The sequence below is a fragment of the Pseudomyxococcus flavus genome, from assembly GCF_050038885.1.
Classification (GTDB): Bacteria; Myxococcota; Myxococcia; order Myxococcales; family Myxococcaceae; genus Myxococcus; species Myxococcus flavus.
On the sequence record NZ_CP143624.1, the window covers coordinates 5,186,544 to 5,244,214 of the forward strand.

General features: G+C 70.2%; 45 protein-coding genes (2 of these 45 cut by a window edge). 24 read left to right on the top strand and 21 right to left on the bottom strand.

Annotated elements, in window-relative coordinates; all coding sequences use genetic code 11:
* Both VZL07_RS21725 and VZL07_RS21730 read right to left on the bottom strand, forming a co-directional pair.
* Window positions 1–579: the 5' portion of an RNA polymerase sigma factor gene (locus VZL07_RS21725; protein WP_426757346.1), read on the bottom strand. Its footprint begins 57 nt before the window's first position; the window shows 579 of its 636 coding nt (coding positions 1–579); its start codon is at window positions 577–579; its stop codon lies beyond the left edge, outside the window.
* Between the two features lie 135 nt (window positions 580–714).
* A complete protein-coding gene (locus VZL07_RS21730) occupies window positions 715–1,200 on the bottom strand; it encodes a PaaI family thioesterase (protein WP_426749517.1) in 486 nt (161 codons plus the stop codon).
* Window positions 1,201–1,318: 118 nt separating this feature from the next.
* Between VZL07_RS21730 and VZL07_RS21735 the strand changes: the two genes are divergently transcribed.
* Window positions 1,319–3,667 (top strand): ATP-dependent helicase, encoded by a 2,349-nt coding sequence (locus VZL07_RS21735; RefSeq protein ID WP_426749518.1) that lies wholly within the window; start codon window positions 1,319–1,321, stop codon window positions 3,665–3,667.
* 225 nt (window positions 3,668–3,892) lie between these two features.
* Window positions 3,893–4,354, top strand: coding sequence for a hypothetical protein (locus VZL07_RS21740; RefSeq protein ID WP_426749519.1), 462 nt, complete (start codon window positions 3,893–3,895; stop codon window positions 4,352–4,354).
* Window positions 4,355–4,371: 17 nt separating this feature from the next.
* On the opposite strand, the gene VZL07_RS21745 is transcribed toward VZL07_RS21740, so the two are convergent.
* Entirely contained in the window at window positions 4,372–5,433 is a 1,062-nt protein-coding gene (locus VZL07_RS21745; RefSeq protein WP_426749520.1) for a PQQ-binding-like beta-propeller repeat protein, read from the bottom strand.
* Window positions 5,434–5,498: 65 nt separating this feature from the next.
* Here VZL07_RS21745 and add point away from each other — a divergent pair, with 65 nt between their 5' ends.
* The 4 genes from add (at window position 5,499) to VZL07_RS21765 (ending at window position 9,672) form a co-directional block, all read left to right on the top strand.
* Window positions 5,499–6,659 (top strand): adenosine deaminase, encoded by a 1,161-nt coding sequence (add, locus tag VZL07_RS21750; RefSeq protein ID WP_426749521.1) that lies wholly within the window; start codon window positions 5,499–5,501, stop codon window positions 6,657–6,659.
* A 78-nt stretch (window positions 6,660–6,737) separates the two neighbouring features.
* On the top strand, window positions 6,738–7,517 hold the full coding sequence (locus tag VZL07_RS21755; RefSeq protein ID WP_426749522.1) for an SDR family oxidoreductase: 780 nt from the start codon (window positions 6,738–6,740) through the stop codon (window positions 7,515–7,517).
* A gap of 159 nt (window positions 7,518–7,676) precedes the next feature.
* Entirely contained in the window at window positions 7,677–9,101 is a 1,425-nt protein-coding gene (locus VZL07_RS21760) for an RtcB family protein (RefSeq protein WP_426749523.1), read from the top strand.
* A 121-nt stretch (window positions 9,102–9,222) separates the two neighbouring features.
* Entirely contained in the window at window positions 9,223–9,672 is a 450-nt protein-coding gene (locus VZL07_RS21765) for a hypothetical protein (RefSeq protein WP_426749524.1), read from the top strand.
* On the opposite strand, the gene VZL07_RS21770 is transcribed toward VZL07_RS21765, so the two are convergent.
* Together VZL07_RS21770 and glgC are read right to left on the bottom strand one after the other, a co-directional pair.
* Window positions 9,669–10,190 (bottom strand): GNAT family N-acetyltransferase, encoded by a 522-nt coding sequence (locus VZL07_RS21770; protein ID WP_426749525.1) that lies wholly within the window; start codon window positions 10,188–10,190, stop codon window positions 9,669–9,671. The two genes, VZL07_RS21765 and VZL07_RS21770, sit on opposite strands and share 4 nt — an antisense overlap.
* Before the next feature lie 7 nt (window positions 10,191–10,197).
* Window positions 10,198–11,427: a glucose-1-phosphate adenylyltransferase gene (gene glgC, locus VZL07_RS21775; RefSeq protein ID WP_426749526.1), complete on the bottom strand. Its 1,230-nt coding sequence runs from the start codon at window positions 11,425–11,427 to the stop codon at window positions 10,198–10,200.
* A 257-nt stretch (window positions 11,428–11,684) separates the two neighbouring features.
* On the opposite strand from glgC, the gene VZL07_RS21780 reads away from it, so the two are divergent.
* Together VZL07_RS21780 and VZL07_RS21785 are read left to right on the top strand one after the other, a co-directional pair.
* Window positions 11,685–12,566, top strand: a complete 882-nt coding sequence (locus tag VZL07_RS21780; RefSeq protein WP_426749527.1) for a diguanylate cyclase — start codon at window positions 11,685–11,687, stop codon at window positions 12,564–12,566.
* A gap of 3 nt (window positions 12,567–12,569) precedes the next feature.
* Window positions 12,570–12,734 (top strand): hypothetical protein, encoded by a 165-nt coding sequence (locus VZL07_RS21785; protein ID WP_426749528.1) that lies wholly within the window; start codon window positions 12,570–12,572, stop codon window positions 12,732–12,734.
* A 189-nt stretch (window positions 12,735–12,923) separates the two neighbouring features.
* Here VZL07_RS21785 and VZL07_RS21790 read toward each other — a convergent pair whose 3' ends face one another.
* The 5 genes from VZL07_RS21790 to VZL07_RS21810 all read right to left on the bottom strand — a co-directional run bounded on the left by VZL07_RS21790 (window position 12,924) and on the right by VZL07_RS21810 (window position 21,713).
* Window positions 12,924–13,952 carry an NAD-dependent epimerase/dehydratase family protein gene (locus VZL07_RS21790; protein ID WP_426749529.1) on the bottom strand — a complete coding sequence of 343 codons (1,029 nt, stop codon included), beginning with the start codon at window positions 13,950–13,952 and terminating at the stop codon, window positions 12,924–12,926.
* A complete protein-coding gene (locus VZL07_RS21795) occupies window positions 13,949–18,370 on the bottom strand; it encodes an AMP-binding protein (protein ID WP_426749530.1) in 4,422 nt (1,473 codons plus the stop codon). Before VZL07_RS21795 ends, VZL07_RS21790 begins: the two co-directional genes overlap by 4 nt.
* A gap of 8 nt (window positions 18,371–18,378) precedes the next feature.
* Window positions 18,379–19,989 carry a lactate racemase domain-containing protein gene (locus tag VZL07_RS21800; protein ID WP_426749531.1) on the bottom strand — a complete coding sequence of 537 codons (1,611 nt, stop codon included), beginning with the start codon at window positions 19,987–19,989 and terminating at the stop codon, window positions 18,379–18,381.
* 14 nt (window positions 19,990–20,003) lie between these two features.
* On the bottom strand, window positions 20,004–20,669 hold the full coding sequence (locus VZL07_RS21805; RefSeq protein WP_426749532.1) for an HAD family hydrolase: 666 nt from the start codon (window positions 20,667–20,669) through the stop codon (window positions 20,004–20,006).
* Between the two features lie 63 nt (window positions 20,670–20,732).
* Complete coding sequence (locus VZL07_RS21810; protein ID WP_426749533.1) at window positions 20,733–21,713, bottom strand: NAD-dependent epimerase/dehydratase family protein; 981 nt, start codon at window positions 21,711–21,713, stop codon at window positions 20,733–20,735.
* 347 nt (window positions 21,714–22,060) lie between these two features.
* On the opposite strand from VZL07_RS21810, the gene VZL07_RS21815 reads away from it, so the two are divergent.
* The 6 genes from VZL07_RS21815 to hemH all read left to right on the top strand — a co-directional run bounded on the left by VZL07_RS21815 (window position 22,061) and on the right by hemH (window position 30,354).
* Window positions 22,061–22,375 (top strand): SWIB/MDM2 domain-containing protein, encoded by a 315-nt coding sequence (locus tag VZL07_RS21815; protein WP_426749534.1) that lies wholly within the window; start codon window positions 22,061–22,063, stop codon window positions 22,373–22,375.
* A gap of 164 nt (window positions 22,376–22,539) precedes the next feature.
* Window positions 22,540–25,641 carry a malto-oligosyltrehalose synthase gene (gene treY, locus VZL07_RS21820; protein WP_426749535.1) on the top strand — a complete coding sequence of 1,034 codons (3,102 nt, stop codon included), beginning with the start codon at window positions 22,540–22,542 and terminating at the stop codon, window positions 25,639–25,641.
* A complete protein-coding gene (gene glgX, locus VZL07_RS21825; protein WP_426749536.1) occupies window positions 25,638–27,779 on the top strand; it encodes a glycogen debranching protein GlgX in 2,142 nt (713 codons plus the stop codon). Before treY ends, glgX begins: the two co-directional genes overlap by 4 nt.
* A gap of 85 nt (window positions 27,780–27,864) precedes the next feature.
* Entirely contained in the window at window positions 27,865–28,815 is a 951-nt protein-coding gene (locus VZL07_RS21830) for a TerC family protein (RefSeq protein ID WP_426749537.1), read from the top strand.
* 73 nt (window positions 28,816–28,888) lie between these two features.
* Window positions 28,889–29,275: a Co2+/Mg2+ efflux protein ApaG gene (apaG, locus tag VZL07_RS21835; protein WP_426749538.1), complete on the top strand. Its 387-nt coding sequence runs from the start codon at window positions 28,889–28,891 to the stop codon at window positions 29,273–29,275.
* On the top strand, window positions 29,275–30,354 hold the full coding sequence (gene hemH, locus VZL07_RS21840; RefSeq protein ID WP_426749539.1) for a ferrochelatase: 1,080 nt from the start codon (window positions 29,275–29,277) through the stop codon (window positions 30,352–30,354). The genes apaG and hemH overlap by 1 nt, the downstream gene beginning before the upstream one ends.
* On the opposite strand, the gene VZL07_RS21845 is transcribed toward hemH, so the two are convergent.
* Complete coding sequence (locus tag VZL07_RS21845; protein ID WP_426749540.1) at window positions 30,314–31,351, bottom strand: hypothetical protein; 1,038 nt, start codon at window positions 31,349–31,351, stop codon at window positions 30,314–30,316. The genes hemH and VZL07_RS21845 overlap by 41 nt on opposite strands.
* 48 nt (window positions 31,352–31,399) lie before the next feature.
* Window positions 31,400–31,996, bottom strand: coding sequence for a hypothetical protein (locus VZL07_RS21850; RefSeq protein ID WP_426749541.1), 597 nt, complete (start codon window positions 31,994–31,996; stop codon window positions 31,400–31,402).
* Between the two features lie 204 nt (window positions 31,997–32,200).
* On the opposite strand from VZL07_RS21850, the gene VZL07_RS21855 reads away from it, so the two are divergent.
* On the top strand, window positions 32,201–35,746 hold the full coding sequence (locus VZL07_RS21855; protein WP_426749542.1) for a DEAD/DEAH box helicase: 3,546 nt from the start codon (window positions 32,201–32,203) through the stop codon (window positions 35,744–35,746).
* Window positions 35,747–35,774: 28 nt separating this feature from the next.
* On the opposite strand, the gene VZL07_RS21860 is transcribed toward VZL07_RS21855, so the two are convergent.
* From VZL07_RS21860 to VZL07_RS21875, 4 genes are all read right to left on the bottom strand, one after another.
* Window positions 35,775–37,358 carry a patatin-like phospholipase family protein gene (locus VZL07_RS21860; protein WP_426749543.1) on the bottom strand — a complete coding sequence of 528 codons (1,584 nt, stop codon included), beginning with the start codon at window positions 37,356–37,358 and terminating at the stop codon, window positions 35,775–35,777.
* A gap of 337 nt (window positions 37,359–37,695) precedes the next feature.
* On the bottom strand, window positions 37,696–39,165 hold the full coding sequence (locus tag VZL07_RS21865) for a S28 family serine protease (RefSeq protein WP_426749544.1): 1,470 nt from the start codon (window positions 39,163–39,165) through the stop codon (window positions 37,696–37,698).
* Between the two features lie 218 nt (window positions 39,166–39,383).
* Window positions 39,384–41,225, bottom strand: coding sequence for a M4 family metallopeptidase (locus tag VZL07_RS21870; RefSeq protein WP_426749545.1), 1,842 nt, complete (start codon window positions 41,223–41,225; stop codon window positions 39,384–39,386).
* A 408-nt stretch (window positions 41,226–41,633) separates the two neighbouring features.
* Window positions 41,634–42,596 (bottom strand): L-threonylcarbamoyladenylate synthase, encoded by a 963-nt coding sequence (locus VZL07_RS21875; RefSeq protein ID WP_426757347.1) that lies wholly within the window; start codon window positions 42,594–42,596, stop codon window positions 41,634–41,636.
* A gap of 31 nt (window positions 42,597–42,627) precedes the next feature.
* Here VZL07_RS21875 and VZL07_RS21880 point away from each other — a divergent pair, with 31 nt between their 5' ends.
* The 5 genes from VZL07_RS21880 to VZL07_RS21900 all read left to right on the top strand — a co-directional run bounded on the left by VZL07_RS21880 (window position 42,628) and on the right by VZL07_RS21900 (window position 48,741).
* Window positions 42,628–44,049, top strand: a complete 1,422-nt coding sequence (locus VZL07_RS21880; protein WP_426749546.1) for a TIGR01777 family oxidoreductase — start codon at window positions 42,628–42,630, stop codon at window positions 44,047–44,049.
* Window positions 44,050–44,121: 72 nt separating this feature from the next.
* On the top strand, window positions 44,122–45,051 hold the full coding sequence (locus VZL07_RS21885; RefSeq protein ID WP_426749547.1) for an ABC transporter ATP-binding protein: 930 nt from the start codon (window positions 44,122–44,124) through the stop codon (window positions 45,049–45,051).
* Entirely contained in the window at window positions 45,048–45,770 is a 723-nt protein-coding gene (locus tag VZL07_RS21890; protein ID WP_426749548.1) for an ABC transporter permease, read from the top strand. Before VZL07_RS21885 ends, VZL07_RS21890 begins: the two co-directional genes overlap by 4 nt.
* Window positions 45,767–47,635: a Gldg family protein gene (locus VZL07_RS21895; protein WP_426749549.1), complete on the top strand. Its 1,869-nt coding sequence runs from the start codon at window positions 45,767–45,769 to the stop codon at window positions 47,633–47,635. Before VZL07_RS21890 ends, VZL07_RS21895 begins: the two co-directional genes overlap by 4 nt.
* Complete coding sequence (locus VZL07_RS21900) at window positions 47,632–48,741, top strand: hypothetical protein (RefSeq protein WP_426749550.1); 1,110 nt, start codon at window positions 47,632–47,634, stop codon at window positions 48,739–48,741. The genes VZL07_RS21895 and VZL07_RS21900 overlap by 4 nt, the downstream gene beginning before the upstream one ends.
* 24 nt (window positions 48,742–48,765) lie before the next feature.
* Here VZL07_RS21900 and VZL07_RS21905 read toward each other — a convergent pair whose 3' ends face one another.
* The 4 genes from VZL07_RS21905 to VZL07_RS21920 are packed head-to-tail and all read right to left on the bottom strand — an operon-like array spanning window position 48,766 to window position 52,334.
* Complete coding sequence (locus VZL07_RS21905; protein ID WP_426749551.1) at window positions 48,766–49,617, bottom strand: GvpL/GvpF family gas vesicle protein; 852 nt, start codon at window positions 49,615–49,617, stop codon at window positions 48,766–48,768.
* A gap of 8 nt (window positions 49,618–49,625) precedes the next feature.
* A complete protein-coding gene (locus VZL07_RS21910) occupies window positions 49,626–50,036 on the bottom strand; it encodes a response regulator (RefSeq protein WP_426749552.1) in 411 nt (136 codons plus the stop codon).
* On the bottom strand, window positions 50,033–52,159 hold the full coding sequence (locus tag VZL07_RS21915) for an ATP-binding protein (protein WP_426749553.1): 2,127 nt from the start codon (window positions 52,157–52,159) through the stop codon (window positions 50,033–50,035). Before VZL07_RS21915 ends, VZL07_RS21910 begins: the two co-directional genes overlap by 4 nt.
* Window positions 52,143–52,334, bottom strand: coding sequence for a hypothetical protein (locus tag VZL07_RS21920; RefSeq protein ID WP_426749554.1), 192 nt, complete (start codon window positions 52,332–52,334; stop codon window positions 52,143–52,145). Before VZL07_RS21920 ends, VZL07_RS21915 begins: the two co-directional genes overlap by 17 nt.
* Before the next feature lie 216 nt (window positions 52,335–52,550).
* On the opposite strand from VZL07_RS21920, the gene VZL07_RS21925 reads away from it, so the two are divergent.
* The 3 genes from VZL07_RS21925 (at window position 52,551) to VZL07_RS21935 (ending at window position 55,353) form a co-directional block, all read left to right on the top strand.
* A complete protein-coding gene (locus VZL07_RS21925) occupies window positions 52,551–54,065 on the top strand; it encodes an FAD-dependent oxidoreductase (RefSeq protein ID WP_426749555.1) in 1,515 nt (504 codons plus the stop codon).
* 57 nt (window positions 54,066–54,122) lie between these two features.
* On the top strand, window positions 54,123–54,611 hold the full coding sequence (locus tag VZL07_RS21930; RefSeq protein ID WP_426749556.1) for a hemerythrin domain-containing protein: 489 nt from the start codon (window positions 54,123–54,125) through the stop codon (window positions 54,609–54,611).
* Between the two features lie 67 nt (window positions 54,612–54,678).
* Window positions 54,679–55,353 carry a DNA-3-methyladenine glycosylase family protein gene (locus tag VZL07_RS21935; RefSeq protein WP_426749557.1) on the top strand — a complete coding sequence of 225 codons (675 nt, stop codon included), beginning with the start codon at window positions 54,679–54,681 and terminating at the stop codon, window positions 55,351–55,353.
* 11 nt (window positions 55,354–55,364) lie between these two features.
* On the opposite strand, the gene VZL07_RS21940 is transcribed toward VZL07_RS21935, so the two are convergent.
* Window positions 55,365–56,630, bottom strand: coding sequence for an MFS transporter (locus VZL07_RS21940; RefSeq protein ID WP_426749558.1), 1,266 nt, complete (start codon window positions 56,628–56,630; stop codon window positions 55,365–55,367).
* Window positions 56,631–56,824: 194 nt separating this feature from the next.
* Between VZL07_RS21940 and VZL07_RS21945 the strand changes: the two genes are divergently transcribed.
* Window positions 56,825–57,671 carry the 5' portion of an APC family permease gene (locus VZL07_RS21945; protein ID WP_426749559.1) on the top strand. The gene runs 596 nt beyond the window's last position, so 847 of the gene's 1,443 nt are visible here — the first part of the coding sequence; it begins with the start codon at window positions 56,825–56,827; its stop codon lies off the right edge, out of view.

The window sequence follows — 57,671 nt, forward strand, 5'->3', positions numbered from 1 at the left end:
GATCTGCCGCACGCGCTGGACCGAGAGGCCGACGCGCGAGGCGACTTCGGAATGGGGAAGCTCCTGCCCGTCACAGGCCAGGAGGAAGACGTTTCGTGCGCTGGGCGACACCTGCGCCAGCGCGGCATGGGCGCGCGACAGCTGCTCCTCGGAGAGCAGGCGCCGCTCCGCGGACACCGAGGGGTCCACCGGGTGGTGGCGTTCGGGCAGCTCGTCCACCGCGCCGGCGATGGACTCGCGGCGTGCCCGTCGTGCGTCGTCAGCGGCCAGGAAGGCCGCCTGGGTGAGGGCGAGGTTGGGCAGACGCAGCTCCGTCAGCAGCCCACGCTGCTGTTGCTGAATGAGCCGCGCCCAGGTCTCCTGCGCCAGCTCCTGCGCCCGGTCCACCCGGACGCCACGAGCCAGCAGCGATACCACGACGCGCCGGTGATGGCGTGCCACCAACGCGTCCCAGGCAGCCCTGTCGCCCGCCAGCGCCCGCCGCGAGAGGAGGGCTTCGTCCCCTCCCGGCGCGGGCGCTTCGGCTGGCTCATCGGCTTCCTTTGACAGTCGCAGCGTCGTCATCCGCAGGCCCTGCACGGCTGCACTCATGCCGTCTTCCCGTCGCTCAGAGGCTTCTGGGGCGCACGCCTGCTCCCCAGTGCCCCCAGAACGTGTGTCCGGGCCGGACATATCGAGGGCGGCTGGGAGGATGTGGGGCGGGGTGGGCAAGAGTCAGTTGACGGCGGGGCTGTCTCCGGACGCCCAGCGAAGGTTGGAGAGCTTCACCACGCCCTGGCAGCGGGCACACAGGCGGCCTTCGCTGTCGTAGAGCCGGGCGGTGGCGAAAAGCAGGGACACGGTGTGGCTGTCGATTTCGGACTCCACGCGGAGGCTGTCTCCGGTGACGGCGCGCTCGAAGCTCATGGAGAGCTGCACGGTGGCGCACCTCCGGCCCGGGTCGACCAGGGCCCCGGTGCAGCCGATGGCGTAATCGAAGAGGGCCGCGAGGACGCCGCCGTTGACGGCGCTGGCGGTGCCGGCGCCGCCCCGGTGCTCGGGGCGCAGCTCGGGGATGCTGACGACCACCTTGCGGCCCTCCGGGAAGCTGAGTTTCGCGCCGAAGAGGCGCAGGGTGAGGCTCTGCGAGAACTGCTCGGCGTAGCGGTCCAGGTCGGCCTGGGAAGGCCTCGGGGGGGCGCCGGACGGGGAGTCGGACATGGAGGCGCACCATTATATAAGCCCGCCGCATGCCTGGGGGGCCGGGCAGCCGGGCAGGGGTGCTGGAAGGACGCCCATTGGTGGGGGAAAGACGTTAGAAGCATGGGTTCCCTCCCGAATGTCTCCCGCGAACCCACACGAATCCGCCCTCCTCGAAGACCTCAACGCGCCCCAGCGCGAGGCCGTGCTGCACGGTGACGGCCCCCTGCTCGTCCTGTCGGGCGCCGGCAGCGGGAAGACGCGCGTCATCACCCGGCGCGTGGCGCACCTGGTGACGGTCCGTCATGTCTACCCGTGGCGCATCCTGGCCGTCACCTTCACCAACAAGGCGGCGCGGGAGATGCGCGAGCGCCTGACGCAGTTGCTGGGCGCCCAGGCGAACGAGCTGGTGGTGAGCACTTTCCACTCCGCGGCGGCGCAGATTCTCCGGCGCGAGGCGGAGCACGTGGGGCTCACGCGCTCGTTCGTCATCTACGACGACTCGGACCAGCTCAACGTGGTGAAGCGCGCCATGCGCGAGGCGGGCATCGAGTCCATGCAGCCGCGCGAAATCCTCCACCGCATCGACCAGGAGAAGAACGCGGCCCGGCTGCCGGAGCAGATGCAGGTGGCGCCCGGCGACGAGCGCGGTCTGCTGGTGCGCAAGGTGTACGCGGCCTACCAGGAACGCCTGCGCGCGGCGAACGCGGTGGACTTCGGGGACCTGCTGCTCCTGCTGGTGAGCCTGTTCCGCACCCGGCCGGACGTGCTGGAGAACTACCGGCGCCGCTTCCACCACGTGCTGGTGGATGAGTTCCAGGACACCAACCCGGTGCAGTACGCGCTGCTGAAGCAGCTGGCGCCGCCGCCCTCCGCGAACCTGGTGGTGGTGGGGGATGACGACCAGTCCATCTACCGCTGGCGCGGCGCGGACGTGGACAACATCCTGGGCTTCCCGCGGCAGTACCCGGGCGCGAAGGTCGTGAAGCTGGAGCAGAACTACCGCTCCGACCAGAACATCCTGGACGCGGCGCACGAGGTCATCCGGAAGAACACGCGGCGCATGGAGAAGAAGCTGTGGTCCGAGCGTCCGCGGGGCCAGACGCTCAACCTGCTGCTCAGCCGCGACGAGCGGGCCGAGGCGCAGGAGGTGGCGCGGCAGATTCTGGCGCTCCAGCGGGAGGGCTTCATCAAGCTCTCCAGCATGGCGGTGTTCTACCGGGCGAACGCGCAGAGCCGCGTGCTGGAAGAGGCCCTGCGCCTGGCGCGCGTCCCGTACACGCTGGTGAGCGGACGCAGCTTCTATGACCGGGCGGAGGTGCGGGATGCCTCCGCGTACCTCCGGTTGATGGTGAACCCGCGCTCGGACGCGGACCTGCTGCGCATCATCAACATCCCGGCGCGCGGCATTGGCGACACCACCGTGGAGCGGCTGACGGACTATGCCAACACCCAGGGCGTGAGCCTCTACGAGGCCCTCTCCCAGCCGGAGCAGGTTCCCGCCCTGAACGGCGCCGCCGTGAAGCGGCTCAAGGGCTTCCGCAACCTGCTGGAGTCCCTGGCGGCGTTCGCGCAGACAACGGAGGACGCCGCGAGCGCGGTGGACCAGATGCTGCGCGAGACGAAGCTGGTGGAGACGCTGCTGGCCGAGGGCAGCGACGAGGCGCAGACGCGCGCGGAGAACCTCCGCGAGTTCCTGGGCGCGGCGCAGGAGTTCGACCTGAACCGGGCCGCCGCGGCGGTGGCGGCCGCCGCGAATCCTCCCGCCGAGGTGCCTCCCGAGGTGGACGCGGCGCCGCTGACGGCGGACGTGCCAGCGCTGCAGGCCTTCCTGGAGCAGATTTCGCTGGTGGGCGAGGCGGACGCGGAGGTGGGCGAGGGCCGGGTGGCGCTGATGACGCTGCATGCGGCCAAGGGCCTGGAGTTCGACGCCGTCTTCCTCACCGGCATGGAGGAGAACGTCTTTCCGCACGCCCGCGCCGTGAAGTCCGAGTCCATGTACCTGACCGAGGACGCTCCGACGGAGGGCGAGCCCTCGGAGGAGATGGCCGAGGAGCGGCGCCTCTGCTACGTGGGCTTCACCCGCGCGCGAAAGCGGCTCTTCGTGAGCCTGGCGCAGTGCCGGTCGCTGTTCGGTGAGCTGCGCTACAACGCGCCCAGCCGCTTCCTGAGGGACGTGCCCCCCGCGCTGTTCGGCATCAGCGAGCAGGAGGTCCCCGAGGCGCCGCGCCCCATGGTGCCCTCGACGCCGCGCAAGCGGACGTGGGACGACGATGATGGGCCCCGCATCGACCGCTCGTACTCGCAGGCGTCGGACATGGATGGCGTCGGCGGGGACGTGCGCGGCATGCGCGTGCGCCACGAGCAGTTCGGCGTGGGCCGCGTGGTGTCCGCGGACGGCAACGGCCCCAATGCGAAGGTGACGGTGGAGTTCGGCGGAAACGTGGGCCTCAAGCGAATCATCGCCCGCTTCCTGATGCCGGCCTGAGGAAAGGGTGCACCCGAGTGGACGAGCCGGTTTGAAGACTTGTCAGCTTCAAGGCTGATGCCGTCGACCGCTTGGCTATCCCCCCTCATGGCGGGGGGAGCTGGATTCGAACCAGCGAAGTCCTGAGTCGCTTGTGGGGCCTGTCCGGCCGGGTGCAGTGAAGAGCAGGACGCGAGGACGCTCGCGCACCTGACAGCTCGAGGTGCCAGTGGCAGAGTCGCGGGCGTGAGACTCGCCTCGCTGACCTGGTGCCTCCTGCTGTGGTGTGTCGTGGGCTGCTCGCGCGGGTTCTCCTCGCAGGAGCTCGGCGTGCAGTACGAGCCGCCCTCCGGCATGGGGCTGCGCTCGGTGGAGGCTGGACCGCCGGCACGCGCGCTCTTCGAGGGCGGACTGGAGCTGCGCTCCGTGCAGGGGGTGCCTCCCGCGTTGGGGGCCGGGCCCGAGGCGGTGCTGGGGGCGGCCGGGATGCCGGTGCCCGGGAAGCTGCTCCAGGACTCGGAGGGCACGCTTCCGACGGGCCCGGTGGCGCGCTACGAGTTCGCCCAGGCGGGTGGCGCGCGGACCCTGGTGTACTTCGTGCCGGGCAAGGCGCGCTTCGTGCTCGTCGTCTTCTCCGCGCCTGAGCGGGACTACGGTGCACGCTCGGCCCGGGTGGAGCGCTCGCTCTCCACGCTGCGGGTGGAGTGAGTCTCCGCCTTGAGGGCTCAGGGGGCGGGGAACCGCAGGCGCCACGCCAGCACGCGCCCGTCCAGCCCCAGCACGATGACCTGGTCGTCGCGCACCACGGGTTTCGTGCGCAGGGGCGTGTCCGCCCGGACCGAGAAGGCGCGTTCCCACGTGGTGGCCTTCAATGCGATGAGCCGTCCCTTCCGCCCGCTGGTGGGGACCAGCAGCAGCTCGTCCCGGACGGGCGCCACCCCCGTGACGAGCGGATCGGGCAGGGGCACGCGCGCGACCTCCTTGCCCTCGGACGGCGACAGCCCGACCAGTGCGGGGGAGTCCCCGCCCGCGCCCACCCACAGGGCGCCCAGGGCCAGTGACGGCGGCCCTGTCAGGCGCTCCGCTGGCGCGTGTTCCCAGCGGACCGCCCCATCCGCGACGCGCAGCGCCACGACAAGGCCCTGGCGGGTGCTCACGTAGAGCGTGTCGCGCCACAGGACCATTCCCAGCACGTCCCGCACGTCCTTCTGCCAGCGCTTGGCTCCGTCCTGGGTGGCCAGGGCCATCAGCCCGGCGTCACCGAGCGCCACCACCACCAGGCCGCCATCGACCACCGGGGTGGGGTAGCCCCGAGGCGCCGCGGTCGGCTCCGGCTTGCCGGGCGGCGGGCGCTCCCAGTCCGTCTTTCCCGTGTCCGCCGCGAGGCGTCGGACCGCTCCATCCGGCGCCACGAGGAAGAGGTTTTTTCCCTCCGCATCCGCCACGGGTGCGGTAAGGACGGGGGGCTCTCCGGTGAGCCGCCATTGCTCCGTGCCGTCCGCGAGTGCCAGCCGGACCAGGCCTCCGCCCACGGTGCCGGCGATGACGCCGTCCGCGAGCAGGGCCGGCCGGGTGGCCACCTCCCTGTCCAGGGGGACCCGCCAGACCACGCGTCCGCTGGAGTCCAGGCGGATGACGGCGCCGGCCTCGTTGGCCGTGAGCACGCCGTCCGCCAGGGCCACCAGGCCCGCGCGCGACGAGGCATCCGTGGAGTAACGGAAGTCACTCTTCGCGGGCTCCCGGCACCCCACGGCGGCCACCAGTGTCAGCGCCAGGGCGGGCAGCAAGGGCGTGCATGGACAGGCGCGGGACGACATGGTTTGGAGGATGACGCAAGGAAGGAACTTGGACCATGCCTACCATTCGTGATGACGAGATTCCCAGCGCCACCGGCATTCCTTCGTCCGCCCGGCGGACGGACTTCATGCCGCCGCCCACCCTGGCGGTGACGGAAGAGCTGCTGCGCGCGCTGCCCAAGACGGACCTCCACTGCCACCTGGACGGTTCCATGCGCCTGAAGACCATCCTCGAGCTGGCCGAGCAGCAGAAGGTGAAGCTGCTCGCCGACACCGAGGACGGGCTGGCCAAGGCCATCCACATGGGCGAGGTGTGCAAGAGCCTGGAGGAGTACCTCGTCGCCTTCGACGTGACGCTCTCCGTGCTCCAGACGGCCGAGGCCCTCTACCGCGCCGCCTACGAGCTGGCCGTGGACGCCGCCGCGGAGAACGTGCGCTGGCTGGAGGTCCGCTACTCCCCCGCGCTGCACCTGCAGAAGGGCCTGAAGATGACCACGGTCATCGACTCGGTGCTCGAGGGGCTGCGTGCCGCCAAGCGCGAGACGGGCATCAAGTGCGGCGTCATCGTCTGCGGCATCCGTCACATCAACCCGCAGACGTCCATGCGGCTGGCGGAGCTGGCGGTGGCCTACAAGAACCGCGGCGTCATCGGCTTCGACCTGGCCGGCGCCGAGGCGAGCTTCCCGGCGAAGGACCACCGGGATGCCTTCCAGCTCATCCTCAAGAACAACGTCAACTGCACCGCGCACGCGGGCGAGGCCTACGGGCCGGAGTCCATCTCCCAGGCCATCCACAACCTGGGCGCGCACCGTATCGGCCACGGCACGCGGCTGCGCGAGGACGGGGACCTGCTCAACTACGTCAACGACCACCGGATTCCGCTCGAGGTGTGCCCCACCTCCAACGTGCAGACGGGCGCGGTGCCCAGCCTGGCGGCGCACCCGCTGAAGTTCTACTTCGACTACGGCCTGCGGGTGACCATCAACACGGACAACCGCCTCATCACCGACACGACGGTGACGAAGGAGCTGTGGACGGCGCACTCGGAGCTGGGCCTGTCGCTGGAGGACCTGACCACCATCCTCGTCTCCGGCTTCAAGAGCGCCTTCCTCCCGTTCCGGGAGAAGCAGGACATGCTGCGGGCGGTGAACGAGGAAATCGCCCAGACGCTGGCGGCCTTCGACCAGAAGCGCCACGTGGTGAAGCAGCCGGCTTGATGACGTGACGTCCAGCGCACCGGTCCCACGGCGGCCATCCGCTGCGTGGGGCCGGCGCTGGCCGTGAGGAGGTGGCACGTGGACCTGGAGCTGGGTGGCAAGGTGGTGCTGGTGACGGGGGGCTCGGACGGACTGGGAGCGGCGGTGGCCCGCAGGCTCGTCCGGGAGGGGGCGAAGGTGGCCCTCTGTGCCCGCGGTGTGGAGCGGCTGGAGGCCACCGCCGCGGCCCTTCGCGCCGAGGGCGGCGACGTGCTGACGGTCCAGGCCGATGTGTCACGCGCCTGGGAAGTGGAGCACTTCATCGACGCCGCGCACGCGCGCTTCGGACGCATCGACGCGCTGGTGAACAACGCGGGCTCCGCCGCGGCCCGGCCCTTCGCCTCCGTGAGTGACGCGGAGTGGGAGGCCGACCTCCAGCTCAAGGTCTTCGCGGCGATTCGCGCCTCCCGGCAGGCGCTCCCGTTCCTGAAGGAGGCGGGCAACGCCGCCATCGTCAATGTGCTGGCCATCGCGGCGAAGACGCCGGGGGCCAACTCCACGCCGTCGTCGGTGTCGCGCGCGGCGGGGCTGGCGCTGACGAAGGCGCTGTCCAAGGAGCTGGGCCCCCATGGCATCCGGGTGAACGCGGTGCTGGTGGGCATCATCGAGAGCGGCCAGTGGGTGCGCCGGGCCCAGGAGGTGGGCAAGCCCGTGGAGTCCTTCCAGCAGGAGATGGCCCGCCACGCGGGCATCCCGCTGGGCCGGGTGGGGAAGGCGGAGGAGTTCGCGGACACCGTGGCCTTCCTGCTGTCCCCACGCGGTGGCTACATCAGCGGCGCGGCCCTCAATGTGGACGGTGGCCTGTCCGCGGTCGTGTAGCGCCCCGTCAGGAAAGGCCCCAGTGCCCGTGCGTGCACGGTGAGGACGGCTTCGCGCCGTCTGGCGACCGCGGCTGCTGACCCAAGGTCCCTCATCTCTTCCGTCACGTCCCCCCGGCTGTGCCCGTCCTCGGGCCCCGGGGCATTCCTGAGCTGGGTCATGCAGCCGAAACTGAATCGGCTTCTCCGGGCGCTTGCCCGCGAGGGGCTCGAGGTGGCCTATGACGGCCGCCTCTACTCCGTGCGCCTTCGGGGCGATGCGCATTCACCGCCCGCCGAGGTGCTCCTTCCTCCGGACCTGCCCGTGGAGGGCAAGGCCTTCCAACAACTCGCCCAACTGGCCGCTGTCCGGCATCCCGCGGGTGGCGAGGTGCTGCGCGTGCGCGCCACCCCGGACTTCCACCCGGGGGACTCGGGGGTGGCCATCGGCTCGGTGCTCCATACGAGGGGCCTGGTCGTCCCCGGCGCCATTGGCACCGACATCAACTGCGGCATGCGCTTGCATGTCGCGGACATTCCCGCGGAGGCCTTCCTGGCGAAGCGTGATGCCTTCGTCGAACGGATGAAGGGCCACTACTTCTTCGGTACCCGGGACGTGGCCATGTCGTCGCGAGCGTCCGAGGCGCTGCTGCGCGATGGCGTCCAGGGCTGGCTGGTGGAGACGCTGGAGCGCCCGCTGGGCTGCGCGGGCCGGGCCGACCTGAGCCAGCTCGACGCGGAGGTCGCGCGCATCCACCTGGGGGGCGGATTGAAGGGCCATCCGTCCTGGGCGCCCGAGGCCCTCACGCGCGAAGGCGTGGTGCGGGACGCGGGACTGGCCACCATTGGCGGCGGCAACCACTTCGTCGAGGTGCAGCGCGTGGAGGCGGTGGAGGACCGGACGCACGCGTGGCGCTGGGGTGTGCGTGAGGGGCAGCTCGCGTTCATGATTCACTCCGGCAGCCGCGACGTGGGCAAGCACGTGGGCGTGGCCTGGCAGGAGCGGGCACGCAGGGCCTGGCCCCAGGGCACGCCGCTGCCGGAAGGCGGCATCCTCCCGCTGGCGGAGGAGCGGCTCGTCGCCGAGTACCTGGAGGCGGAGGCGACCGCGGCCAACTACGCCTTCCTCAACCGGCTGCTCCTGGCGGAGCTGCTGCGCCAGACGCTCCGCGAGCTCTTCGGCGACGTGGAGGCGCCGCTCGTCTACGACGTCCCGCACAACCTGACCTTGCCCTACGAGGGGGGCTGGCTGGCGCGCAAGGGGGCCTGCCCGGCCGGGGCGGAGCAGCCCGTCATCATCCCCGGCTCCATGGGGGCCACCTCCTTCCTCATGGTGGGGTGTGGCGATGCGCGGGCGCTGGAGTCCGCTTCCCATGGCGCGGGCCGCGCGCGCTCGCGTTTCTCCCTGTCCCGAGGGGGGGCCGACCGCAGCGAGACGGCCCTGGGCCTGACGGGGGTGGACTGCATCACCCTGCGCGCGGAGCGCCGCGTCGAGGAAGCGCCGGCGGCGTACAAGCCCATCCGCCCCGTGGTGGATGCCCAGGTGGAGGCCGGTATCGTCCGGGAGGTGGCCCGGCTTTCCCCCCTGCTCACCTTCAAGGCCTGAGCGGGGCGGGGAGGGCGCACGTCATTTCCCTTGGCGCGCTCCCCTGACTCCGAGTGGAATGGCCGCGCGCGGGCCCACTGCCCGCACACCATTCACGCGGCACAGAGGGGTACTGGGGACCATGGAGAACACCTACGGAACGATGAACTCTCCCGGCGGCGCGGGCGCGAAGGAAGCCGTGTCGTTGCCGGCCATCCTGCTGATGGTCCTGTCCGCCATCTCCGTGCTGCTGGGGCTCATCAACGTGCTCCAGGCCTTTGGTGGGACGGACCCCGAAATCACGCAGATGCTCGAGGACCCCAACCTGCCCGAGGGCGCGCGGCAGGCGCTCGCCACCGTGAGCACCACCGGCGGCAAGCTTCTGCTCGCGCTGCCCACGCTCGTGCTCAACGCCATCGTCTTCTTCGGCGCCCTGAAGATGAAGAACCTGCAGAGCTACGGGCTGGCGATGGCCGCCTCCATCATCGCCGTCATCCCCTGCTGCGGCCCCTGCGCCTGCCTGGGCATCCCCGTGGGCATCTGGTCCCTGGTGGTGCTCAACAAGCCCGAGGTGAAGTCGGCCTTCACCTAATCCCGGCGCCAGGCCGGCCGTCGCTCCTGGAGCGCGGCCGGCCGCTGCTTCTGCATCCGCACACACGCCAGCTGCACCTCGGGCGTGAGCGGGCGCAGCGCTGCGTGCACGGAGGCGTATCCGTGCCGCTGGTAGAAGTGCTCCGCGTTCAGGCTCGCATCCAATCCGACGAGCGCCGCGCCGCTGCGCCAGACGGTGGCCTCCAGCGCGGACAGCAGGGTGGCGCCCACGCCATGCCCGGCCTCGTCTGGGATGACGTACAGCGCCTCCAGCTCACCCACGCCCGCATCCACCTGGCCGAAGCCCACCGCGCGCCGGCCTCGCTCCGCCACCAGCACCGTGCGTGGGCGGTCCGGGCGCAGGTAGCCCTCCGGCTTCAGCAGCCGCACCCAGGTCCTCACCTCATGCGGCGCGTAGGCGCTCTGGCACAGCGCCTCCACGGCCTGGGTGTGGATGCGCCACAGCGTGCGCCGGTCGGACTCCCTCGCGGGTCTCAGGAGGAGTCCGTCCGTGCCCATGGGCGCCTCAGGTCACCTTCATGCCCTTGGGAATCACCACCACGCCCGCGGGCGTCACGTGGAAGCGCCGCTTGTCCTCCACCGGGTCGAACCCGATGGTCATCCCCGGCGGAATCTCCACGTTCTTGTCGATGATGGCCCGGCGGATGCGGCAGCGCCGGCCGATGGTGACGTTCTCGAAGAGGATGGAGTCCTCCACCTCCGAGTACGAGTTGACGCGCACCTTCGGGGACAGCACCGAGCGCCGCACGCTGCCGCCGGAGATGATGCAGCCCTCCGCCACCAGCGTGTCCATGGCGTGGCCCACGCGGTGGTTCTGCTCGTCCGCGAAGACGAACTTCGCCGGCGGGTAGTTGTTGGGCTGGGTGTGGATGGGCCAGCGGTCGTTGTAGAGGTTGAACGTCGGGTCCACCTCCACCAGGTCCATGTTGGACTGGTAGTAGACGTCGATGTTCCCCACGTCCCGCCAGTAGCCGCGCTCCTTGGCCTCCTGGCCGGGGACCTCGTTCTGGGCGAAGTCGTACACGTACACCGGCGCGCGCTTGTAGAGCTCGCTGATGATGGACTTGCCGAAGTCGTGGGCGCTCGTCTCGTCCGCGGCGTCCCGCACCACCTCTTGCACCAGCGTGTCGGTGTTGAAGAGGTAGTTGCCCATGGAGGCCAGGCACATCTTCGGGTTGCCCGGCATGGGCGGCGGGTCCTTGGGCTTCTCCAGGAACTGCCGCATCCGCCCGTCCGGCCCCACGTCGATGATGCCGAACTCGCGGCCCTGCTCGATGGGGACGGGAATCGCGGCCACCGTGCACGCCGCCTTCTTCGCGCAGTGGAAGTCCAGCATCTGCCGCGTGTCCATCCGGTACACGTGGTCCGCGCCGAAGACGAAGATGTGGTCGGGCTCCTCGTCGGTGACGATGTTGAGGTTCTGGTAGATGGCGTCCGCGCTGCCCTTGTACCAGTCCAGCCCCGTCCGCATCTGCGCGGGGACGGCTTCCACGTAGTGGCCCAGGAACGCCGTCATCCGCCACGCGCGGGACAGGTGGTTGTTGAGCGAATCGCTCTTGTACTGCGTCAACACCTTCATCCGGTAGACGCCGGAGTTGGCGAAGTTCGAGAGGACGAAATCGATGATGCGGTAGCGACCGCCGAAGGGGACCGCGGGCTTCGCGCGCTCGCGCGTCAGGGGCTCCAGGCGCGTGCCCGCGCCTCCAGCCAGAATCATCGCCAGGACTTTGGACATAGGTGCGCCGGACGTTAGTCGTCCCCGGAGGGCCGGCAAGGGCACGCGCGCCTGCCTGCCCGCCATCGTTGAGTGCCCAACCGCCTGTTCAGGTGTCCTGCCCGGCGTTCAACGCCGGACGCCCCGGGTTGCCGTCCCCGGGGGCCCGGCGGCAGCCCCGGATTTCCATGTGGGAGAAACGCCGCCAAGGGCCGATGAACCGGCTCCAGCCGCGTTGCGTGGCGTCTGCCGAGGCTGTCGTGCTAGCCTCGTTTCCGATGGCCGGCGACGAAACCCGCGTCACCAAGATCTCAACGCTCAACGTGCATGCCCACCGCAGCACGGAGTGTTGTCTCGTGCAGATTCATGGCCCGGAGCTGGGCAAGAAGTACCTCATCGAGGACACCGAGCTCACCATCGGGCGGGATCAGCACAACCACGTCGTGGTGGACCTGGACAACGTGTCCCGCCGCCATGCCCGCATCCTGGGGCGTGGCGGGAAGATGCTCGTCGAGGACCTGGGCTCCACCAACGGCACCTTCCTCAATGACCAGGAAGTGCTTCAGGCCTCGCCGCTGCGCAGCGGGGACCTGGTCAAGGTGGGGGGCTCCATCTTCAAGTTCCTCGATGGCGACAACATCGAGACCCAGTACCACGAGACCATCTACACGCTGACCATCGCGGACGGTCTCACCGGCATCAACAACAAGAGGTACTTCCTGGAGTACCTCGAGAAGGAGATGGGCCGGTCCACGCGTTATCAGCGCTCGCTGACGCTGATGATGTTCGACATCGACCACTTCAAGCAGATCAACGACGTCCACGGCCACCTCGCCGGGGACTACGTGCTGCGGGAGCTGGCCCAGTCCATCAAGCGCCTGGTGCGCCGCGAGCAGTGTTTCGCCCGCTATGGCGGCGAGGAGTTCGCCATCGTCCTGCCCGAGGACGGGCCGGAGAAGGCGCGCCTGTTCGCGGAGAAGATTCGCCGGCTCATCGAAGGGAAGTCCTTCGTCTACGACGACAAGGAAATCCCCGTCACCATCTCCATCGGCGTGGCCGAGCAGACGTCGGACATGGTGGAGCCCACGCACTTCATCAAGGTCGCGGACGCCAACCTGTACAAGGCGAAGAAGTCGGGCCGCAACCGCGTGGTGGGGTAGGCCGTGGCCGCGAGCGAAGCGGGGCCGTCATTCCTGGCGCGGTTGGTGCTGGTGCTCCTCGGCTGCGTCTTCCTGGGCGCGGCCTGGGTCTGGAGCCACCGCTCCGAGCCGTGGGCGGCGCGGCTCGTGGACAACGCCCAGCGCACGGTGGGCCTGCCGCGGCGGTAGGGGCATGCGATTGGCGATGCGCTGATTGGGGCCGCGCGGCGGGTGCGCATGTCGCAGCGATGGCAGCGAGCCGCCTGGCATGGATAGGGGCGGCTTGGGCTACGCGGCAGCGACTCAGGGCGTCGGGGCGCTCACCACGGCGAGTCTAGGCGCGGGCGTCCCTGGCACGGACGCCCACCTCGGCGGACATCACGTGTTCTCCCGCAGCTCCGCCAGTCGGCCCTTGGTGCCCGGCAGGCACTGCGGCGGCATCTTCCCGTAGATGTGCTGCACCGTCTCCGCGAGCGTCTCCTGGACGTCGCGTGCGCGGAAGCCGAGCTGGGCCTCCGCCTTGGACGCGTCCAGCCAGAACCAGTGCTCGCCGATGTCGATTTCCTGCGGGTCCAGCGTCGGCGTGGTGCCGCGCACCTTGGCCCAGCGCTCCAGCAGCTTTCCCCCAAGGACGTTGACCTGGGACGGCAGCTTCAGCCTGGGCGCGGGCACGCCGGACAGGCGCTCCAGCCGGTGGAAGAACTCCTTCATGGACATGTTCACGCCCATGAGGTGGCGGCCGTACACCTCGCCCCGCGTGAGCGCCTGGACGAAGGCGTCCGCCGCGTCGCGCGCGTCCACGAAGGAGATGCCGCCGCCCGGCATGGCCGGAATCTCGCGGTTGAGGAACTTCACCACCGTCCACGTGGAGGACAGCCGGTCATCCCCCGGCCCCATCAGCAGGCTGGGGTTGAGCACCACCAGGGGAATGGCGTGCTTGCGGCAGTACTCCAGGGCCAGCTTCTCCTCGTAGATTTTGGACAGGTAGTACGGCCACCGGCCCACCGTCGTAATCGGGTAGTCGTCGTCCTCGTTGCGGACGCGCTCCTCCTTCGACACCGCGATGGTGCCGGAGGTGGAGGCCAGTACCACGCGCTTCACGCCGGCCTCGCGGACGTCGCGCAGCAGCTCGCGGGTGCTGTCCACGTGCAGCTCGAACATCTTCCGCGCGTCCTTCGGCTGGAAGGAGACGAGCCCCGCCAGGTGGTAGACGGCGTCCACGCCCTCCAGCGCGCGGCGGACCGCGTCCCGGTTCTTCAGGTCACCGGGGACGTACTCCGTCCCCGCGTAGGCCGCGCCCGAGGGCTGCGAGCGCCCGATGAGCCGCACCGCATGGCCCGCCGCCACCAGCCTGGGCACCAAGTGCGTGCCCAGAAAGCCCGTGCCTCCCGTCACCAGCAGCTTCACGAGTCCTTCCCTTCCGTGGACGTGGTGGACGCGGCCGCGCGCGCGGCTGCTCCGGTCAGGGGCACGTCGGCGCGCTCCAGGTTCAGCACCCGGCCATCGCGCAGCGCGCGCATGGCGTCCTCGGCGATGCGGGTGACGTAGCGGTAGCCCTCCGAGCGCGCCATGCCCTGCACCCGCGTGCGCAGCTCCGTGTGGCTCAGCACCGGGCCGATGTTCACCCGAAGGGGCGTCTTCGTCCTGGGCAGCACGTTGCCCTTGGGCAGCGCGTCGAAGGCGCCGCCGATGTAGAGCGGCAGCACGTCCACGTGGAAGGTGAGCGCCAGGTAGCCCAGCGTGGACTTGAACTCCTGCAGCTCACCGGTGGTGGAGCGCGTGCCCTCGGGGAAGATGAGGACGTTGAAGCCCTGCCGCAGCGCCTCGCCCGCCATGCGCAGCGACTCGCGCAGCGAGCCCTGCCGCTCGATGGGCACCAGGTTGGTGAAGTTCTCGAACCAGGCGCGCTTGAGCGGGGTGTTGAAGAAGTAGTCGCGCGCCGCCAGGGACACGAGCCGCTCGCCCTGGTCCCCCAGCGCCACGCGGACCAGGCCCGCGTCCAGGTGGCTGGCGTGGTTGGCGATGACGAGGAAGTTGCGGTTCTGCGGGATGAAGGGCTTGCCCGTCACCTTCACGTCGAACACGCCGCCGTAGAGCACCTTCTGGCCGAAGGACAGGAGCTGCCGGCCCACGTCCGCCACCACGTCGGGCACCGGAATCTCCACCTCCTCGGCTCGCTCGTTCTCCCTGGAGATTTCCTTCGCCCGCGTCTCCACGGCGGGGCGCTTGCCGGAGGACGCCACCACCTTGCGCAGGTCCTCCACCGTCTGCACCTGCGTCAGGTCCTCCACCGCGGGCAGGGGCACGCCGGCCGCCTCCAGCGCGGAGGACAGCTCGGTGAGCATCAGCGAGTCGAAGCCCAGGTCGCCGCTGAGCAGCGCGTCCGGCCGCACGTCGGCCACCGGCCGGTGACAGACGTCCGCGATGAGCGGGTAGAGCCAGTCCGCGATGCCACCCGTGGTGGGGCTGGCCGCCTTCTCGCGCGCCTTGCTGGCGCTGGCCGCCATGCGCTCCTGCCGCTTGAGCTCCTCCACCACCTGCTTGCGCTTCACGCTGCGCTTGGCGGTGCGCGGCAGCTCGCCGTCCCACAGGCGCAGCACCTTCACGCGGCGGTAGAAGGGCATGCCCGCGCCCACCTTGCGGAAGTGCTCCTCCAACTCGCGGCGGACCTCCTCGCGCGGGCGGTCGCCGTAGTCGGGCACGCACAGGCACGCCACCTTCTCGCCGCCGGCCTCGTCGGGCAGGCCGACGATGGACAGCTCCTTGATGTGCGGGTGGTCCTGGTACAGCTCCTCCAGCTCGTCCGGGTAGATGTTCTTCCCGTTGTGGTCGATGATGACGTCCTTCGCGCGGCCCACCAGGTACAGGCGGCCCTCCGCGTCCAGACGTCCCAGGTCGCCCGTGTGGAGCCAGCCGTCCTTGAGCACCGCCTCGGTGGCCTCGCGGTCCCCGAAGTAGCCGGGCATGACGTTGGGGCCCTTGGCGAGCACCTCGCCCAGCCCGTCGCTGTCCGGGTTGAGGATGCGCAGCTCGATGCCGGGCAGCGCGCGGCCCACCGTGCCGGGCTGGCGCTTGTTGCCGGGCTTCGTCACCGCCAGCACCGGCGCGGCCTCCGTCAGGCCGTAGCCCTCCGTGATGTTGAAGCCCAGCTCGTGGAAGGCCTTGTGCACGTCGTCCGGCAGCGCCGAGCCACCCGACACGATGACCTTGATGCGCCCGCCGAACTTGCGGTGCACCGGCCAGAACAGCAGCTTGCCCAGGTTGATGTTGTTGCGGTTGCGCAGCTCGCCGTGGGTGGCCATCAGCGCCTTCAGCGCCTGCTCGATGAAGGGCGGGCGGCTGGCGAACTCCTGCGTAATCTTGCGGTGCAGCAGCTGCCACAGCGCGGGGACGCCCACCATGGCGGTGATGCGGCCCGTCTCGAACACCTCGCCCAGCCGGTCCGACGTGAGCTCGTCGATGTACGTGATTTCCGCGCCGCGCCAGAACGGCGTGAGGAAGCCGGCGGAGAACTCGAAGGTGTGGTGCAGCGGCAGCACGGACAGCACGCCGTCGCCCACGCCCACGTCGAAGGCGCCGGCCAGCTTCGCCACCAGCGAGGCGAAGTTGCGGTGGGTGAGCATGACGCCCTTGGGCGTGCCCGTGGTGCCGGAGGTGAAGATGACGCTGGCCACGTCGTCCGCGGCGGCCGACTTGCGCACGGGGCCGATGCGGTCCGGGTGCGCCGGGTCGCCCGTCATCGCCTCGGCGAGGCTGGCCACGGTGACGCCGTCACCCAGCGCGCTGACGAGGCCGGGGAAGTCCCGCGCCACGTCTTCCGACACGAGGCACGCGCGCGCCTCCGCGCGGCGGGCGATGTTGAGCAGCTCCGCCTCGCTGAGGCCCGGGTCCACCGGGACGGCGGTGGCGCCCGCGCGCAGGATGCCGAAGTAGCTGATGCCCCACTCGGGCCGGTTCTCCGACGCCAGCAGCACGCGGTCGCCGCGCTGGATGCCCGCGCGCAGCAGGAAGCTGCCCACGCGCGCCGAATAGCGGTGCACCTCGCCGTAGGTGAAGCGCTCCTCCTTCTCGCCCGCCACCATGCGGAAGGCCACCCGGTGCCGGTACGCGTGCACCGTGGCCTCCAGCAGCTCCAGCAGGTCGCGGTGCGCGGGGATGACGGTGCGCTTCTCGCGCTCCTCCTCCATGCCCGGGAACACCCACTTCTCCAGGCCGGGGAGGTGCGTGTTCATGAAGTAGTCGCGCCAGTCGATGTTCTCCGGGTCCCAGGGGACCTTCATCCGGTCCGCGTGCGCCATGCGCGCGTAGACGGAGCGCGTGTTGTCGCAGCGGAAGACGTAGCGGTTCTCGTAGAGGAAGGGGAGGAACAGCTCCGTCAGCGCGATGATGCCCTGGGCGTTGTCGTCCACCTCGTCCAGCGACACCTTCGCCTTGTCCAGCATCGCCTGGATGGACGGCGCGCCCCACGCGGGCCGCACCTCGTCGATGGCCTTCTTCAGGAAGCGCGCGCCGCGCGACAGCATGGGCGCGCTGAACAGCTCGAACTCCTTCTTGCTGACCGGCTGCGGCTCCAGGCGCGAGCGCAGCTTGTTCATCAGCTTGTTGCCGGACTCGCGGTTCCGGTAGAAGCGGCGCCGGTACAGGCCCACCAGCTCCACCGAGCGGCCCGCGTAGAAGGGGTTCTCGTCGCCGGACGCGAGCTGGTAGATGCGCCGCTCCTCCACCGTCATCGCATGCGCGGTGATGCCGATGGTGGCGCCCGCCACCTGGTCCACCGGGATGATGTCCAGGATGGTGTTCTCACCGGCGGGGATGCCGCCGGGGCCCTTGATGCCCGCGAAGGCCAGCGGCGCGGAGGTGGTGAAGCCCTCGTTCCACCCGGGGAAGGGGAAGTGCCGCGCGCTCTCCACGATGGACGGCCGCACGATGGAGTAGCGCAGGCCCGGGGTGGCCGCGAGCACCTGCTCGCCCAGGGACTTGGTGTACGTGTACGTGTTGGGCCAGCCCCAGTGGGCGGCGCGCTCCATGCCGGCGCGCACCAGCTCGCCGCTGAGCCACAGCTTGCGCTCGCGGCCCACCGCCAGCCGCAGCGTCTTCTCGTCGTTGGTGTCGCGGCCTTCCTCGGCCAGGCGGTCCAGCGCCTTCTTGCGGAAGGTGGACGTGAGGGCCCGGTCCTCGGCCTGCTCGCGCAGCCGCGCGACGATGCGCGCCGAGTCCTCCAGCTCCTGCTCCAGGCTGAAGTCGCGGCCGTCCAGCTCGCCCCGCTTGGGGAAGTAGCCGCGAATCTCCTCGTCCTCGAAGACGAGCCCGCTGCGGTTGCCGGCCACGAAGGCCGTGGACATGTGCACCAGCGGCACCGACCAGCGCAGCGCCAGCTCCGCGGCGAACTTCAGGCCGTGGGTGTTGACGTTGAGGCCCACCTCCAGCGACGGGTTGAAGGACACCAGGCCCGCGCAGTTGATGAAGGCGTGCACCTTGCCGGTGAGCTCCGCCACGCGGGCCTCTTCCAGGCCCATCCACGGGTCGGTGATGTCGCCGTCCAGCACCTCCACCTTCTGGCGGATGAAGGCCAGCGCGCCCTCGTCGCCCAGGCTGTCGCGCAGCGGCTGGAAGGGCTCGCTGGTGGCCACCTTGTCGAAGAAGCGGCGCTCGGCGGACGCGGCGCTGCCCTTGCGGACCAGCACGTACACCTTGTCCAGCTCCTGCCCGTAGCGGGTCAGCAGCATGGACAGCGTCACCTTGCCCACGAAGCCGGTGGCGCCCGCGAAGAGCAGGCGCTTGCCGGTGAAAGTCTGCGTGACGTTCAGCTCGGGAAGCGGCGACATGGGCGTCCTCACTTCACGTCCACCATCACCGTGGGCGCGATGCGCAGCAGGCTGATGGTGGCCGAGCGGCCCATGAACCCGCGCGCCTCTTCAATGGCCTCGGTGAGCGTGTCGGTGCGGTCCCAGCCGAGCAGGGCGGGGACGTGGTTGTTCTCCGCGCCCGCGACGATGACCTTGCCCACGTGCTGGCGGCCATTCTCGCCCCAGTACCACATATAGAAGGGATGCACACCGTGGTAGGCGTTGCCCTTGCGGTACAGGTGCACGTAGCTGGGGTTCTCCGCGAACTCCTTCTCGTACTTGTGCTCCAGCTTCATGGAGTCGCGCGTCTCCGGCAGCAGCCGGTGGAAGAACTCGATGTAGCTGGGGTGGTGCTCCGGGTCGAACTCGTCGTAGGCCGGGTGCAGGAGGATGAGCACGCCGCCCTTCTTCACCAGGGGCACGCCGCGGTTCAGGTTGTAGAAGTAGCCCAGCCCCATCACCTGCACGAGCAGCGGGTTGAGGATGGAGTTGACGCTGTACGGAGAGATGAACGGGATGGGGAAGATGACGATGTCGCTCTGCCCCTCCACCGGCACCACGTACTGCTTCCAGCTGGTCTCCAGCGTCTTCTGGTGCGTGGGCTCCGTGGCGCCCGCGTAGACGCCCGTGACCTCATAGGGCGCCGGCACGGAGTTGAGCACCTTGCGCGCCGCCGCGCGGGGCATCTTGGACAGCGCGAAGCGCATGGCCTGGAACTTCAGCCGGTCCGCCTCCGTGTAGTCCTCTTCCTTCTTGGCGAGGAAGTCGGTGGGGCCGCCGAACATGCGGTTGTTCAGCGCCGTCTCGATGTGGAAGACCTTCAGGTGCTTGTCGATGTTGCGCCCGATGCGCTCGTTGCTCTTGTAGAGCGCGCTGGCCTTCGGCTCCATGTAGCTGTCCGAGGCGCGGATGGTCTTCGGGTTGTGGTGGTGGCGCAGCGACGCGTAGTTGGACACGCCGGTGCCCATGGACTTGTGCCCGCCGTTCATGGGCACGAAGTTCACGTTCACGTAGACGATGAGGTCGCTCTCCGCCACGCGGCGGTTCACCGACACCTCTTCACCGTGGGACGTGCGCTCCAGCGCGACCATCCCGTCCGGGTCCTCGGCGTCGTGGTTGTAGTAGCGGTCCGGGTAGTAGGCGTCGAAGATCTTCTGGCCCACCATGCGCCGCATCTCGGCTTCCGTCATCCGGCGGTGCAGGGCGTTGGCGATGACCAGGTGGATGTCGTCCACGCCGCTGTCGGCGGCCAGCTCCAGGACGATTTCCAGGATGCTCTGCCGCACGTCCGGCGTCACCATGGGCGGCAGCGGCACGCTGATGTCGTCGATGACGCAGGTCAGGCGCATGCCCGGCTTGAGCAGGGCGTGCAGCGGCTCCATGCCCTCCGGGTGGTTGATGGCGTAGCGGATGGCGGCCTTGACGTTGGGCACGCCGGCCAGCGGCGGGCGCGGGAAGATGACCCGCGTGCCCACCGGCAGGTCCTCTTGGAGGAAGTTCTCGCCGTGGAAGAGCACTCGCGGCGGGCTGCCCTTCTCGGTGATGACGACCTGGCTTTCCTCGTCGTACAGCTTCTGGAGCGTCTTGAACGGGCGCATGGAGATGGGGGCTCCTACTTGAGGTCGAGGATGGGCCAGTTGTAGGCGCGCGCGATGGAGCGCAGCCGCAGGTCCGGGTTCACCGCGGTGGGTCGGCCGACCACCGCGAGCATGGCGTAGTCAGAGGCGCTGTCGGAGTAGCCGTGGCACTTGTCCAGGGTCAGGCCTTCCTTGGTGCAGTAGGCGCGGATGGCGTTGGCCTTGTTCGCGCCCTCGATGATGGGCGGAATCACCTTGCCCGTCGCCTTGCCGCCCACGAACTGCATCTTGTTGGCGATCAGGTCGTCGGCACCCAGGTGGCGCGCCAGCGGGCGCATGGTGAAGTCCAGCGCACCGGTGACGAGGACAATCTTGCAGCCGCTGCGGCGGGCCTGGTCGATGAGGTCCTGCGTCTGCTCGTAGAGGGCCGGCTGGAGCACGTCCTCGAACATGTCCTCGGCGATGGTGACCAGGCGGTCCTCGCTGAGGCCGGCGTAGTAGCGGTAGAAGAACTCGTTGAACGTCTTGCGGTCCAGCGCGTCCATGACACCGAACAGCGGCACGCTGAGCGCGGTGCTCAGCGTCCTCCCGGCGATACCCAGGACCGAGCCGCGGTTCATCGCGTAGTACGCGTAGACGTGGACGACGTTCGTCTTCACGAGCGTCCCGTCGACATCGAAGAAGGCAGCTTTCGAGGGCATGTGGCTGCGGGCTTCCTGACACTCCGAGGGGGGTAAGGTCAACGATACCGGCCGTGAGGGGACCTACAGCCAGCCCTGCTCTCGATACCACCGGGCGCTGCGACGGATGGAGTCCGCCAGGTCACGCCGGGGGTGAAAGCCGAGCAGCCGCTCGGCCTTGGCGCCGGAGCACGTCCAGGCGGGTGCGAGCAACTGCCGCGCCAGCTTCCGGTTCAGGGGCAGCTTGCGGCCCGTCAGCTGCGACACGCCGTCCGCCGCGGCGGCCAGTGCCTGGAGGACGCCTGGACGCAGACGCACCGTGCGAGGCTGCAGCCCCAGCGCCTGCGCGCCCAGGTCCTGGACGGCCTCCAGGGACAGGGGCTCGCCAGGGCCGGCGCAGAAGAAGGCCTCGCCCAGCGCCGCGGGGTGGGTGGCCTGGAGCACGAGCAGGTCCACCACGTCCTCCACGTCCACCATGGTCAGGGGCCGGGGACCTCCGGTCAGCTCCAGGCGGATGCCCCGCTGCGCCAGCTTGAAGAACGGGAGGTTCTCCTTGTCCCAGGGGCCGAGGATGCGCGGCGGGCGCGAGACCGTCACCGGCAGCCGGTCCGCGTACGAGAAGGCGATGCGCTCCGCTTCCGCCTTGCTCTCTCCGTACCATTCGTATGGTTGGAAGGGGTCTTCCTCCACATGGGGCCGGCTCGGCGTGGAGGGCCCGCAGGCAGCCAGCGAGCCCGCAAGGACCAGGCGGGGGCGGTGGCCCGTGGCCACCATGGCCTCGCACAGATTCCGGGTGCCCTCCGCGTTGACGCGCATGAAGTCGTCCCGTGTCGCGCCGCGGCGCACGCCCGCGAGGTGGAAGACGACGTCCTGGTCGGCCACCGCGGCCGCCAGCGTGGAGGGGACCGTCACATCGCCCTCCGCCCGCGTGTACGCCACGCCCGCGAGCCCCGAGGCGTCTCCCCCCGGTCGCAACAGGCATGTGACGCTGTCCCCGCGGGCGGCCAGGGCCTTGGCCAGCCACGTTCCCAGGAAGCCGCCTGCACCGGTGATGAGGGCTCTCATGACGGCTTTTCATCCAAAAAAACACACCACGACCGCAAGGGGAATCCAGCGGCGGTTGGGGTGACTGGACGCTCCGGTAAGGGGTTTCCCGAGGGAAGATAGCGCTCCCGCGCCTGATTTTCGGCCCGCGGACGCGTTCCGGAGCGCAGCCGGTAGGATCGCAGCGTTCGCGCCGGAGCCGGATTTTCGGGCCCCAGCGGCGTTCAAAGCGGGGCGCTCAGAGGGAAAAACGCAGGAGAGGGCTGTTTTTCGGGCTTGGGCGTGCTACTTCTACGCCGCATCGGCTGTCGCTTCACGTAAGCAACGCCGTACAACGTCCCCTTCGGAGGGGAGGAGACTCAAGACGAATGGCCGCCAAGAAAGCTGCTGCGAAGAAGGCTCCCGCCGCCAAGAAGACCGCTGCCAAGAAGCGCACGCCGAACGCGTCGTTCATGAAGGAGATGACGCCTTCCCCCGCGCTCGCGGAGATTGTCGGTTCCAAGCCGCTGCCGCGCACCGAGGTTGTCAAGAAGCTCTGGGCCTACATCAAGAAGCAGGGCCTGCAGGACGCGAAGAACAAGCGGCAGATCAACGCCGACGACAAGCTCAAGCCCATCTTTGGTGGCAAGAAGAACGTCACCATGTTCGAGATGACGGCGCTGGTGAACAAGCAGCTGAGCTGAGCACCGGCCGGGGTCTCCCGGTGGCCGTACTCGGGGCTCGCCGCGATATGCGGCGGGCCCCTTGCATTTCCAGGGGTTGGGAAGCAGCGCGGAGCGTTGGATAGAGGGCGGACGGGTGACTGCGTGCTGGCGGACGGGGCGCTGGCGGCCTACCTCTGGGCCACATGTTGCTCGACGCCTTGGAAGAAGAGGGGACCGCCTCGAATGGGGCGGGTGGCACCACGATGACGGCCGAGGCCCTGGCCGAGGGCCTCTACATCCGCGTCCGGGACGAGCTCGAGTCGCGGCCGCACACGCCCCTGTCCACGTACCGGGTCCAGTTCCACAAGGGCTTCACCTTCGACGACGCGCGCGAAGTCGTGCCGTACCTGGCCCGCCTGGGGGTGAGCGACCTCTACGCCTCGCCCTACCTGAAGGCCACGCCCGGCAGCACGCATGGCTACGATTGCGTGGACCACCAACAATTGAATCCCGAGGTGGGCACGCCCGAGTCCCACGCGGCGCTCTGCGCGGCGCTGCGTGAGCGGGGCATGGGGCAGGTGCTGGACGTGGTGCCCAACCACATGGGCATCGAGCGGGACAACCGCCTCTGGTTCGACGTGCTGGAGAACGGGCCGTCGTCCGTCTACGCGAAGTTCTTCGACATCGACTGGGCGCCGGTGAAGGAGGAGCTTCGCGACCGGGTGCTGCTGCCGATTCTGGGGGACCAGTACGGCATCGTCCTGGAGCGGGGGGAGCTGAAGCTGTCCTACCGCGAGGGCGCCTTCTTCCTCCATTACTACGAGCACACGTTGCCGGTGGCGCCGCGCCAGTACGCGCGCATCCTGCGGCACGGGCTGGAGCGGCTGGAGGCCCGGCTGGGCGCGGAGCACCCGTGCATGGTGGAGGTGCTGTCCATCCTCACCGCCATCGAGCACCTGCCCGCGCGGACCGAGGTGGAGCGGGCCCGGGTGGTGGAGCGCCACCGGGAGAAGGAGGTCATCAAGCGCCGGCTGGCCGCGGTGACGGCGGAGTGCCCGGAGCTGCAGGCATACATCGAGGACAACGTCCGCGTCTTCAACGGTGAGCCGGGCAACCCGCGCTCGTTCGACCTGCTGGACTCGGTGCTGACGGCATGCAGCTACCGGCTGGCGCACTGGCGGGTGGCGGGCGAGGAGATCAACTACCGCCGCTTCTTCGACATCAACGGCCTGGCCGCCCTGCGCGAGGAGGACCCGGACGTCTTCCAGGAGGCCCACGCGCTCATCTTCCGCTGGCTGCGCGAGGGGCTCGTCACCGGGCTGCGCATCGACCACCCGGACGGACTCTTCGACCCGACGGCGTACTTCCTGGACCTGCAGGAGGGCTACTTCGTGGAGCGCGCCCATGCGTTGTTCCTCGAGTCCCACGCGGAGGACGACACGCGCTGGCCCGCCGTGGAGGCCACGCTGCGCGAGCGCTGGCGCGCCGAGGTGACGCAGCATCCGGACAGCCCGCTGCGCAAGGCGCTGTACGTGGTGGTGGAGAAGATTCAGGGCGGGCGCGAGCGCATGCCCGAGGCCTGGGCCGTGCACGGCACCACCGGCTACCGCTTCGCCAACGCGGTGAGCGGCCTCTTCGTGCAGCCGGACGCGGAGAAGGCGCTGACGGAGACGTACGAGCGCTTCGTGGGCGGCCAGGCGGACTTCGCGGAGCTCGTCTACCAGAAGAAGCTGCTCATCATGCGCGTGTCCATGGCCAGCGAAATCAACGTGCTGGCGCACGAGCTCAACCGCATCTCGGAGATGAATCGGCGCACGCGCGACTTCACGCTCAACTCGCTGCGGCGGGCGCTGGTGGAGTTCATCGCCCTGTTCCCCGTCTACCGCACCTACGTGGACGGCTGGCGCCCGGAGCTGGACGCGCGCGACGTGCAGTACATCGAGTGGACCATCCAGCGCGCCAAGGAGCGCAACGCCACCACCAACGCCTCCATCTTCGACTTCCTGCGCGACATCCTCCTGCGCCGCTACCCGGAGCACGTGGACGCGCGGGAGCGCGCCGTCATGCTGCGCTTCGCGATGAAGCTGCAGCAGGTGACGGGGCCCGTCATGGCCAAGGGCCTGGAGGACACCGTCTTCTACATCTACAACCGGCTGGTGAGCCTCAACGAGGTGGGCGGCGAGCCGGAGCGCTTCGGCGTCCATGCCAACACCTTCCACCTGCGCAACCAGGAGCGCGCGGAGCGCTGGCCGGCCAGCCAGCTCACCTCCAGCACCCACGACACCAAGCGCAGCGAGGACGTGCGCGCGCGCATCAACGTGCTGACCGAGGTGCCGGACACGTGGCGCAAGCGCGTGAAGAAGTGGGCCCGGCAGACGGAGAAGGCGGTGTCGCTGCTGCCCTCCGGCCCGGCGCCCACGGCCAACGACATGTACCTCTTCTTCCAGACGCTGGTGGGGGCCTGGCCCATGGGCGCGTCCCACTCCGCCGAGGAGATGGCGGACTTCCATCGCCGGGTGCGCGAGTACATGGGCAAGGCCATCAAGGAGGCCAAGGTCCGCACCTCGTGGACCAACCCGGACGGCGCCTACGACGACGCGGTGGCGCGCTTCGTGGACGCCTGCTTCGACCCGAAGGTGACGGGCGGCTTCCTGGAGGACGTGCGGGACTTCAAGCGCTCCATCGAGCGCGCGGGGCAGTACAACGCGCTGGGGCAGCTCCTCTTGAAGCTGGCCTCGCCGGGCGTGGTGGACACCTACCAGGGCTGCGAGCTGTGGGATTTGTCGCTGGTGGACCCGGACAACCGGCGGCCGGTGGACTTCGCCCTGCGCTCGCGGCTGCTGGAGGCGCTGGACGCCGAGGCCGCCAGGGATAGGGCCGCGCTGAGCGGGCAGCTGGCGGCGGACATGGATGATGGCCGGGTGAAGCTCTATGTCCTGGCCGAGTCCCTGCGGCTGCGCCAGCGCCAGCCGGTCCTGTTCCGGAGCGGGGGCTACCGGGCGCTCGAGCTGACGGGCCCCCGGGCGAAGGCCGCCGTCGCCCTCGCGCGCGAGCATGGCGAGGAGGTGGTGGTGGCCTGCGCGCCGCGTTACACCCAGTCCGCGCTGGAATCCCCCGACGGACTGGCCGGGGCCTACGGCAGCACGTTCCTGGACCTTCCGGAGGCATATGCGGGCATGATGTTCCGCCATGTGTTCACCGGACGTCAGGTTCGGCCTGAGCGTGGACCGGGCGGCGCGGTGCTGCCCCTCGGGCCGCTCCTGGCGGAGTTTCCGGTGGTGTTGCTGGAGAGGAGCGCCGGATGAGGAGGGCCGAGGTGCTTCCAGGGAAGCCGTATCCCCTGGGCGCCACGTTCGATGGGCACGGAGTCAACTTCGCCGTCTTCAGCGAGCACGCGAAGAAGGTCGAAATCTGCCTCTACGACGCGGCGGACCCGGCGAAGGAGACGCGCCGCTTCCCCCTGCTGGAGACCACCCACCAGGTGTGGCACGGCTACGTGCCAGGCCTCCAGGCTGGAACCCTCTACGGGCTGCGCGTCCACGGGCCCTACGAGCCGAAGAAGGGGCTGCGCTTCAACCCGCACAAGCTGCTGGTGGACCCCTATGCCCGCGCCATCCACGGCAAGGTGGACTACCAGGCGCCCATCTACGCCTACACCCCCGGGGCGAAGGAGGAGGACCTCGCCTTCGACACGCGTGACGACGCGGCGGCCGTGCCCAAGGGCGTGGTGCTGGGGCCGGACACCTTCGACTGGGAGGGCGACGCGCCGCCGAACGTGCCGTGGCACGACACCCTCATCTACGAAGTCCATGTGAAGGGCTTCACCAAGCTGCACCCGCGCGTGCCGGAGGCCCTGCGGGGCACCTACGCGGGGCTGGCGCACCCGGCCAGCATCGAGCACCTGAAGAAGGTGGGTGTCACCGCGGTGGAGCTGCTGCCCATCCAGCACATCGTCGACGAGCCCTTCCTCATCCAGCGCGAGAAGGTCAATTACTGGGGCTACAACACGCTGGGCTACTTCGCGCCGGACGCGCGCTACAGCGGCTCGGGCTCGCTGGGCGGGCAGGTGGACGAGTTCAAGCAGATGGTGAAGCAGCTGCACCGCGCTGGCATCGAGGTGCTGCTGGACGTCGTCTACAACCATACCTGCGAGGGCAACCACCTGGGCCCCACGCTGTCCTTCAAGGGCGTGGACAACGCGGCCTACTACCGCCTCACGGAGAAGGACCCGCGCTACTACATGGACGTCACCGGGTGCGGGAACTCGTGGAACGCCACGCACCCCTATGCGCTGAAGCTCATCGCCGACTCCCTGCGCTACTGGGTGGAGGAGATGCACGTGGACGGGTTCCGCTTCGACCTGGCCACCACGCTGGGCAGGGACCGCCACGGCTATGACACCCGCGCGGCCTTCTTCCAGATCATCCACCAGGACCCGGTGCTCAGCCGGGTGAAGCTCATCTCCGAGCCCTGGGACGTGGGCGACTTCGGCTACCAGGTGGGCAACTTCCCGGTGCTGTGGAGCGAGTGGAACGGCAAGTACCGCGACACCATCCGCCGCTACTGGAAGGGGGACGACCGGCAGGCGGCGGAGATTGGCTACCGCCTCACGGGCAGCTCGGACCTGTTCTCGCTGTCGGGGCGCAAGCCCACCGCGAGCGTGAACTTCGTCACCGCGCATGACGGCTTCACGCTGCACGACCTCGTCACCTACAACGACAAGCACAACGAGGCGAACGGCGAGGAGAACCGCGACGGCGCCAATGACAACCACTCCTGGAACTGCGGGGTGGAGGGCGAGACGACGGACGCGAAAATCAATGCCCTGCGCGAGCAGCAGAAGCGCAACTTCCTGGCCACGCTCTTCCTGTCCCAGGGCGTGCCCATGCTGGTGGCCGGCGACGAGATGGGCCGCACCCAGAAGGGCAACAACAACGCCTACTGCCAGGACAACGAGCTGTCGTGGGTGAACTGGGAGCTGAACGACACGCAGCGGGCGCTGCTGGACTTCACCTGCGCCCTGACCAAGCTGCGGCGCGAGCAGCCGGTGCTGCACAAGCGGCGCTTCTTCCGCGGCGCCCACATGTGGGACAGCGAGCTGAAGGACCTGGCGTGGTTCCGGCCCGACGGCAAGGAGATGCGCAAGGACGACTGGGAGAAGCCCTACGTGCGCTCCCTGGCGTTCCTGCTGGGCGGTGACGCCATCGCCGCGCCGGACGAGGAAGGGAACCGGATTGTCGGGGACACGGTGCTGGTGCTGATGAACGCGCACCACGAGCCCATCACCTTCATGCTGCCGGCCCTCGAGTGGGGCGCGGACTGGGAGCGGGTGGTGGACACCGCCGTGTGCGGCGAGTCGCCACGCACGCACACGCCGGCGGGCGGCAACGTCCAGGTGGCGGGCCGCTCCCTGGTGGTGCTGCGCCGCCCGGCGACGGAGTAACCCCCCGCTTCAACGCAAGGGGTCGACGGCCAGGCGCGCCGCCAGTAGGGTGCGCCCCCTTCGGACCCTGCAACAGGAATTCCAAGTGGATACGCAAGTCGCGCTCTGGGTGGGTTTCAACGTCTTCGTCCTCGCGATGCTCGCGCTGGACCTCGGCCTCTTCCACCGCAAGGACCATGCGGTGACGCCGAAGGAGGCCGGTCTCTGGACGCTGGTGTGGATTACCCTCAGCCTGATTTTCTGCGCGGGCATCTGGCACTTCCGGGGCCCCACGGTCGGGCTCCAGTGGTTGACGGCGTACGTGGTGGAGTACGCGCTCTCCGTCGACAACCTCTTCGTCTTCCTGATGGTGTTCAGCTACTTCCGGGTGGCGCCGGAGCACCAGCACCGGGTGCTCTTCTGGGGCATCATGGGCGCGTTCATCATGCGCGCGGGCCTCATCCTGGCGGGCACGGCGCTGGTGAAGCAGTTCCACTGGCTCATCTACCTGTTCGGCGCGTTCCTCGTCTTCACCGCGGTGAAGATGCTGGTGTCGAAGGACGAGGAGATCGACCCGGAGCAGAAGGGCATCGTGAAGTTCGCGCGGCGCGTGCTGCCCGTGGCCCGGATGGGCGAGGGCAGCCGCTTCATGGTGACGGAGGACGGCCGGCGCAAGTTCACGCCGCTGTTCATCGTGCTGCTGGTTGTGGAGGCCACGGACCTGCTCTTCGCGCTGGACTCCATCCCCGCCGTGCTGGGCATCAGCCAGGACGCCTTCATCATCTACACGTCCAACGTGTGCGCGATTCTGGGCCTGCGCTCGCTGTTCTTCGTGGTGGCCAGCCTGATGGACAAGTTCCACTTCCTGAAGGTGGGCCTGAGCGCGATTCTCGGCTTCGTGGGCGTGAAGATGCTCATCACCTTCTTCGACATCCACGTCCCCATCGGCATCTCCCTGGGCGTGATTGCCGGCGTCCTGGTGGCGGCCATCGTCGCCTCGCTGGTGTGGCCCAAGCAGCCGGAGCCTGGACAGGACCGGGAGAGCGCCAAGACGTGAGCAGGCGGCCGCCGGGCTCTCCAACCCGGCGTTTTCCTTGCAAGTGGCTGCCATTGCCGCCAAATCTGGGGGCATGTCTTCCAGCGCCACGACCGACGGCATCCGCATCACCGTGAAGCCCGCCTACTGGCCGGAGCGCAGCGCTCCGGAGTCCGGGCAGTTCGCCTTCATGTACACGGTGGAGATTGCCAACGAGGGCACCGTCCCGGCGCAGCTCAAGGCCCGGCACTGGGTCATCACCGATGCCACGGGCAAGGTGGAGGAGGTGCGGGGCGAAGGCGTGGTGGGCCGCCAGCCCCACCTGGGGCCCGGGGAGCGCTTCGAGTACACGAGCTGGGCCATGCTGCGCACGCCCTTCGGCACCATGCGTGGCAGCTATGACATGGTGCGGCCGGACGGCACGCGCTTCGACGCGCGCATCGCCGAGTTCGCGCTCACCCTTCCCAACTCCCTGCACTGATGCCGACGCCGACTTCCAAGCGAGGGCTGCTGCTCGTCAACCTGGGCACGCCGGACGCCCCCGAGACGGCGCCGGTGCGGCGCTACCTGCGCGAGTTCCTCAATGACCCGCGCGTCATCGACATCCACCCGGTGGCCCGCTGGGCGCTGCTGAACTTCGTCATCCTGCCGGTGCGGCCGGCGAAGAGCGCGGAGGCGTACCGCAAAATCTGGATGAAGGAGGGCTCGCCGCTGCTCGTGTACAGCCAGGCCCTGGCGGCCCAGGTGGCCGAGCGGCTGGCGGGCGAGTACGAGGTGGCGCTGGGCATGCGCTACGGCTCCCCGTCCATCACCGACGCGGTGGCGTCGCTGCGCGCCCGGGGCGTGTCGGAGTTCACCGTGCTGCCGCTGTACCCGCAGGAGGCTGCGTCCTCCACGGCGTCCTCGCTGGCGCGCACCTACGAGGTGCTGGCGGAGTCCTGGGACGTGCCCTTCGTGCGCGCCGTGCCGGCCTTCTTCGACCATCCGGGCTTCCTGGACGCCTTCACCGCCGTGGCGCGGCCGGTGATTGACGAGGCGCGCGCCGACTACGTCCTCTTCAGCTTCCACGGCCTGCCAGAGCGGCACATGCGCAAGAGCGACCCCACGGGGGCGCACTGCCTGTCCACCACCTCGTGCTGCGACACCCTGACGGCTGCCAACAAGCACTGCTACCGCGCGCAGAGCCATGCGACGGCGCGGGGCCTGGCCGCGCGCCTGGGGCTGCCAGCGGATGGGTGGAGCGTGTCCTTCCAATCGCGATTGGGCCGCACGCCGTGGGTGAAGCCGTACACGGACGTGGTGCTGCCGGAGCTGGCGAAGAAGGGCGTGAAGCGCCTGGCGGTGATGTGCCCGGCCTTCGTGGCGGACTGCCTGGAGACGCTGGAGGAGATTGGCCTCCGCGCGCGCGAGCAGTTCCTGGAAGCGGGAGGGGAGTCGCTGACGCTCGTCCCCTCCCTGAACGCCCACCCGGCCTGGGTGGACGCCGTGGTGCAACTGGTGCGCGAGTCGGACGGGCCGCCTACTGCTGGGGCTGGGCCGTCGGCGTCGGCGGGGGCGTAGGCGCCGCTTCCATCGCGGTGAGGCGCAGCTTCAGGGTCCCGGTGGGCATCTGGAGCGCGGCGGTGGGGAAGCCGCTCTTCGTCACCGAGGTGACGGTGCCTTCCCAGGAGCGCCACCGCCCGGCCTTCACCAGGAACTCGCCGCGGCCGGTGATGCTCACCTCGGCGCTGGCGCTGGCCTCGCGCGTGGGCTTGTTCTTGGAGGCCTCGTCATCCGCGGCCTCCGCTTCTTCCTCCGCGGCTCGCGCGGGCGAGGTGGGCGGCGCCTCCTTGGGGCGGACCGTGCCGGCCAGCTTCTCGGAGATGTCGTACTCCAGCGTGGCCACCTGCTCGCCGCCGTCGGCGGGCGTCAGGCTGGCGAGCTTCACGCGGTTGTGGCGCTCGGGCTGGCCGGGCTGGAACTGCGCGCCGAGCGCCTCCATGTGAATCAGCTCGGTGGCGAGCGACCACGCGTCCCCGGTGCCCACCGGGTCCCGGGGAAGCTCCAGCACCAGCGTGGCCAGGTTCCGGGTGACGCCCTGCAGCCCGTCGAGCACGAAGCCGCGCTCGCTCAGGGTGCCGGTGTCCGCCTCGGCCTTCGTTCCCACGGGCGTGACGCGGAGGCGGTAGTCCCCCGAGTCGGTCCGGTCCAGGACGTAGCTGATGGCGTCCGGCAGGGGCGCGGTGGGCGTGGCGGCGGGCGCGGCCTTCTCCTTGCCTTTGCCTTTGCCCTTGGCGCCCTTCGTGGGCGTGCCTGCTTCGGCGCTGGCGGCCGCGCCGCCGGTGCGCTCGATGTCGAGCCGGTAGGTCGTGGGCGCGCCCGCTGCGAGCTTCCAGCGGAGCACGACCTTCGACGGGTCCACGGACGGCTCCGCGGGCGCGGCGGGGGCCGCTTCCGCGGGCGGCGGAGCATCCTTCATCCCCGGCGGCCGGGGAATGGGCTCCATCTTTCCTCGAGGCTCTTCCTTGCAGGCGGTCAGAGAGAGGGCAATGACCAGGCCAAACACGCTTCGCTTCACGCGGGGACGCTCCTTGGCAGCCCTGGCGGGATATCGAAGCAAGCGAGGTCATTCAAGTACGTCACCCGGCCGCTTCGAGGACGACTGCGCGAGGTAGATGTCGACCTGCGTCTTGACGCGTTCCGCGAAGTCTGGGTCGAGCCGCTCCATGATGGCCCATTCGAGCTCGAGGTCCCGGCGGAGGTCGGGCCTGGCGGAGCGCACCAGGACGGGCTCGGCGGAGAGCAGGACCGCCGGCATGATGTTCTGTTGCTCCTCCGGGGCCACCATGGTCGTCTTCTCGGGCACCGGCAGCATCTGGGTCCGGGCGGGCATGTTGGCGGCCATGTGGTACGCGCGCACGATGAGCCGGCCGTCGGGACGCTTGCGCCCCTCGACATAGACGCGGGACCAGTGCGTGAACACGTCGTGGTTGCCGGCGATCTTCCAGGGTGTGTGGAGGAACAGCGGGTCCGTGCTGGGCAGCAGGGCATAGCCGCGCTCGCTCAGGACGGCCTCGGCGGCCTTCATGACCTGTCGTGCGGGCATGTCGTACACCACATAGCTGCTCGTGCGCTCCAGCAGCGTCTGGCGTTGGCTCGTGCAGCCCGTCAGGGCGAGCAGGGTCAGCGCGACCGCGAACGGGTGGCTTCTCATCATCGGCATGCCTCCTGGACGTGGACCGAGGGGGGGCGCGGTCGTGCTCCAGCGACTTCCGCGCCGTGTGCGTGACAACGCCGTGGCGGGACACCCATATCGGGAGGGCCATACGGAAAGTGGAGCCGGGCCATGCCGGGCGGCCGGCTGCCTGGCTTCCACGCGCCACGGCCCTGCTTGCGTTTCGTGCGGGCTTGGCGAAGAAGCGGGAGCATGTCCGCGCAGCTCGAGAAGCCAGTGCCTCCCTCGTTCGATACGGCCAGTGACGTGCTGGCGTGGTTGCGGGCGCAAGGGCTCGAACATCTGGCGCGGCTGAGCCTCGCGGTGCTGATGCCGCTGGTCGAGGCCGCCTACCTGCCGCAGGCCCGGCCGGTGCTGGCGCGCCGACGACTGGTGGAGCTCCTCAGTGAGGAGACGCGGGCGCGATGGATGCTGGAGGCGATGCCGTCGCCGCGGATGAAGGAGCTGCTGCCCGCGCTCGCCTGGCGCTTCGTGGAGGCGGAGCGCGCGGGCGTGGAGCTGTCACGGGCCACGCTCGATGAGCGGCTGGCCCCGCCTTCGGAGGCGCGGACGCACCGCATCCATGGCTTGTTGCTGGCGCTGCGTTCCCGCGTGCCCGGCGCGGTGGCCCCTCGGCCGATGCATTCGCTCGTGCCGGACCTGATGCAGTACGACGCGGCGCTCCCCGGCTTTCGTCTCCGCGAGACGCGCATCTCGGAGCTGCCCGTGGGCGCGCAGGCGGGCTTCATCCTCCCCGAGGCCCGGCTGGTCTTCTCTCCCACCGAGGTGATGGGGGACTGCACCTGTGGCGCGACGTTCTGCGTCCACCTGCTGGCGGTCATCGACACGGCGCTGCTGTGGCTGCGCCAGCCCTGGACGGAGACGTTCGGCGAGGAACTGGAGGAACTGGTCCGCCCTGGGTGGGAGCGCGCGCTGCGGGCGCTGGAGCGCGCCGTCGACGACAGTCCCGGTGGTCCCGGGGGCGGGGAGGTCTCCTGGCGCCTGGACGTCATCCACGGCTACGGCGTGGAGCTCGCGCCCTACGTGCACAAGCGCAACAAGAAGGGCCAGCGGAGCACGGGCGCGAAGGTGAGCCGGCGCAAGCTGTTGCAGGAGTATGGCTCGCAGCTGTCGGCGGCGGACGCGCGGCTGGCGGCGTTGCTGCCGGAGTCGGAGGCTCCCGCGTCGCGCGCGTTGCTCTTCGAGCTGGTGGGCCACCCGCGCATCCACCTGGACGAGAACCCGGACCTGCTGGTGCGCATCGAGCGCGCCAAGGTCGGGCTCGTCGCCGAGGACCGGGACGGGCTGGTCATCGTGAGCGCGGGCGTGGATGGCGCGATGCTGCCCGCGTCGATGCTGGAGCGGGTGCGCAGGGCGCCGCCGGAGGAGGGCCTCTACGTCTGGGATGATGGTCAGCGCGTGCTCACCGTGCTGGACGTGGGGCCGGAGATTCGAGCGCTGCTGATGGCACTGAACCGCCACGGCAACGCGTTCCCTCCGGAGAGCCATGTCGCGCTGCTGGACCAGCTATCGAAGCTGTCCCTGCGAGTGCCCGTGGCGCTGCCTCGCAGCGTCATGGGGGAGTCGGTGCCCCTGCGCTACGTCCCCGTGGTGCGCATGGAGGCCCATGCGAGCGGGGCGGTCCGCGTGGAGCTGCGCACGCGCCCTCTGCCCGACAGCCCCACGTTCATTCCGGGGGAGGGGGCACGAGACGTCCATGTCCGGCGCGGCACGGGGGCGGTGCACGCCGTGCGCGACTTCGTCCAGGAGCGGAACGCGGCGGAGCTGCTCCAGGCCCGGCTGCCGCTGGACACCGCCGAGCCGGAGGAGCTGCCCTTCACGTTCCGCTTCACCAGCGCGCAGGGCGGCCTCGCCGTGCTCGCGGCGTGTGTGGAGCTGGACCCCAAGCCGGAGCTGGAGTGGGTCGGCGCGCCGGTGCGGCTGTTCAAGGCGAATGGGCCCCCGGCGCTGAAGGTCATCCTGGAAAGGAAGCGGGACTGGTTCGGCGTGCTGGGCGGGCTGTCGGTGGAGGGCGAGCGGGTGGAGCTGGCGCGGCTGCTCGATGCGGCCCGGCGCAAGGAACGCTACGTCCAGGTGGACGCGACGTCCTACGTGGAGATTGAGGGGGCGCTGCGGGAGCACCTGGCGCGGCTCGCGGACCATGCGCATGCCACGCGCCATGGGCTGGAGGTGGGCCCCTCCGCGGTGGAGACGCTCACCGCGCTCCAGGACGCGGGCGCGGATGTCGAGGCGGACAAGACGTGGCAGACGCTGGTGGAGCGCATCTTCGCGGCGAAGGAGCTGAAGCCGCGGGTGCCCGCCACGTTGAAGACGTCGCTGCGGGACTACCAGGTCGAGGGCTTCCGGTGGTTGACGCGGCTGGCGTCGTGGGGCGCGGGTGGGGTGCTCGCGGACGACATGGGCCTGGGGAAGACGGTGCAGGCGCTGACGGTGCTCCTGGACCGGAGCAAGTTGGGGCCCGCGCTGGTGCTGGCGCCGACGTCCGTGGCCTTCAACTGGATGGAGGAGGCGAAGCGCTTCGCGCCGGCCTTGCGGATGACGCTGTTCTCGGAGGCGTCGGACCGGGGCGGGACGCTCGAGAAGCTGGGGCCGAAGGATGTGCTGGTGCTCAGCTACGGCCTGCTCACGCGCGACATCGAGCGGCTGTCCAAGCTGCGCTTCGCCACCATCGTCTTCGACGAGGCGCAGACGCTGAAGAACGCGACGACGCACCGCTTCCGGGCGGCGCGGGCACTCCAGGGAGACTTCAAGTTCGCGCTGTCGGGCACGCCGCTGGAGAACCACCTGGGCGAGCTCTGGAGCTTGTTCACCGTGGTGTTCCCGGGGCTGCTCGGGAGCTGGGAGGCGTTCCGCTCGCGCTTCGCCGCGCCGATAGAGCGGGGCGTGGACCCGACCGCCGCGCCCGCGCTGGCCCGGGTGCTCCAGCCCTTCCTGCTGCGCCGCACGAAGGCGCAGGTGGAGGCGCAGCTCCCGCCCCGGACGGACATCCGGGTGCCCATCATCCTGTCCTCGGAGGAGTGGGCGCTTTACGAGGACGCACGGCTGGCGGCGCTCTCTGATTTGGAGACGCGCAAGCCGAAGATGAAGGAGCAGGAGCGGCGTATCGAGATTCTGGCGGCGCTCACGCGGCTGCGCCTGTTGGCCTCGCATCCGCGCCTGTACGACGCCGGGTCGAAGCTGGAGTCAGCCAAGCTCGAGCGCTTCATGGAACTGGTGCGGGAGCTGCGCGCGGAGGGGCATCGGGCGCTCGTGTTCAGCCAGTTCACGTCGCACCTGGCGCTGGTTCGCGAGGTGCTGGACGCGGAAGGGATTGATTACGAGTACCTGGATGGGCAGACCCCGGCGGGCGCCCGGGCCGAGCGCGTGCGGGCCTTCCAGGAAGGCGATGTGCCGCTGTTCCTGATTTCGCTCAAGGCCGGCGGCTTCGGGCTCAACCTCACGGCGGCGACCACGGTGATTCACCTGGACCCGTGGTGGAACCCCGCCGTGGAGGACCAGGCCTCCGACCGCGCGCACCGGATTGGCCAGGAGCGGCCGGTGACGGTGTATCGCCTGGTGGCGCGGGGGACCATCGAGGAGCAGCTGCTGTCGCTGCACGAGCACAAGCGCGCGCTGGTGGCGGGGGTGCTGGAGGGGAAGGATGCGGCGGGACGGCTGACGACCCAGGAGCTGCTGGGACTGCTGTCCCAGCGGCTGGCACCGCCCGGGGAGGAAGAGGCTCCTCGGACGCGGCACTGACCCGGGGCCCCCGTTCGCGGTCGGAACCTCAGGCGGCCACGGGCTGCTGGACCTGGGGCTGGGCGGGCTCCTGGTTGAGCACCGCCCATTCCTGGCGCAGCCGTTCGTAGAGGGCGTTGATCGGCTGGCCCGGGGCTTCGTACTGGCCGGCGTGGTGTTCGATGAGGTGGCGCAGCAGCACGTAGCAGAGGGTCGCCGCGCCCGCGGACTCCACGGCGGTGAACTGGCTGTCGTCCGTGAACCAGAGCGTGGTGGGCATCTGGCAGGCCTGCGTGCTCAGCGCCACCAGGTGCGGGCCAGGCTTGAGCCAGGGGTGCTTCGCGAACAGGTGGGGCCGGTCCACCGTGAGCGCGGTGATGAGGTTGGACACGCGCCGGTCCTTGAAACGGCTGTCCCGGTATAGCTGGCCGAACACCAGGCCGCGCACGCGCTTCATGAACACCTTCGACGTCAGCGCCAGCAGTGACGTGGCGCGCAGGACGAGCATCTGCGCGAACTCCAGCACGGTGAGTTTCTTGAACGAAGGCCAGACATCCAGGTCCATCTGCCGTTTGAGCAGCGCCATGACGTCGGTGAGCCGTCCCCGCACCCAGACCAGCGCCGTGGCGACCGCCGCGGTCAGCACGCCGGGGATGAGATACAGGAAGTAGTCGCGAGGCGCCCACGTGCCCTGGAGCGCGGTCTCGAAGCCGCGCCACGCGAGGATGGCCGCGGAGGCCAGCGCCAGCGCGAACAGTCCGTACGCCATCCATGAGACGCCATTCAGTGTCACCCAGCCGCGCTTCGTCGGGTTCTCCGGGACGTCGTACATCCGGGGGTTCTGCGTGCTCACGTCGGAGATGATCAGCGTGGGCGGGGACTCGGAGGTGCCGTACGCCAGCATCAGGCTGTCGATGCCCTGGTTGTCGTAGATGCCCCCATCCATCAGCGGCAGGCCGCCCTGGAAGGTCGGTCCCAGCTCCTTCTCCGCCGCCTCCAGCGGGAAGGCCTGGGGCCAGTGGAACTGCTGGGGAAACACGAGCGGTTCGAAGCCACCAGGGAAGCAGGACGACGCCGCTGCGATGTCCGCCAGCCGGACGTGCTGGCCCACGGTGCGGGGCAGCCGGTAGCCGAGATTGCCCAGCAGCGTGCCGGGCTTGTCGCTGCGGCGGAAGCGGAAGTCCAGGCCGGTGTGGAACTCGGTGGTGTTGAAGATGGCTTCCTGCAATTGCACGCGGTCCGAGTCCAGGACCTCACCCAGCCGCCGGTCCCCCAGGAAGTCGGGCCGCGCGTAGACGTCCGCGGCGGAGCGGATGAGGCTGGCCCAGGCATGGCTGCCGTGGTCGCGGTTGGAGGTCAGCCCCGTCAGGGCCTCGGCGATGACGTTCGTCCGCTTCAGGTAGCTGGAATAGCTGGCGTGGAACTCGTGAAAGGGCTTGCCCTCCAGTTGGCTCGTCACCCACGCCATTCCCGTGAGGGTGCCGCCGGACACGGTGGACAGGCCGACCACGTGGGGCAGCAACCCCACCGTGTCCAGGAGCCGTAGAGAACCCAGGTGGAAGGCCGCCGCGCGGTAGCCACCACCCGACAGGGACAAGGCAAGCGGTCCGAGCGGACCAGGACCGGAAGGCATGGATGCTTGACTCATGGGCAGTGTCCTCAGGCGAGACGAGGAAGACGGTCCGTAGTCTGCGATATGTGAGCAACGCACATGCCACGCGGGGGCACCTGGACCACGCCCTGGGAGGCTGCCACCGCTGCGTCCGAGGCGGACGCGGCGCGTCCTGGCGGCACGGCGGGTGTGCCTGGCCAAACTTCGGTCGCTCCTCCCGCCGCCGAGGAGCACAAGCCCAAGTGCAACCGGGGGCGAGCCCCGGTGCAGGGCCGCAAGAAGGCGCGTCCTGCTTCACGGGGACTGCCCCCTTAGACGAAGGCCGCCGCGCGCGCCGTGGCGGCGTCGCCTGTCCGGACTACAGCGGCCGATGCGCTGGCTCCAGGGAGTCCTCCTGCGGCAGGGTGTCGGCCTCGGGCACGGGCAGGCTCTGTCGAGCCGCGGACGGAGCCAGACCGGCCCACTGGAAGAGGCGCTCCAGGGCGGCGGTGCGCTCGGGCTCGGGGAGCTGCGCGAGGCGCGCGCCGTGGTTGCCGCGAGGGACGACGAGGCGCAGTGCGTCATTCGACGCGCGCACCTCGAAGGGGGTGGAGGTCCACGGGTCGTCCTCGCCGTACAGGAACAGCATCCGCTGGCCCGCGTTGCGCACCCAGTGCCCCACGCGCAGCATGGCGGTGACGTCGAACCGCTTCTGTACGCCGAGCGGCGGCAGGTGGGCGGGGCGGTCCTGCCGTGGGTAGCGCAGCAGCCCGTGCAGGTGGTGCTCCGCGTAGCGCAGCGCGCCGAGCTGCGTGGCCGCCTGGTAGAAGTAGGGCGCGAGTGACTGGAGCCCCGCGTCCCCGAAGCTGTCGATGAAGTACGTGTGGCCCTGGAGGAAGTCGAAGAGCGCAGAGGCGGGTGCGTCCGGGACTGGAATCGTCGGACAGAGGGCCTGGCTCCTGAGCATCCAGAAGTAATAGGGCAGCTCCAGGACGGCGAACTCCAGCGCCCGGTCCAAGCCGAGCACGTCGAAGGTAGTACCGGTGCTCGCCGCCAGCCCCGCCGCGAAGGGCAGCAGCTCCTCGCGCCGGGTGAGGGCGGCCCGCTGGATGGCCCGGAGCCGCTCGCGGCAGCTCGCGTCGGTGCCCACCGTCTCGAGGAAGCGCACGGCCCGCACGTCTGTCTCTCCGCGCACGTTGGGCGTCACATAGGCGACGGTGGCCTCCACGTCGTCCGGGTAGAAGTGGCGGTGGTAGGTGGCCGCCTGGCCGCCCTTGCTGATGCCGGTGCTCAGCCACCGCCCGTCCCCCAGCAGCGGGCGCAATGCCTGGACGATGCGGTGGTGGTCGGCCGCGGCCTGCTCGATGGTGAGCCTCTTCCAGTCGAGGGAGGCCGGGCGCGAGGTGCCGAAGTAGCGGTGCTCGACGCGCAGTTCGTGGGCCGCCAGCAGCCTCGTGGGCTCGCTCTGCGAGGGGGTGGGCGTGAGCTCATACCCGAGCGTGTGCAGCACCACGGGCGTTGGCCCTGGCCGGTAGCGGTAGAGGAGCGTCATGCGCTGGCGAAAGCGCTCACCCTCGGGGTGCTGGTGGTCCGTCGGTTGCTCGTAGTCGAGGATGAAGAAGCGCGTGTCCTTCGTCGTTTCCGACAGCCACACGTCCAGCAGCACGGTGAGCCCCGGGACGGAGCGCAGCTGCTCCCCGAGGTCCTCCGACTCCAGCGCCCAGGCCCGGGGCGCACCCGGGTCTTCAGCGCGGATGGGCTCCGAGGGTGCACTTCCACCACAGGCCTGCAATAGCAACACGGCCGCCAGGGCTGAGGCCCCGCGGCCGAGGAATCCTGTCCAACGCATGGTGACGTCTCCGGGGGGACCGGCCGAGCGGAGCCAGATGCACCGCCACGACGCGACCCGGCGTCAGAACGTCAGCGGCCTCGCCGGCATATCGCCCGGGGCAGGCGAGCATCCCGACCGAGGCGGCGCTGCTGCGCTGGGATTCGGGGCTGGGGAGACACGCCCCGCCGCGCGAGCCCAGGGCTCCAGCGCGGCGGGGATTCAGCTCACCGCGGGGACTACTCCACGCCCACCGCGGCCCAGCTCTCGAGCACCTTCTGGGCCTCGACGGAGTCCTTGCCGTAGAGGTCCTGCGCCGCCTTGTACGTGGCCTCCTTCGCCTGGGCGAAGTTGGTGGTTGGCGTCATGTAGAAGTTCAGGGCACGCGAGTAGATCTTCAGGCCCTTCTCGATGCCGATGCCGTCCTTCACCTCCACGCCGGAGGTGCGGTTGGTTCCGCCCTCCGACAGCAGGTAGAAGGCGTTGTTGGGGATGCCCGAGTTGATGTGGACGCCGCCGTTGTCCTGCCAGCCCGTGTAGCGCTTGGAGTAGTGGTCCGGCGACATGCCGTCGCTGGAGGGGTTGCTCAAGTCACGCAGGCCGTCGGTGTCATCGCCGTTGTTGGGCGTGTACGTGTCCTCGCCCACCGTCCAGTCGAACTTCACGGCCTCGTTGCGCTGGCTGGCATACCACTCCACGCCCACGCCCATGATGTCGCTGATCGCCTCGTTGAGGGCGCCCGACTCGTTGCGGTACTGCAGGCCCGCCGTGCGCTCGGTGAGGCCGTGGGCGATTTCGTGGCCGGCGATGTCCAGCGTGGTGAGCGAGCCGAACGTCTCGCCGTCGCCGTCGCCGTAGTTCATCTTCTCGCCGTCCCAGAAGGCATTGGCGAAATCCTTGCCCACGTGCACGTCGGAGATGAGCTTCTCACCCTTGCCGTCGATGGAGTCGCGGCCGAGCACGTCATTGAAGAAGTCGTACGTCGCCTGGGCGCCGTACTGCGCGTCCACCGCGTCCTTGTTGCGCGCCGGGTCCGTGGCCTCGCCCCAGATGTCGTTGTCGTCGGTGATGGGGGCGTTGGTGGTCCAGTCGGTGTCCGGGTTGCGGTTGAGCGCGTCACGCGTCACCACGCCACCGCCGCGCGTGGTGTCCTCCAGCGTATACGTGCCGTCCGCGTTCTTCGTGCTGCCAATCTCCACCATGCCGCTGTACTGGGTGGTGTCGTCCGCCTTGCCCTGCGTGGGCGCGGGCGTGGTGGGCTCCGTCGCCGAGCCGGTGGTGGCGCGCGAGGGCTTCGCCGCGTGCGTGTGGCCCGCGTGGTCCGCGCCGTGGGCGTGGTGACCCACGCCGCCCACCTGGTTGTACTGCTCCAGCACCTTGCCGGTGTTCGCATCAACCAGGTAGTGCATGCGGCGCGGGTCCTTGCCGGGCCCAAGGTCCGTCGTGTTGCTCAGCTCCACGTGGTACGCGGCGCGGTACTCGCCACTGGCGTCCTTGAAGATGACACGCTCGGAGACGGGCTTGCGGTCCGTGGCGCCGTTGAACTCCTTCTGGGCGATGCCCAGCGCGTCCTCGGCGGACAGCTTCGTCGGCTGCTTGCCCAGCCCCGCGGGGATGGTGCTCACATCGCCGGTGAGGCTCTCCAGCTTGCCCTCGCGGTCCAGGTGGCCCACCACCTGCTCACCGAAGACGGGCACGCCCTCGTGCTTGCGGTCCATGCGCACGTGCGTCATGCCCAGGTCGTCCTTCTCCACCGCCCGCGGGGCGAAGTCCGCGGCGTTGACGCCCTGCCTGCCGGCCAGCAGCTGCGACACCGTGGGGGCCGCCTGCTTCTGGAGGTAATTCACCGTCGTCTGGATGGCCGCCTTGCTGGCGTCGCTGTCCAGGGCCACCGGGCCGGACTTCACCGTCGGGGTCTCCAGCGGCGTGACTGGCTTCGCCTGCGCGGGCTTGACGGAGGCCTCGAACGAGGAGCCCTGGGAGAATCCCAGGGCCTTGTTCTTCACCTCGGCGGGCGCTGCGGGGCGGGAATCCGAGGGACGCGTGACGGGAACCTTCGGGAGGTCGGCGCGAATCTTCATGGTGGGGGGCCCCAGGAGGAAAAGGACTTCAGGATTCTCGCCCGCTGGCCGCCAAGGTTGCGTCCCAGTGGAAGGAAAATGCGCACAGGGACCTGTGGGGTAGGGAGCCGCGAGGAGAACGGGGCCCGCCCCGCCGCGAGGGTCGATGGGGACTGGCACACATGAGTCACAGCAGCGCCTTCCTGGGCGTACAGTGTGCGCTCAGGCCTGGAGCCTCATGAGCAGGCGGGTATCGTGTAGCTCCCTCCGAGCGAGGTCGCCAGCGAGAGCATGATGTTCACCATGCTGGCGACGACGGTCCATCCAATCCAGTGGCCCCATTCCATCTCAACAGACGGATTGCTGGAGTGGCTGTGGGTCGTCTCCATCGGCCCACTCTACGAGGCACAGGCCTCGTCCACCTAATTGCTACCCGCGCGGCGCTGCGGCGCGTGACAGCCGGTCCCGGACCGCGATGCCCAGGCCGCTCGCCGCGGGCAGGCACGCCACCAGCACATCGTGCCCTTGGGCATCCGCCTCACGCAGCCGGGCGTACAGCACGCGCGCTGCCCCAGCCGGCTCATCCGGAACATCGAAGCGCGCCACGCCGGGTGGCAACGCCAGGCCTTCCGGCCCCAGCACGCCTACTCGCAATCCCTGTCCTCGCAATTCCAGAACGCGTGTCATTGCTTGCGCTGGCTCCGCCAGCACCACGCCCGCGCGCGGCGCGTAGTGCGAGTCCAACGAACCCGACACCCGCACCTTGGACGAAGTCCTCACCGGCACCTTTCGTCCCAGCACCCGCTCCACCTCCTCCGCCGCCAGACCGCCGGGCCGCAGAATCGCGGGTTCATCCGAGCTCAGGTCCACGATGGTCGACTCCACGCCCACCGTGCACGGGCCCCCATCCAGGACGAGGTCCACGTCTCCGCCCAGGTCCTCCCGCACGTGCTCCGCCGTCGTCGGGCTCACCTTCCCGAACCGGTTCGCGCTCGGCGCGGCCAACCCTCCGCCCAGCTTCTGGAGCACCGCGAGCGCCACCGGGTGGTTCGGCACGCGCAGCGCCACCGTGTCCTGCCCCCCCGTGACGGCATCCGTGGCGCGGGCCGTGCGCGGCAGCACCAGCGTCAACGGACCGGGCCAGAAAGCCTCGGCCAGCTTCCGCGCTGCCTCCGGTACCTCGCGCGCCCAGGTATCCAGGTGCTCCACGCCCGGAATGTGGACGATGAGCGGGTGCGTGGCGGGGCGGCCCTTGATGGCGAAGACGCGGCGCACAGCCAGCTCGTCCTCCGCGTTGGCGGACAGGCCGTAGACGGTTTCCGTCGGCAGGGCGACGACACCGCCGTTCCGAAGCAAATCCACCGCACGTTCAAGCAGCTCTGGGGCAATCATGCGCGGCCGCACTGTCGCCCCAGGAGAGAACATGGGCAAGTCGCACGTCCTCGATGCACGAAGCCGGATGCCGGTTTCCGCCAGCGACCTCTTCGCCTGGCATGCCCGGGAAGGAGCGTTCGAGCGCCTGGTACCTCCCTGGGAGCGGATGGAGGTCGTGGAGCGCACCGGGGATGGCATCCGAGCGGGCGCCCGTGTCGTCGTCCGCATGCGCGTGGGTCCCGTCCCCCAGCGCATGGTCGCCGAGCACACCGCCTACGCCGAGGGGGCGATGTTCCAGGATACGCAGGTGTCTGGCCCCTTCGCCAAATGGGTCCACACCCACAAGATGTGGCCGGAGCCAACCACCGGCACCTCCATCCTGGAAGACGAGGTGGAGTACGTCCTCCCCGTGGGTCCGCTGGGCAATCTCTTCGGCGGAGGCTTCGCCCGGCACACCCTGGAGCGGATGTTCGCGTACCGGCACCGCGTCACCCGCGAGGACCTCAAACGCCACGCCGCCTTCGCGGACCGGGGGCCGCTCACCATCGCCGTCACCGGGGCCTCGGGCCTGATTGGCTCGTCGCTCGTGCCCTTCCTCACCACGGGAGGTCACACCGTGAAGCGGATGGTGCGCGGCAAGGCGGACCCTTCCCGGAACGAGGTCGCCTGGGCGCCCGACAAGGGCGAGGTGGACATCGACGCGCTGGAGGGCGTGGACGCGGTGGTGCACCTCGCGGGCGTCAACGTGGCCGGCCAGCGCTGGACCCCCGAGTACAAGGACGCCATCCTCAAGAGCCGCACCCAGGGCACGCGCACGCTGGCCGAGGCCCTGGCGCGCATGAAGCGCAAGCCCAGGGTGCTCGTCTCCGCGGGCGGCGGCAGCATCTACGGAGACCGCGGTGATGAAGCCCTCACGGAGGAGAGCCGCACGGACGGGAAGGGCTTCCTCTCCCAGGTGGCGCGTGAGTGGGAAGCGGCCTCCGCACCCGCCGAGGCCGCGGGCATCCGCGTGGTGCACCTGCGCATCGGCCCCGTGCTGGACGCGCGCGAGGGTGCCCTGGCGAGGATGGTCCCCGCGTTCCTCGCGGGCGGCGGTGGCCCCATTGGCTCCGGCCAGCAGTGGATGAGCTGGGTGGCGCTGGAGGATGTGCTCGGCCTCGTCCACTTCTCGCTGTTCACCGACGCGGCACGAGGCGCCATCAACGCGGTGGCGCCGGGGGCGGTGCGCCAGGTGGACTTCGCCCGGACCCTGGGCAGGGTGCTTCGGCGTCCGGCCGTCTTCCCGCTGCCCGCCACGGTGGTGCGCACCCTCTTCGGTCAGATGGGACAGGAGGCGCTGTTGGACGGCGCGCGAATCGTGCCCCAGGCGGCCCAGCGGCTGGGGTTCGCCTTCCTCCTTCCCGACCTGGAAGGCGCGCTGCGTTTCACGCTGGGTCGCACGACGGAGGGCCCTGAATACCGCCATTCTTAGCGAGTCCGGCGCTTGACAATCCCCTCCGCTGCGCCAGAAGAAACGACGCATTCGAAGGGGAGAGGACACCTGATGATTCAGGTCGAAGGGCTGACCAAATACTACGGTGAGCACGCGGCGATCCGGGACCTGGCCTTCTCCATCAGCCAGGGGGAAGTGATTGGCTTCCTGGGCCTCAACGGCGCTGGAAAATCGACGACGCTGAAGGTGCTGGGATGCGTGCTGCTCCCCACCTCGGGTCGTGTCGTCATCGACGGACATGACGTGGTGAGCAACGCCCACGAGGTCCGCCAGCGCATCGGCTACCTCCCGGACGTGCCTCCGCTCTACGACGAGATGTCCGTGGGCGAGTACCTGGCCTATGTCGCGCAGCTTCGGGGCGTCACGTCCCGGGACACCGCCAGCCGCGTGGGCGAAGCGGAGGAGAAGACGGGCCTTCGCGACGTCCACGGCGAGCTCATCTCCACCCTCAGCCACGGCTACCGCCAGCGCGTGGGCGTGGCGCAGGCGCTGGTGCACAAGCCCGCGCTGCTCATCCTCGACGAGCCCACCAGCGGTCTGGACCCCCGGCAGATTGTCGAGATGCGCGACGTGATTCGCGGGTTGAAGGGCGCGCACACGGTGCTCGTCTCCAGCCACATCCTCCCGGAAATCTCCCAGACGTGTGACCGGCTGCTCATCATCCACAAGGGAGCGCTGGTGGCGCAGGGAACGGAGGAGGAGCTGGCGGCGAAGCTGGGCGGCCAGGGCACCATCGAGCTGGAGGTGCGCGGCGACAAGGCGCGCGCGGTGGAGGTGCTCCAGGGCTTCGGCGCGGTGGAGGTGGACCGGGCCACGGACGGCGTGGTGGCGCTGACGGTGCGGGCGTCTCCGGACCAGCGCCCCCGGGTGGCGCAGGCGGTGGTGGGCGCGGGCCTGGAGCTGCTGCGGCTGGACCAGGGCGCGGGGCAGCTCGAGTCCATCTTCCTGCGGCTGACGCACGGTCAGGAGGTGCGCGCGTGAAGGCGCTGCTCATCGCTCGTCGCGAGCTGTCCGCGTACCTGCGCACGCTCAGCGGCTACGTCATCATCGCGGTCATCCTCGCGTTGAACGGCCTGTTCTTCAACGCGTATGCCCTGGGCGGCGCCAGCAAGCGCTCCGCCGAGGTGCTGTCCCAGTTCTTCTATTACTCGAGCGGCTTCACCATCGTCGCGTCGGTGTTCATCTCCATGCGCCTGCTGGCCGAGGAGCGGCAGACGGGCACGCTGCCCCTGCTGTACTCGTCACCGCTGCGAGACAGGGACATCGTCCTGGGCAAGTTCCTGGCGGGGCTGGCCTTCCTGGCGCTGTATGTCCTGTGCACCGTGTACATGCCGCTCCTGGTGCTGGTGAACGGCAAGGTGTCCTTCGGCCACGTCGCGGCGGGGTACCTCGGCCTGCTGCTGCTGGGCAGCGCGTCGCTGGCGGTGGGCACGTTCGGGTCGGCGCTGGCGCGCAACCAGCTGCTCGCGGCGATTACGTCCGCGGTGATGCTGGTGGCCCTCATCCTGTGCTGGCTGCTGGCGCGCATCACCGAGCAGCCGCTGGCGGATGTCTTCAGCGCGATGTCCCTGTGGAATCAGCACTTCCCGCCGTTCCAGGCGGGGCTCATCCACGTGCGTGACGTCGTCTACTACCTCGTGGTGACCTACGTGGCGCTGTTCGCGGCCACGCGGGTGCTCGAGGCGCGGAGGTGGCGATGAGCGCGCGTCCTTTGAGCGGGGGGCTCCCCGTGACGCTGACCTTCGTCTCGGGCCTGCTGGCCGTCTTCATCGGCGAGCGCATCTTCGGCATCGGCACGGGGCGCACCGTCCTGTCGGGGCTGGGCGTGGCCGTGGCGGTGGGCGCGCTGGTGTGGCGCTTCGTGCGCCTGCGCGCGGCCAGCGCGGACCGGCGCGTGGTCGAGGCGTGGGTGCTGGGGCTGTACGGCGTGGGGCTGGTGGCCCTGGCGCTCTACTTCCTCCAGTCGGACGTGGGCACGGGCCTCTTCGGCGGGCCGCTGTCGCAGAAGGCGCCACGGCTGGCGGTGTCGCTGGCGGCGCTCTTCCCCGCGCTGCTCGCGTGCTGCCTGCTGCCGCTGACGATGGTGGAGGTGGCCGCCGCGGCGATGACGCGCGCGCCGGTGCTGGAGACGGGGCGCGTGCGCAGCGCGATGTACTCGGGGCTGGGACTGGCCTTCGTGCTCGTCTTCGCCTTCGCGTCCATGTTCGTGGCCACCCAGGCCGACGTGACGTGGGACCTGTCCTACTTCCGCACCGCGAAGCCCGGTGACGCCACCCGCAAGGTGATTCGCGGCCTCAACGAGCCGCTCCAGGTCACGCTCTTCTTCCCGCCCGCGAACGCGGTGGGCGAGGCGGTGGGGCAGTACTTCCGGGACCTGGCGGTGGAGAGCCCCGGGCTCCTCAACGTGGAGCGCCTGGACCAGGCGGTGGAGCCGGCCCGGGCGCGGGCGCTGGGCGTGCACAACAACGGGACCATCGTCCTGGCGCGCGGTGACCGGAAGGAGCCGCTCACCGTGGGCCTGGAGCTCGAGCGGGCGCGCGGTCAGCTCCAGCGGTTGGACCAGGAGGTCCAGCGTCGCCTGCTGACGGTCGCGCGGCCCCGTCGCGTCGTCTACTTCACCGCCGGCCACGGCGAGCGCGCCGAGTCCCGGGCGGTGCCAGGGGAGACGGTCCGGCCGTCCGTGGAGAAGCTGAAGGAGCTGCTGCGCGCGCAGAACGTGGAGGTGCGGCCGCTCGGTGTGTCGGAGGGGCTGGGCACCGAGGTGCCTCGGGATGCCTCCGTGGTGATGGTGGCTGGCCCGACGCAGGAGTTCCTGCCCGAGGAGCTGAACGCCCTGCGTGAGTACGCGGCGCGCGGCGGCCGGCTGTGGCTGGCGCTGGAGCCGGACGGGCCGGACTTCCAGCCGCTGATGGAGTCCCTGGGCCTGAAGTACCTCAAGACGCCGCTGGCCAATGACCAGGTGTACTTCCGGACCACGCGGCAGCAGAGCGACCGGGGGAACCTGGGGACGGCGTCGTTCTCCTCGCACCCGTCCGTCACGTCCCTGTCGGCGCTGGCCGGGCAGGCACCGGCCGTCTTCATGGGCGCCGGCGCGCTGGAACAGATTCAGCCGCCGCCCGCGGGGATGGTGCAGGACATCTCCGTGCGCGCGCATGGCGCCACCTTCGCGGACGCCAACGGCAACTTCACGCTGGACGGAGGCGAGACGCGGCGGCCCTGGCCCCTGGTCATCGCGGTGGAGAAGCCCGCGCCCGCCGGCCAGGAGTCGATGCGCGCCGTGGTCATGGCGGATGCGGACGCGGTGAGCGACCTGCTGCTGGGCAACATGGGCAACGCGTACCTGGCGGTGGACACGCTGCGCTGGCTCACGGGCGAGGAGTCCATCGCCGGCGCCGTGTCCACGGAGGAGGACATGCCCATCCAGCACACCCGGGAGCAGGACGTCGTCTGGTTCTACGCGACCGTCTTCCTGGGGCCGGCCCTGGTGCTGGCGGTGGGCTTCGTGACGACGCGCAGGCGGGGACGCCGCGCGCCCCGCGCCGCGGTGGCGGGAGGTGAGCGATGAAGGTTCGGGACCTGGCCCTTCAGGGGGCCCTCGCGGCGGCCGCGCTGGTGGCCGCCTTCGTCGTGTGGCAGCGCGAGCCCTCCGCGGCCCCTGGCGAGGTGACGGTGGTGGATGCCCCGGTGCGGGCGCTCGATAGCATCCGCTACGAGGACGACACCCGCTTCGTGGACGTCTTCCGGGATGCGAACGCGCGGGAGCAGCTCTGGGTGCGCCTGGGCTACAAGGCGCCCAAGACAGCCGTGGGCGCGCAGGGGGCCGATGCGGGCACGTCCGACGCTGGCACCTCGGATGCGGGCGTGGCGGCGGTGGCCCAGGCGACCGATGCCGGGACGGGTGCCGCCGCGGCGCAGCCACCCGTGGCGGCCCGGGAGCCGCCCCCGCCTCCGCGTGAGCTGCGCGCCAACGAGGTCGCGGAGAAGCTGTTCTCCCGCTTCGCGCCGATGCGCGCCATGCGGGCGCTGGGGGAGCTGGACGCGAAGAAGTTGGAGGAGGTCGGCCTCGCCACGACGGCGCGCAAGCTGACGGTGACGGTGGGCGGCAAGGCGCGCGTGTTCACCCTGGCCTCGCCTCCGGGCGGCTGGGGGACGCCGTACCTGCGCAGCGAGGAGGATGGCCGCGTGTACCTGCTGGGCCCGGCGCTGCTGCCGGACCTGGAGAACGCCAACAGCCGCCTGGTGGATCGCCGGCTGCGCACCTTCGACCTGGGCGACTTCGACGCGGTGGTCATCACGGCGGGCGGCATCTCCCGCACCTTCGCCGCCACGGGCAAGGCGCCCGGTCCGGTGTCCCTGGCGCCGGAAGAGGCGCCGGAGCGTCCGGACGAGTTCGCGCGCAACTGGCATGACCGCGTGTGGCGGCTGGTGCCCATCGACTTCCTCGGCCGCGATGAAGCGCCTCCGGGCGGTGAGCCGCAGGAGTCCTTCCGCGTGGAGTACCGCCGTCAGGGCCGGCCCGTGGGGCATGTGACGGTGGCGAAGGGCGAGGGCGGCTTCTATGCCCGCACCGAGCACACCACCGGGTGGGCCCGGCTGCACGCGGGGGTGGAGTCGCTGGTGGATGAGGCGGCGCGCGTGACGGCGCCGGTGTCCTCCGCGTCCGGGAAGTGAGGGCGGCGGCGCGGGGGCCTGGGCTCAGGTCCCCACCGCCTCGGCCTCGCGTGGCGTCAGTCGCACATCCACGAAGCTGTAGGGCGCCCAGGGGCCGGTGAAGCGGAACGCGTAGGTGTCCGAGCGCGCGGCCAGCGAGCGCATCTTCGCCTCGAAGGACTCCAGGCCCGCGCGCTCGACGAGGAACGCCGCGTTGAGCAGCATCCGCTCACCCACGGGCGGGTGCTCGCACACGGCGGTGGCGCGTGGGCGCAGGCCTTCCATCAGCGCACGCATGTCGCGGCGGACGCGGTCCTCCACGGCGGCGTCCAGTCTCCGCTCGTGGTCGGCCTCCGGCTCGTCCGCCCCTCGGGCCAGCTGGGCGTCCTCCAGCACCAGCCGCTGGACGAGGTGCTCACGGTGGCAGAGCACCTTGAGGCCCAGCTCCACCTTGCCCGCCAACCCGTCCAGCACCTCGGTCAGCGCGGGGTGGCCGGTGCGCAGCAGCTCGTGGACCTGCTCCTCGGAAGCCATCACCGTGCCGAAGGCCGCCGGCAGCAGCGTGTGCTCGCGGAGGATGGCCTCGGTGACGCGCTGATGTCCGAGCAGGTGCGCCCGCGTCGGGTCCACCACCCAGCCCGGGGCCGCGGACACCAGGGCCGCGAGGCCCGACGCCCTCACCGCGTACACCTCCGTCGCGGCGGTGCCGACGCCGATGCGGCCGAAGTCCAGGGACCCAGCATCGCGGACGATGCCGTAGAGGTAGAGCGGGCCGCCGGCGGGCGGAGTCGCCGCCTGAGGTGACGGAGGCTGGGGCGCTCGCGAGGGGACCTGCTCCGGGGAGGTGCGCCTGGCGCCGCGAGCCGTCCCCTTCCGGGAGCGTGTCGTCCGGGGCATGGTGCGCTTCACTTCGACTGAGTGCCTCCGTGGGTGGCGAGCACACGGCGGACCTCGTCCACCAGCGCGTCCGGCAGACAGGGCTTGGTGACGAAGGAGTCGCAGCCGGCGCCCTTCGCCTCGTCGGACTGTCCCGTCATGGCATGGCCGGTGAGGGCCACCACGGGGATGGCGCGCGTGCGGTCGTCGTTCTTCAGCCGCCGCGTGGCCTCCCAGCCGTCGATGACGGGCAGCGACAGGTCCATGAGGATGATGTCGGGCCGCAGCTCGAAGGCCTTGTCCAGCGCCTCCTGGCCATTCTTCGCCTCGGCGACGCGAAAGCCGGAGAACTCGAGGTACTCGGCGTACATCTCCCGGGCGTCCTGGTAGTCGTCCACCACGAGCACGAGGGGCTTCGGAGTCTCAGTTGGGTTCGTCATGCGCGCCTCGCGCGTCGGGGAAGGTGCAGGGTGAAGGTAGAGCCCTCGCCCTGGACGCTCTGGAGGGTGACGCGCCCCCCCAGCATGGCGGCCAGGCGACGGCAGATGGAGAGCCCCAGCCCCGTGCCTCCATAGGCTCGGGTCGGCGAGCTGTCCACCTGCTGAAAGTCCTCGAAGATTTTATCCTGATGCGCCGGAGCGATACCAATGCCCGTGTCCGTCACGGAGATGGTGACGGTGGACGTCGCCGGCACGTACTCCGCCCGCACGTCCACCGTTCCTTCGTGGGTGAACTTCAGCGCGTTGGACAGGAGGTTGAGGACGATTTGCTTCACCTTCTGCCGGTCGCTGTAGACGGCGGGCACGTGCGGGCCCAGGTGCGTGGTCACCAGCAGCTTGCTGCGCGCGATGATGGGGTCCATCTCCGCCGTCACCTCCTGGAGCAGCTCGGGGATGCCGAAGTCCGACAGGTTCAGCGGCATGCGCCCCGCCTCGATGCGGGTGATGTCCAGAATCTCGTTGATGACCTCCAGCAGGTGTCTGCCGTTGGAGTCGATGCGCGTGAGGTTGCGCCGCTGGGCGGGGTTCAGCTCGCCCGACACGCCCTGGAGCAGCATGTTCGTGTAGCCGAGGATGGCGTTGAGCGGCGTGCGGAACTCGTGGGACATGTTGGCCAGGAACTGCGACTTGGCCGCGCTGGCCTGCTCCACCTGGATGGCCTGCCGGCGCAGCATCTCGTTCTGTTCGGCCAGCTCCGCGGTGGCGGCCTGCACGCGCGCCTCCAGGTGGACGGAGCCTTCCTTCACCCGCTCCAGCAGCCGCGCCTTCTCCAGCGCCTCGCTGCGGTCATGGAAGAGGGTGACGATGCCCGTCAGCTCACCCGCGTCACCCAGCACCTTGCTGGCCACCGCCTCCACGGGCAGGGTGGCGCCCGTGGCCGGGTCCACCAGGGGGAGCTGCCCGCGCCAGCGTGACTTGTCGCCCGCGTCCAGCAGGTTGGCCAGGAACGACGAGAAGCCGGCGTTGTTGGAGCGCAGCCGGCGCAGCGCGGCCTCTCCGCTGCCCGGGTGCGTGGCGAAGAGCTTCTCCGCCGGTCCGTTCATCATCACCATGCCGCCCGACGGGTCCGACAGGATGATGGGGTCGGGGACCGAGTCCAGCACGCGGTCCAGGCGGTGCCGCTCGCTGCGGGCCTCGCGCTCGGTGGCGCGCAGGCGGCGGTAGCTCTCGCCCAGCGCCTGCGTCGCCCGGCCCAGGTCCGTCACGTTGCGCAGCACGCTCACCAGCACCTCGCGGCCCTCCGGCTCGACGACAGGGGTGCTGACGACCTCGAACAGCAGGTCGATGCCTTCCACCGGGTCCACCAGTGGCACTTCCCGGCGGCGCACGCCGGAGGCGCCGCCGCTCGCGAAGCTGGCCAGCGCGGTGGAGAACACCTGCTGGTTGAGCTCCGTCGCCCGGCGGCGGCCGGCGCTCGCCTCGGGACCCGCCACCAGCAGCGCCTCCGCTCGCGCGTTGGCGATACGCGGCCGGCCCTCCAGGTCGGTGAGCAGCACGGGGTCCGCCACGGTGTCGATGACGCGGCGGAGCAGCTCGGCCCCCGCCCATTCGCGAGGCGCCGCGGGCCACAGGGCCGCCAGGCGGGGCCCGAAGTGCGTGCTCACCCACGCCACGTCCGGGGGCAGCCCGGCGCTGTCCGCGGAGAGCAGCAGCAGGCCCGCCGCGGAGGTCCCGGGGCGGCCCAGCGGCACCGCGAGGCAGCCCGTGCCGGGCAGCGGCGCGAGCGGGGGGGCGAAGAAGCGGGGCACGGCCTGCTGGAGCACCTCGGTGAGGGGCTGTTCCGCCGCGCCCGACGGGAGCTCCAGCGCGGTGCGCTCGACATCGTTGAGCCCTCGGGCCGCGAGGCACACCAGCCGCCCCGAGCCGGGCTCGCGCGCGAGGCAGGCGACCACGCCCATGTGGCCCTGGCGGGCGAGCCACGTCACCACGCGCTCCGCGCACGGGCGGGGCTCGCCGCAGGCGAGCAGCTGCTCGGCCAGGGCAAGCCGTGCCTCGACGTCCGGCGCGGCGGCCGGGGGGGGGCGTGCGACGGGAGCGGCCACTGCGTCAGGCTCCGCGGACATGGGGGGCGTGAGTCCGGAGCTCCACGGACGCCACCACGACGGGACAGCTGGACGCGGCGGGCCAGCCCTGGAGATTGCGCTCGCGGACGTTGCCGTCCCAGCGCAGGCCCCGGTCCAGCACCCGGTCCAGGACATCGACGAGGCTGGCGCTCCCAGCCATTCTTTCCACGGGCATCGTCGAAGCTCCTCGGGCTCTTGGCTGCGTGTTTTTGTAACGCGCGACGGCGAGCCGCCCCAGAACAGGCTTGCCCGCACCGTGCTTTGCGAACACCCCGCGGCGGCCTCTGTTCGTTGGTTCACATCTGCATCGCTTCGAAGCTGGGTAGGCGGCCAGCCACGCGGCTGGCGCCCGCGGCTTATCGCCTGGGGGGCGCGTTCCTAGCCTTGGGCCATGGACGCTGAGCAACGGGCGCACAGGTCGCTCTGGACGGTGACGGCGCCACCCCGCGACTTCCCGGCGCTGCCGGGCGATGTGACGGTGGACGTGGCCGTCGTCGGGGGGGGAATGGCGGGATTGACCACGGCGTGGCTGTTGAAGCGCGCCGGCAAGCGGGTGGCGGTGCTGGACATGCACCGCATCCTGTCCGGGCAGACGGGACAGACGACGGCGCACCTCACGGAGGTGCTGGACACGCCCTACGCCACGCTGCGGCGGGACTTCGGGGAGAAGGGCGCCCGGCTCGCGGCATCCTCCAGCCGGGCCGCCATCGAGCAGATTGCCGCGCTCGTCGACGCGCTGGGCATCGACTGCGACTTCCAGCGCGTGCCCATGTACCGCTACGCCGAGACGGAGCGCGAGCTGGCCGAGCTGCACCAGGAGGTCTCCGCGGCGCGTGAGGCCGGCCTGCTGGCCACCTTCACCCGCGACGTGCCGCTGCCCTTCCCGGTGAAGGGGGCGATGCGCGTGGAGGACCAGGCGCTCTTCCACCCGCGCAAGTACCTGCTCGCGCTGGCGGACCGCATCCCCGGCGATGGCAGCCATGTCTTCGAGAACACGCGGGTGCGGGAGATTCACGACGGCGCGCCCTGCCGCGTCGTCACCGACCGGGGCACCGTCACCGCCGCGGCCGTGGTGGAGGCCACCACCACCCCGCTCAATCGCGTGGCCATGCACACCAAGCTGTACCCGTATCGCACCTACGCGGTGGCGGGGCCGCTCAACGGGCCGCTGGAGCCGGGGCAGTACTACGACAGCCAGGACCCCTATCACTACATCCGCACCCAGCAGGTGAACGGACGCGCGTTCATCATCGTGGGGGGCGAGGACCACAAGGTCGGCACGGAGGAGGACACCGACCAGCGCTACGCCGCGCTGGAGGCGTACACGCTGCGGCGCTTCCCGGTGACGGAAATCACCCACCGCTGGTCCGGTCAGGTCATCGAGCCCGCGGATGGGCTGGCGTACATCGGCCGCAACACGGCCAGCCGCCACGTCTACGTGGCCACCGGCTTCTCGGGCACCGGGATGACCTTCGGCACGCTGGCGGGGATGATTCTCTCCGACCTCATCCTCGACCAGCAGAACCCCTACGCCGCGCTCTACGCCGCCACCCGGGTGAAGCCCCAGGCGGGCGTGAAGGACTTCATCCAGGAGAACGCGGAGGTGGCCTTCCACTTCGTCGCGGACCGCCTGTCACGGCCGGACGGGCACCGGCTGGCGGATGTGGCGCCGGGCGAGGGCAAGGTCCTGGAGGTGGACGGGCAGAAGGTCGCCGTCTACCGCGCGGAGGACGGCACCGCGCACGCGGTGTCCCCGGTGTGCACGCACCTGGGCTGCCACGTCCACTGGAATGGCGCGGAGCGCTCCTGGGACTGTCCCTGTCACGGCAGCCGCTTCAGCCCCACTGGCCAGGTGCTCAACGGCCCCGCCGTGAAGGACCTGCCGGCGAAGAAGCTGCCCACCTGAGCACCGCGCCGTCACGCCGCGACACACCACATGCAATCCACACGGGAGAGGGCGAACATGAACGCAATCGAGCTGTTGACGCAGCAGCACGACGAGGTGAAGAAGCTCTTCAAGAAGTACGAGAAGCTCTCGGAGGGCGCGGACGAGAAGCGTCAGGAGCTGTTCGAGATGATTTCGGACCGCCTGAGCGCGCACGCCGCCATCGAGGAGCAGTACTTCTACCCCGCGGCCAAGTCCCAGGACACGGAGGACCTGCTGCGCGAGGCCGCGGAGGAGCACCTGTCCGCCAAGCGGCTCATCGCGGACCTCCTGGACATGGACCCCTCGGACGAGGAGTTCGACGCGAAGATGCAGGTGCTCCAGGAGCAGATCGAGCACCACGTCGAGGAGGAGGAGGGCGAGCTCTTCAAGAAGGTGCGCAAGCTCATGTCCGCGGAGCAGCTCATGGACCTGGGCATCCAGATGCAGCAGGAATTCGAGGAGCTGATGGAAGGCGAGCCGCGCACCCAGGTGCCCGCCGAGACGGAGCACGCCGCGCCCATCTGAGCCACGCGGGGCCACAAGAATCGGGTTGCGCGGGGAGGGAGGGGCGGCGGCATCATGGCCGTCGCCCATGCCGCGTCCTCCTCCCGACATCATCCGCTATCCTGGCTACTACTCGCCCTCGGTCCGCCGCGCCCTGTCCCGCGCGGACCCGACGCTGGGCGCATTGATGAAGCGGGTGGGGCCCTTCCGGCTCCAGGTCCGTCCGCTGCACAGCCCCTTCGGCGCGCTCGCCGAGTCCATCGTCTATCAGCAGCTCCACGGCAAGGCGGCCGCCTCCATCTTCGCCCGCGTGTGCGAGCGCGTGGGCTCGGGGCGGAAGTTCACGCCGGAGGCGCTGCTGGCCGTGTCCGACGCGTCGCTGCGCGAGGCGGGCCTGTCCGCCAACAAGCTCGCCGCGCTCCAGGACCTGGCGCGCAAGACGCTGGACGGCACCGTGCCCTCGCTGTCCAAGGTGCGGCGCATGGAGGACGCCGAGCTCATCGAGCACTTCACCCAGGTGCGTGGCATTGGCCAGTGGACGGTGGAGATGCTGCTCATCTTCCAGCTCGAACGGCCGGACGTGCTGCCCGTGGACGACTTCGGCGTGCGCAAGGGCTTCATGAGGGCCTACGGCCTGCCCGAGATGCCCAGGCCCAAGGCGCTGCGGGACTACGGCGAGCGCTGGCGGCCCTGGCGCTCGGTGGCGAGCTGGTACCTGTGGCGCGCCGCCGAGCTCCCCGCGGAGCCCGCCGCGGAGGACTGAGGTCGCGCGCGTCAGGCGGTGTTCAACGCCGAGCGCGCCGCGTGCTGCTGGCGTCGCATGGGCACCAGCAGCGCGAGGAAGCCCACCGACAGGACGATGCCCAGCAGGAAGACGTTCGCGTAGCCCAGGCCCGGGCCGTGCCTGGGGTCCGCGAGCCAGCCCGCGAGCGGGCCCGCGGGGGCCTTGCCCCAGACCTCGAGGCTCGCGAGCAACGTGTAGTGGGTGGCGCCGATGCGGCGGTCCACGCGGGACATCATGAAGGCGAACATCACCGTGGTGAGGGCGCCGCCGAAGAGCTCCTCCGCCATGGTGACGGCGATGACGCCGCTGTCAGTGACGCCGCCGGTGGCCAACAGCCAGCGCCCCACCAGGGGCACCACGCGCAGCGTGGCGGTGAGGCCCACCGCGCCCAGGAGCGGCATGCGCGAGGCCAGCAGCCCGCCCGCCAGCGAGCCCACGATGGAAGCCCCGGTGCCCCACGTCCCCACCCACAGGCCAATCTGCGCGGCGGTGATGCCCGCGTCCACGAGGAAGGGCTTGAAGAGCACGTCGGACATGCTCTCGCCCAGCTTGTACGTGGCGATGAAGAGCAGCAGCCAGCCCGCGCCCGGGAGCGTGAGGGCCTGCTTGAGGCGCTGGAACACCTCGCCCCAGGCCGGCTCGCTCCGCGGAGGAAGGGGCGCCTGGGCGGCGCGCGCCTCGGGCGGCGACTCCCGCGCGAGGAGCGTCACGACGAAGGCGCCGAGGCAGAGCAGCGCCATGGCGAGGAAGAGGCCCGACCAGCCGATGCGTGCGCTGGCCCAGACCAGCAGCCCGCCTCCCGTCAGCGCCCCCAGCTTGTAGCCCACCACCTGCGCGGTGTTGCCCAGGCCCAGCTCGCTGGGGCGCAGCATGTCCACCGCGAAGCCGTCCACCGCGATGTCCTGGGTGGCGGCGAACAGGTTCATCAGGAAGATGAGCCCGAGCAGCACGGGCAGCGCGTCTTTCGAGGACACGAAGGCCGCGGCGGCGCAGCTCGCCGTGAGTCCCGCCTGCATCGGCAGAATCCATGACTTGCGCCGGCCCACGCGCGCCGAGCCATAGCGGTCCACCAGCGGCGCCCACAGCGCCTTGAGGGCCCAGGGCAGCCACAGCGCACCGAGCAGTCCAATGGTCGTCAGCGATACGCCCTGCGAGCGCAGGTACACCGGCAGGGCCGTGGACTGGAAGCCAAAGGGCAGCCCCTGCACGAAGTAGAGCACGCCCAGCAGCGCGAGCCGGGACGACGGAAGTCTCATGGACGCCCAGCATAGGGCCGGGAGCCGCGAGCGCCGAAGTGTCCACTCGCCTGGGTGCACGGGGTGCCGTGTCCACGGCAATGCAGGCGAGCCCTCCGGCCGATGGTCGGGGGGCAGGCACTCCTTAACCTCATCCTCCCAGAGACCGGGGCCCGGCCTCATCTTGCTGCGGTCGCCTTGGGCGGACGGGGCGCGTGGAGCACGAGACCATGCAGGAGCAGCAGGCAGGATTGAGGGCCGTGCAGCGTGACGAGGCCGCGCCCAGGCCTTCGTTGCGGGTGCTCGACGTGATGGCCCTCACCGTGGGCATCGTCCTGGGCGCGGGCATCTTCAAGGCGCCGTCCCTGGTCGCGGCCCAGTCCGCCAGCGCCGAGGCCCTGCTGTTCACCTGGGTGCTGGGCGGCGTGGCCTCACTGGTGGGCGCGTTGTGCTACGCGGAGCTCGCCAGCGCGTGGCCGCATCCGGGCGGGGACTATCACTACCTCTACCGCGCGCTGGGACGGGGCCCCGCGTTCCTCTTCGCGTGGGCGCGGCTGACCGTCATCCCCACGGGCTCCATCGCCCTGCTGGCCTTCGTGTTCGGTGACTACGCCACGCAGCTCCTCCCCCTGGGGCCGTACTCGTCTCCGCTCTACGCAGCGGTGCTGGTGGTGGGGCTGACGGCGGTGAACGTCGCCGGGCTCCGGCAAGGGACACGCACGCAGAACCTGCTCACGGCCCTGGAGGTCCTGGGCGTGGGCGCCGTCATCGTCGTGGGCCTGCTGCTGGCGCCAGCACCGGCGCCGGTGGATGCGGCGCCCGCCGCGTCCGCGGCGTCGGGCACGGCGTGGGGCCTGGCCATGGTGTTCGTGCTGCTGACGTACGGCGGCTGGAACGAGGTGGCCTACCTGTCCTCGGAGGTGCGGGGCTCCCGGCGCGCCATCGCCTGGTCGCTGCTGGCGAGCATCGGCCTGGTGACGGCGCTGTACCTGCTGGTCAACGTGGCCTACCTGCGCGGCCTGGGGCTCGCGGGCATGGCGCGCTCGGAGGCGGTGGCCGCGG

Bases quoted from the DNA above. Each gene is read 5' to 3' on its own strand.
- VZL07_RS21730 (WP_426749517.1), bottom strand. From the start codon at position 1,200: ATGTCCGACTCCCCGTCCGGCGCCCCCCCGAGGCCTTCCCAGGCCGAC.
- VZL07_RS21735 (WP_426749518.1), top strand. From the start codon at position 1,319: ATGTCTCCCGCGAACCCACACGAATCCGCCCTCCTCGAAGACCTCAAC.
- add (WP_426749521.1), top strand. From the start codon at position 5,499: ATGCCTACCATTCGTGATGACGAGATTCCCAGCGCCACCGGCATTCCT.
- VZL07_RS21760 (WP_426749523.1), top strand. From the start codon at position 7,677: ATGCAGCCGAAACTGAATCGGCTTCTCCGGGCGCTTGCCCGCGAGGGG.
- VZL07_RS21765 (WP_426749524.1), top strand. From the start codon at position 9,223: ATGGAGAACACCTACGGAACGATGAACTCTCCCGGCGGCGCGGGCGCG.
- VZL07_RS21770 (WP_426749525.1), bottom strand. From the start codon at position 10,190: ATGGGCACGGACGGACTCCTCCTGAGACCCGCGAGGGAGTCCGACCGG.
- glgC (WP_426749526.1), bottom strand. From the start codon at position 11,427: ATGTCCAAAGTCCTGGCGATGATTCTGGCTGGAGGCGCGGGCACGCGC.
- VZL07_RS21780 (WP_426749527.1), top strand. From the start codon at position 11,685: ATGGCCGGCGACGAAACCCGCGTCACCAAGATCTCAACGCTCAACGTG.
- VZL07_RS21795 (WP_426749530.1), bottom strand. From the start codon at position 18,370: ATGTCGCCGCTTCCCGAGCTGAACGTCACGCAGACTTTCACCGGCAAG.
- VZL07_RS21800 (WP_426749531.1), bottom strand. From the start codon at position 19,989: ATGCGCCCGTTCAAGACGCTCCAGAAGCTGTACGACGAGGAAAGCCAG.
- VZL07_RS21805 (WP_426749532.1), bottom strand. From the start codon at position 20,669: ATGCCCTCGAAAGCTGCCTTCTTCGATGTCGACGGGACGCTCGTGAAG.
- VZL07_RS21810 (WP_426749533.1), bottom strand. From the start codon at position 21,713: ATGAGAGCCCTCATCACCGGTGCAGGCGGCTTCCTGGGAACGTGGCTG.
- VZL07_RS21815 (WP_426749534.1), top strand. From the start codon at position 22,061: ATGGCCGCCAAGAAAGCTGCTGCGAAGAAGGCTCCCGCCGCCAAGAAG.
- treY (WP_426749535.1), top strand. From the start codon at position 22,540: ATGTTGCTCGACGCCTTGGAAGAAGAGGGGACCGCCTCGAATGGGGCG.
- glgX (WP_426749536.1), top strand. From the start codon at position 25,638: ATGAGGAGGGCCGAGGTGCTTCCAGGGAAGCCGTATCCCCTGGGCGCC.
- apaG (WP_426749538.1), top strand. From the start codon at position 28,889: ATGTCTTCCAGCGCCACGACCGACGGCATCCGCATCACCGTGAAGCCC.
- hemH (WP_426749539.1), top strand. From the start codon at position 29,275: ATGCCGACGCCGACTTCCAAGCGAGGGCTGCTGCTCGTCAACCTGGGC.
- VZL07_RS21850 (WP_426749541.1), bottom strand. From the start codon at position 31,996: ATGCCGATGATGAGAAGCCACCCGTTCGCGGTCGCGCTGACCCTGCTC.
- VZL07_RS21855 (WP_426749542.1), top strand. From the start codon at position 32,201: ATGTCCGCGCAGCTCGAGAAGCCAGTGCCTCCCTCGTTCGATACGGCC.
- VZL07_RS21860 (WP_426749543.1), bottom strand. From the start codon at position 37,358: ATGCCTTCCGGTCCTGGTCCGCTCGGACCGCTTGCCTTGTCCCTGTCG.
- VZL07_RS21865 (WP_426749544.1), bottom strand. From the start codon at position 39,165: ATGCGTTGGACAGGATTCCTCGGCCGCGGGGCCTCAGCCCTGGCGGCC.
- VZL07_RS21870 (WP_426749545.1), bottom strand. From the start codon at position 41,225: ATGAAGATTCGCGCCGACCTCCCGAAGGTTCCCGTCACGCGTCCCTCG.
- VZL07_RS21875 (WP_426757347.1), bottom strand. From the start codon at position 42,596: ATGATTGCCCCAGAGCTGCTTGAACGTGCGGTGGATTTGCTTCGGAAC.
- VZL07_RS21880 (WP_426749546.1), top strand. From the start codon at position 42,628: ATGGGCAAGTCGCACGTCCTCGATGCACGAAGCCGGATGCCGGTTTCC.
- VZL07_RS21885 (WP_426749547.1), top strand. From the start codon at position 44,122: ATGATTCAGGTCGAAGGGCTGACCAAATACTACGGTGAGCACGCGGCG.
- VZL07_RS21895 (WP_426749549.1), top strand. From the start codon at position 45,767: ATGAGCGCGCGTCCTTTGAGCGGGGGGCTCCCCGTGACGCTGACCTTC.
- VZL07_RS21900 (WP_426749550.1), top strand. From the start codon at position 47,632: ATGAAGGTTCGGGACCTGGCCCTTCAGGGGGCCCTCGCGGCGGCCGCG.
- VZL07_RS21905 (WP_426749551.1), bottom strand. From the start codon at position 49,617: ATGCCCCGGACGACACGCTCCCGGAAGGGGACGGCTCGCGGCGCCAGG.
- VZL07_RS21910 (WP_426749552.1), bottom strand. From the start codon at position 50,036: ATGACGAACCCAACTGAGACTCCGAAGCCCCTCGTGCTCGTGGTGGAC.
- VZL07_RS21915 (WP_426749553.1), bottom strand. From the start codon at position 52,159: ATGTCCGCGGAGCCTGACGCAGTGGCCGCTCCCGTCGCACGCCCCCCC.
- VZL07_RS21920 (WP_426749554.1), bottom strand. From the start codon at position 52,334: ATGCCCGTGGAAAGAATGGCTGGGAGCGCCAGCCTCGTCGATGTCCTG.
- VZL07_RS21925 (WP_426749555.1), top strand. From the start codon at position 52,551: ATGGACGCTGAGCAACGGGCGCACAGGTCGCTCTGGACGGTGACGGCG.
- VZL07_RS21930 (WP_426749556.1), top strand. From the start codon at position 54,123: ATGAACGCAATCGAGCTGTTGACGCAGCAGCACGACGAGGTGAAGAAG.
- VZL07_RS21935 (WP_426749557.1), top strand. From the start codon at position 54,679: ATGCCGCGTCCTCCTCCCGACATCATCCGCTATCCTGGCTACTACTCG.
- VZL07_RS21940 (WP_426749558.1), bottom strand. From the start codon at position 56,630: ATGAGACTTCCGTCGTCCCGGCTCGCGCTGCTGGGCGTGCTCTACTTC.